This window comes from Kribbella sp. NPDC055071 (assembly GCF_053608045.1).
The window spans coordinates 229,793-286,296 of record NZ_JBSGUS010000008.1; the positions used below are offsets into that span (position 1 = coordinate 229,793).

General features: G+C 68.1%; 54 protein-coding genes and 1 tRNA gene (2 of these 55 running past the window's edge). 26 read left to right on the forward strand and 29 right to left on the reverse strand.

The window, feature by feature from the left end:
* The 3 genes from ACWF4Z_RS16065 to ACWF4Z_RS16075 form a co-directional block, all read left to right on the forward strand.
* Positions 1–458: the end of a solute symporter family protein gene (locus tag ACWF4Z_RS16065; protein WP_452243801.1), read on the forward strand. The gene continues 1,195 nt to the left of window position 1, outside the view; the window shows 458 of its 1,653 coding nt (coding positions 1,196–1,653); its start codon lies beyond the left edge, outside the window; its stop codon occupies positions 456–458.
* 187 nt (positions 459–645) lie between these two features.
* Positions 646–4,236: a discoidin domain-containing protein gene (locus ACWF4Z_RS16070; protein WP_452243802.1), complete on the forward strand. Its 3,591-nt coding sequence runs from the start codon at positions 646–648 to the stop codon at positions 4,234–4,236.
* Positions 4,237–4,382: 146 nt separating this feature from the next.
* On the forward strand, positions 4,383–4,895 hold the full coding sequence (locus ACWF4Z_RS16075) for a hypothetical protein (protein ID WP_452243803.1): 513 nt from the start codon (positions 4,383–4,385) through the stop codon (positions 4,893–4,895).
* Between the two features lie 144 nt (positions 4,896–5,039).
* Here the strand turns inward: ACWF4Z_RS16075 and ACWF4Z_RS16080 are convergent, their stop codons facing one another.
* The 6 genes from ACWF4Z_RS16080 to ACWF4Z_RS16105 all read right to left on the reverse strand — a co-directional run bounded on the left by ACWF4Z_RS16080 (position 5,040) and on the right by ACWF4Z_RS16105 (position 10,685).
* The gene (locus ACWF4Z_RS16080) at positions 5,040–5,453 is read right to left on the reverse strand and encodes a MarR family winged helix-turn-helix transcriptional regulator (protein ID WP_452243804.1); all 414 of its coding nucleotides are present in this window, start codon (positions 5,451–5,453) and stop codon (positions 5,040–5,042) included.
* Positions 5,454–5,533: 80 nt separating this feature from the next.
* Entirely contained in the window at positions 5,534–5,977 is a 444-nt protein-coding gene (locus ACWF4Z_RS16085) for a hypothetical protein (protein ID WP_452243805.1), read from the reverse strand.
* A 10-nt stretch (positions 5,978–5,987) separates the two neighbouring features.
* Entirely contained in the window at positions 5,988–7,262 is a 1,275-nt protein-coding gene (locus ACWF4Z_RS16090; protein WP_452243806.1) for an MFS transporter, read from the reverse strand.
* Positions 7,263–7,297: 35 nt separating this feature from the next.
* A complete protein-coding gene (locus tag ACWF4Z_RS16095) occupies positions 7,298–7,885 on the reverse strand; it encodes a helix-turn-helix domain-containing protein (RefSeq protein WP_452243807.1) in 588 nt (195 codons plus the stop codon).
* Between the two features lie 111 nt (positions 7,886–7,996).
* Positions 7,997–9,997, reverse strand: coding sequence for an acetate--CoA ligase (acs, locus tag ACWF4Z_RS16100; RefSeq protein WP_452243808.1), 2,001 nt, complete (start codon positions 9,995–9,997; stop codon positions 7,997–7,999).
* Between the two features lie 238 nt (positions 9,998–10,235).
* Positions 10,236–10,685, reverse strand: a complete 450-nt coding sequence (locus ACWF4Z_RS16105; RefSeq protein WP_452243809.1) for a MarR family winged helix-turn-helix transcriptional regulator — start codon at positions 10,683–10,685, stop codon at positions 10,236–10,238.
* Between the two features lie 96 nt (positions 10,686–10,781).
* On the opposite strand from ACWF4Z_RS16105, the gene ACWF4Z_RS16110 reads away from it, so the two are divergent.
* Together ACWF4Z_RS16110 and ACWF4Z_RS16115 are read left to right on the forward strand one after the other, a co-directional pair.
* Positions 10,782–11,456: a sugar isomerase domain-containing protein gene (locus tag ACWF4Z_RS16110; RefSeq protein WP_452243810.1), complete on the forward strand. Its 675-nt coding sequence runs from the start codon at positions 10,782–10,784 to the stop codon at positions 11,454–11,456.
* A 148-nt stretch (positions 11,457–11,604) separates the two neighbouring features.
* Entirely contained in the window at positions 11,605–13,398 is a 1,794-nt protein-coding gene (locus ACWF4Z_RS16115; protein WP_452243811.1) for a DUF222 domain-containing protein, read from the forward strand.
* 803 nt (positions 13,399–14,201) lie between these two features.
* Here ACWF4Z_RS16115 and ACWF4Z_RS16120 read toward each other — a convergent pair.
* Entirely contained in the window at positions 14,202–14,960 is a 759-nt protein-coding gene (locus ACWF4Z_RS16120) for a GntR family transcriptional regulator (protein WP_452243812.1), read from the reverse strand.
* Between the two features lie 76 nt (positions 14,961–15,036).
* Here ACWF4Z_RS16120 and ACWF4Z_RS16125 point away from each other — a divergent pair, with 76 nt between their 5' ends.
* Positions 15,037–15,984: a glutathione S-transferase family protein gene (locus ACWF4Z_RS16125; RefSeq protein ID WP_452243813.1), complete on the forward strand. Its 948-nt coding sequence runs from the start codon at positions 15,037–15,039 to the stop codon at positions 15,982–15,984.
* Positions 15,985–16,056: 72 nt separating this feature from the next.
* On the opposite strand, the gene ACWF4Z_RS16130 is transcribed toward ACWF4Z_RS16125, so the two are convergent.
* The gene (locus tag ACWF4Z_RS16130) at positions 16,057–16,638 is read right to left on the reverse strand and encodes a TetR/AcrR family transcriptional regulator (protein WP_452243814.1); all 582 of its coding nucleotides are present in this window, start codon (positions 16,636–16,638) and stop codon (positions 16,057–16,059) included.
* Positions 16,639–16,706: 68 nt separating this feature from the next.
* Between ACWF4Z_RS16130 and ACWF4Z_RS16135 the strand changes: the two genes are divergently transcribed.
* The 4 genes from ACWF4Z_RS16135 (at position 16,707) to ACWF4Z_RS16150 (ending at position 20,120) form a co-directional block, all read left to right on the forward strand.
* Positions 16,707–17,369, forward strand: coding sequence for a haloacid dehalogenase type II (locus tag ACWF4Z_RS16135; RefSeq protein ID WP_452243815.1), 663 nt, complete (start codon positions 16,707–16,709; stop codon positions 17,367–17,369).
* 123 nt (positions 17,370–17,492) lie between these two features.
* Positions 17,493–18,707 carry a Na+/H+ antiporter NhaA gene (gene nhaA, locus ACWF4Z_RS16140; RefSeq protein ID WP_452243816.1) on the forward strand — a complete coding sequence of 405 codons (1,215 nt, stop codon included), beginning with the start codon at positions 17,493–17,495 and terminating at the stop codon, positions 18,705–18,707.
* A gap of 73 nt (positions 18,708–18,780) precedes the next feature.
* Positions 18,781–19,218, forward strand: a complete 438-nt coding sequence (locus tag ACWF4Z_RS16145) for a phage holin family protein (RefSeq protein WP_452243817.1) — start codon at positions 18,781–18,783, stop codon at positions 19,216–19,218.
* Positions 19,219–19,268: 50 nt separating this feature from the next.
* Positions 19,269–20,120: an alpha/beta fold hydrolase gene (locus ACWF4Z_RS16150; protein WP_452243873.1), complete on the forward strand. Its 852-nt coding sequence runs from the start codon at positions 19,269–19,271 to the stop codon at positions 20,118–20,120.
* On the opposite strand, the gene ACWF4Z_RS16155 is transcribed toward ACWF4Z_RS16150, so the two are convergent.
* Genes ACWF4Z_RS16155 through nth form a run of 6 tightly spaced genes read right to left on the reverse strand, consistent with a single transcriptional unit; the run spans position 20,080 to position 24,721 of the window.
* On the reverse strand, positions 20,080–20,844 hold the full coding sequence (locus ACWF4Z_RS16155) for a hypothetical protein (RefSeq protein ID WP_452243818.1): 765 nt from the start codon (positions 20,842–20,844) through the stop codon (positions 20,080–20,082). The genes ACWF4Z_RS16150 and ACWF4Z_RS16155 overlap by 41 nt on opposite strands.
* Entirely contained in the window at positions 20,844–21,362 is a 519-nt protein-coding gene (locus ACWF4Z_RS16160) for a SigE family RNA polymerase sigma factor (protein ID WP_452243819.1), read from the reverse strand. The genes ACWF4Z_RS16155 and ACWF4Z_RS16160 overlap by 1 nt, the downstream gene beginning before the upstream one ends.
* 56 nt (positions 21,363–21,418) lie before the next feature.
* Complete coding sequence (locus tag ACWF4Z_RS16165) at positions 21,419–22,591, reverse strand: MarP family serine protease (RefSeq protein WP_452243820.1); 1,173 nt, start codon at positions 22,589–22,591, stop codon at positions 21,419–21,421.
* Positions 22,588–23,340 (reverse strand): NUDIX hydrolase, encoded by a 753-nt coding sequence (locus ACWF4Z_RS16170; RefSeq protein ID WP_452243821.1) that lies wholly within the window; start codon positions 23,338–23,340, stop codon positions 22,588–22,590. The genes ACWF4Z_RS16165 and ACWF4Z_RS16170 overlap by 4 nt, the downstream gene beginning before the upstream one ends.
* Positions 23,337–23,915 (reverse strand): TlpA family protein disulfide reductase, encoded by a 579-nt coding sequence (locus ACWF4Z_RS16175; RefSeq protein WP_452243822.1) that lies wholly within the window; start codon positions 23,913–23,915, stop codon positions 23,337–23,339. Before ACWF4Z_RS16175 ends, ACWF4Z_RS16170 begins: the two co-directional genes overlap by 4 nt.
* A 32-nt stretch (positions 23,916–23,947) precedes the next feature.
* On the reverse strand, positions 23,948–24,721 hold the full coding sequence (gene nth, locus ACWF4Z_RS16180; protein WP_452243823.1) for an endonuclease III: 774 nt from the start codon (positions 24,719–24,721) through the stop codon (positions 23,948–23,950).
* Between the two features lie 212 nt (positions 24,722–24,933).
* On the opposite strand from nth, the gene ACWF4Z_RS16185 reads away from it, so the two are divergent.
* Complete coding sequence (locus tag ACWF4Z_RS16185) at positions 24,934–25,611, forward strand: Crp/Fnr family transcriptional regulator (protein ID WP_452243824.1); 678 nt, start codon at positions 24,934–24,936, stop codon at positions 25,609–25,611.
* Between the two features lie 169 nt (positions 25,612–25,780).
* Here the strand turns inward: ACWF4Z_RS16185 and ACWF4Z_RS16190 are convergent, their stop codons facing one another.
* From ACWF4Z_RS16190 to ACWF4Z_RS16210, 5 genes are all read right to left on the reverse strand, one after another.
* A complete protein-coding gene (locus tag ACWF4Z_RS16190) occupies positions 25,781–26,737 on the reverse strand; it encodes a type IV toxin-antitoxin system AbiEi family antitoxin domain-containing protein (protein ID WP_452243825.1) in 957 nt (318 codons plus the stop codon).
* A gap of 159 nt (positions 26,738–26,896) precedes the next feature.
* A complete protein-coding gene (locus ACWF4Z_RS16195) occupies positions 26,897–27,664 on the reverse strand; it encodes an MBL fold metallo-hydrolase (protein WP_452243826.1) in 768 nt (255 codons plus the stop codon).
* Positions 27,661–28,176: a hypothetical protein gene (locus ACWF4Z_RS16200; RefSeq protein WP_452243827.1), complete on the reverse strand. Its 516-nt coding sequence runs from the start codon at positions 28,174–28,176 to the stop codon at positions 27,661–27,663. Before ACWF4Z_RS16200 ends, ACWF4Z_RS16195 begins: the two co-directional genes overlap by 4 nt.
* A gap of 317 nt (positions 28,177–28,493) precedes the next feature.
* Entirely contained in the window at positions 28,494–28,955 is a 462-nt protein-coding gene (locus tag ACWF4Z_RS16205) for a RidA family protein (protein WP_452243828.1), read from the reverse strand.
* A complete protein-coding gene (locus tag ACWF4Z_RS16210; RefSeq protein ID WP_130386959.1) occupies positions 28,952–29,113 on the reverse strand; it encodes a DUF4177 domain-containing protein in 162 nt (53 codons plus the stop codon). Before ACWF4Z_RS16210 ends, ACWF4Z_RS16205 begins: the two co-directional genes overlap by 4 nt.
* A gap of 213 nt (positions 29,114–29,326) precedes the next feature.
* Here ACWF4Z_RS16210 and ACWF4Z_RS16215 point away from each other — a divergent pair, with 213 nt between their 5' ends.
* From ACWF4Z_RS16215 to ACWF4Z_RS16230, 4 genes are all read left to right on the forward strand, one after another.
* Positions 29,327–30,277, forward strand: coding sequence for an ArsA-related P-loop ATPase (locus ACWF4Z_RS16215; RefSeq protein WP_452243829.1), 951 nt, complete (start codon positions 29,327–29,329; stop codon positions 30,275–30,277).
* A complete protein-coding gene (locus tag ACWF4Z_RS16220; protein WP_452243830.1) occupies positions 30,274–31,395 on the forward strand; it encodes an ArsA family ATPase in 1,122 nt (373 codons plus the stop codon). The genes ACWF4Z_RS16215 and ACWF4Z_RS16220 overlap by 4 nt, the downstream gene beginning before the upstream one ends.
* Positions 31,396–31,522: 127 nt before the next feature.
* Entirely contained in the window at positions 31,523–33,883 is a 2,361-nt protein-coding gene (lon, locus tag ACWF4Z_RS16225; protein ID WP_452243831.1) for an endopeptidase La, read from the forward strand.
* 131 nt (positions 33,884–34,014) lie between these two features.
* On the forward strand, positions 34,015–36,432 hold the full coding sequence (locus ACWF4Z_RS16230; RefSeq protein ID WP_452243832.1) for a penicillin-binding protein: 2,418 nt from the start codon (positions 34,015–34,017) through the stop codon (positions 36,430–36,432).
* 822 nt (positions 36,433–37,254) lie between these two features.
* On the opposite strand, the gene ACWF4Z_RS16235 is transcribed toward ACWF4Z_RS16230, so the two are convergent.
* Complete coding sequence (locus tag ACWF4Z_RS16235; RefSeq protein ID WP_452243833.1) at positions 37,255–37,722, reverse strand: GatB/YqeY domain-containing protein; 468 nt, start codon at positions 37,720–37,722, stop codon at positions 37,255–37,257.
* 32 nt (positions 37,723–37,754) lie between these two features.
* Between ACWF4Z_RS16235 and ACWF4Z_RS16240 the strand changes: the two genes are divergently transcribed.
* Both ACWF4Z_RS16240 and ACWF4Z_RS16245 read left to right on the forward strand, forming a co-directional pair.
* Positions 37,755–38,708 (forward strand): metallophosphoesterase, encoded by a 954-nt coding sequence (locus ACWF4Z_RS16240; RefSeq protein ID WP_452243874.1) that lies wholly within the window; start codon positions 37,755–37,757, stop codon positions 38,706–38,708.
* 9 nt (positions 38,709–38,717) lie between these two features.
* Positions 38,718–38,794, forward strand: a tRNA-Pro gene (locus ACWF4Z_RS16245).
* A gap of 41 nt (positions 38,795–38,835) precedes the next feature.
* On the opposite strand, the gene ACWF4Z_RS16250 is transcribed toward ACWF4Z_RS16245, so the two are convergent.
* Positions 38,836–39,192 carry a YciI family protein gene (locus ACWF4Z_RS16250; protein WP_452243834.1) on the reverse strand — a complete coding sequence of 119 codons (357 nt, stop codon included), beginning with the start codon at positions 39,190–39,192 and terminating at the stop codon, positions 38,836–38,838.
* A gap of 78 nt (positions 39,193–39,270) precedes the next feature.
* Between ACWF4Z_RS16250 and ACWF4Z_RS16255 the strand changes: the two genes are divergently transcribed.
* From ACWF4Z_RS16255 to ACWF4Z_RS16280, 6 genes are all read left to right on the forward strand, one after another.
* Entirely contained in the window at positions 39,271–39,669 is a 399-nt protein-coding gene (locus ACWF4Z_RS16255) for a hypothetical protein (protein ID WP_452243835.1), read from the forward strand.
* On the forward strand, positions 39,662–40,360 hold the full coding sequence (locus tag ACWF4Z_RS16260; RefSeq protein ID WP_452243836.1) for a carbohydrate-binding family 9-like protein: 699 nt from the start codon (positions 39,662–39,664) through the stop codon (positions 40,358–40,360). Before ACWF4Z_RS16255 ends, ACWF4Z_RS16260 begins: the two co-directional genes overlap by 8 nt.
* A 63-nt stretch (positions 40,361–40,423) precedes the next feature.
* Entirely contained in the window at positions 40,424–41,347 is a 924-nt protein-coding gene (locus ACWF4Z_RS16265) for a hypothetical protein (RefSeq protein WP_452243837.1), read from the forward strand.
* A gap of 97 nt (positions 41,348–41,444) precedes the next feature.
* Positions 41,445–42,236: a CoA transferase subunit A gene (locus ACWF4Z_RS16270; RefSeq protein WP_452243838.1), complete on the forward strand. Its 792-nt coding sequence runs from the start codon at positions 41,445–41,447 to the stop codon at positions 42,234–42,236.
* 6 nt (positions 42,237–42,242) lie between these two features.
* Positions 42,243–42,872, forward strand: a complete 630-nt coding sequence (locus ACWF4Z_RS16275) for a CoA transferase subunit B (RefSeq protein WP_452243839.1) — start codon at positions 42,243–42,245, stop codon at positions 42,870–42,872.
* 10 nt (positions 42,873–42,882) lie between these two features.
* The gene (locus ACWF4Z_RS16280) at positions 42,883–45,666 is read left to right on the forward strand and encodes an ATP-binding protein (RefSeq protein ID WP_452243840.1); all 2,784 of its coding nucleotides are present in this window, start codon (positions 42,883–42,885) and stop codon (positions 45,664–45,666) included.
* An 84-nt stretch (positions 45,667–45,750) separates the two neighbouring features.
* Here ACWF4Z_RS16280 and ACWF4Z_RS16285 read toward each other — a convergent pair whose 3' ends face one another.
* Positions 45,751–45,903 carry a hypothetical protein gene (locus ACWF4Z_RS16285; RefSeq protein ID WP_452243841.1) on the reverse strand — a complete coding sequence of 51 codons (153 nt, stop codon included), beginning with the start codon at positions 45,901–45,903 and terminating at the stop codon, positions 45,751–45,753.
* Between the two features lie 40 nt (positions 45,904–45,943).
* Between ACWF4Z_RS16285 and ACWF4Z_RS16290 the strand changes: the two genes are divergently transcribed.
* Complete coding sequence (locus tag ACWF4Z_RS16290; RefSeq protein ID WP_452243842.1) at positions 45,944–46,831, forward strand: carbohydrate kinase family protein; 888 nt, start codon at positions 45,944–45,946, stop codon at positions 46,829–46,831.
* 1 nt (position 46,832) lies between these two features.
* On the opposite strand, the gene ACWF4Z_RS16295 is transcribed toward ACWF4Z_RS16290, so the two are convergent.
* Positions 46,833–47,516: an NUDIX hydrolase gene (locus tag ACWF4Z_RS16295; RefSeq protein WP_452243843.1), complete on the reverse strand. Its 684-nt coding sequence runs from the start codon at positions 47,514–47,516 to the stop codon at positions 46,833–46,835.
* Positions 47,517–47,596: 80 nt separating this feature from the next.
* On the opposite strand from ACWF4Z_RS16295, the gene ACWF4Z_RS16300 reads away from it, so the two are divergent.
* Both ACWF4Z_RS16300 and ACWF4Z_RS16305 read left to right on the forward strand, forming a co-directional pair.
* Positions 47,597–48,583, forward strand: coding sequence for an SPFH domain-containing protein (locus ACWF4Z_RS16300; RefSeq protein WP_452243844.1), 987 nt, complete (start codon positions 47,597–47,599; stop codon positions 48,581–48,583).
* The gene (locus tag ACWF4Z_RS16305; protein ID WP_452243845.1) at positions 48,580–49,455 is read left to right on the forward strand and encodes a hypothetical protein; all 876 of its coding nucleotides are present in this window, start codon (positions 48,580–48,582) and stop codon (positions 49,453–49,455) included. The genes ACWF4Z_RS16300 and ACWF4Z_RS16305 overlap by 4 nt, the downstream gene beginning before the upstream one ends.
* A gap of 1 nt (position 49,456) precedes the next feature.
* Here ACWF4Z_RS16305 and ACWF4Z_RS16310 read toward each other — a convergent pair whose 3' ends face one another.
* The 6 genes in view from ACWF4Z_RS16310 to ACWF4Z_RS16335 are tightly spaced (at most 25 nt apart) and all read right to left on the reverse strand, a layout consistent with a single transcriptional unit that may run on beyond the window.
* Positions 49,457–50,608: a glycosyltransferase gene (locus ACWF4Z_RS16310; protein ID WP_452243846.1), complete on the reverse strand. Its 1,152-nt coding sequence runs from the start codon at positions 50,606–50,608 to the stop codon at positions 49,457–49,459.
* Positions 50,608–51,942: a glycosyltransferase family 4 protein gene (locus ACWF4Z_RS16315; RefSeq protein ID WP_452243847.1), complete on the reverse strand. Its 1,335-nt coding sequence runs from the start codon at positions 51,940–51,942 to the stop codon at positions 50,608–50,610. The genes ACWF4Z_RS16310 and ACWF4Z_RS16315 overlap by 1 nt, the downstream gene beginning before the upstream one ends.
* A complete protein-coding gene (locus tag ACWF4Z_RS16320; protein WP_452243848.1) occupies positions 51,939–53,240 on the reverse strand; it encodes a nucleotide sugar dehydrogenase in 1,302 nt (433 codons plus the stop codon). The genes ACWF4Z_RS16315 and ACWF4Z_RS16320 overlap by 4 nt, the downstream gene beginning before the upstream one ends.
* 25 nt (positions 53,241–53,265) lie before the next feature.
* Positions 53,266–54,483 (reverse strand): acyltransferase family protein, encoded by a 1,218-nt coding sequence (locus ACWF4Z_RS16325; RefSeq protein ID WP_452243849.1) that lies wholly within the window; start codon positions 54,481–54,483, stop codon positions 53,266–53,268.
* A 4-nt stretch (positions 54,484–54,487) separates the two neighbouring features.
* On the reverse strand, positions 54,488–55,540 hold the full coding sequence (gene wecB, locus ACWF4Z_RS16330; RefSeq protein ID WP_452243850.1) for a non-hydrolyzing UDP-N-acetylglucosamine 2-epimerase: 1,053 nt from the start codon (positions 55,538–55,540) through the stop codon (positions 54,488–54,490).
* Positions 55,537–56,504, reverse strand: the 3' portion of a protein-coding gene (locus ACWF4Z_RS16335; protein ID WP_452243851.1) for a Gfo/Idh/MocA family protein. 40 nt of this gene lie beyond the right edge of the window; 968 of the gene's 1,008 nt are visible here — the last part of the coding sequence; its start codon lies off the right edge, out of view — the gene reads right to left on this strand; it ends in the stop codon at positions 55,537–55,539. Before ACWF4Z_RS16335 ends, wecB begins: the two co-directional genes overlap by 4 nt.

Here is a 56,504-nt window from a genome sequence, read left to right on the forward strand (position 1 = left end):
AGAGCGAGTTGCGGGTGGCCCGGTTCGCGGCGATCGGGATCGGCGCGGTGGCGATCGCGCTGGCGATTCCGGCACAGAAGCTGAACATCGCGTTCCTGGTCGCGCTCGCGTTCGCGGTCGCGGCCTCGGCGAACCTGCCGTCGCTGTTGTTCAACCTGTTCTGGAAGCGGTTCAACACCTCCGGCGCGACCTGGAGCATCTACGGCGGGCTGGTCTCGGCCGTCGTGCTCGTGGTCTTCTCGCCGGTGGTCTCCGGTAAGCCGACGTCGATGATCACCGGCGCCGACTTCGCCTGGTTCCCGCTGTCGAACCCGGGCATCGTCTCGATCCCGCTCGGGTTCCTGTTCGGCGTCCTCGGCACGTACCTGGGCCGCGACAAGTCCAGCGAGCTGCGGTACCACGAGCTCGCGGTCCGGTCCCTCACCGGAGCCGGCGCGGAGGGTGTCACCAAGCACTGATCCCTGCCCTTTCGTGTGCCCACCGACACCGGTTTCGCAACCAGGTGTCACGAACCGTTGACGCTCGCGTAGCACTGCCGTAACAATAAGCCAGCGCTGCGCAAGAAACGAGCAAGATCAGAGCAAGTTTCGGACTTCGCGTAGCGGCTACTCCTTTGCGTCCTCCACCCCGCCCGTAGGAGAGGCCATGCGAATCCGGAAGTGGCGGCTGCCAACCGCCTTGCTCGCGGCGAGTCTCACGCTCGCACTGAGCCCCCTCGTCCACCCGACCACGGCCGGTACCGCGGTAGCCGCCGTACTGGCCGGACCGAACCTCGCCGCCGGCAAGACCGCGACGGCCAGCAGCACCACCCAGAACTACACCGCGCCGAACGTGACCGACGGAAACCAGGGCACGTACTGGGAGAGCGCGAACAACGCGTTCCCGCAGTGGGTCCAGGTCGACCTCGGCTCGTCGGTCGCCACCAACCAGGTCGTCCTCAAGCTGCCCACCTCCGGTTGGGGCGCCCGCGACCAGACCCTCGCCGTCCAGGGCAGCACCGACAACCAGAACTTCACGGACCTGTCCGCGTCGGCGGTCCGCACGTTCAGCCCGCCGAACAACACCGTGACGATCGACTACGGCAACGCGACGACGCGCTACGTGCGGATCCGGATCACCGCGAACACCGGGTGGCCGGCCGGACAGCTGTCCGAGCTCGAGGTCTACGGACCGGCCACCGGTGACACCCAGGCCCCCACCGCCCCGGGCGGCCTGGCCTTCACCGAGCCCGGCGCCGGGCAGATCCGGCTCACCTGGAACGCCTCGACGGACAACGTCGGCGTGACCGGGTACGACGTGTACGCCAACGGCCAGCTCCGAACGAGCCTCGCCGGCAACGTGCTCACCTACACCGACAACCAGCCGGCCAGCGCATCGGTCTCGTACTACGTTCGCGCGAAGGATGCTGCCGGCAACCAATCGCCGAACAGCAACACCGTGACCCGCAACGGCAGCACCGGCCCCGGCAGCAACCTCGCGCTGGGTAAGCCGATCGAGGCCTCCGGTTCGGTCTTCACCTTCGTCGCGACGAACGCGAACGACGACAACGTGACCACGTACTGGGAGGGCAATGCCAACCCGGCCACGTTGACGACGAAGCTCGGCTCGAACGCGGATCTCAGCTCGATCGTGATCCGGCTCAACCCCGACTCGGCGTGGGGTCCGCGGACGCAGACGTTCTCGATCCTCGGCCGCGAGCAGAGCGCGACGACATTCACGACCATCGTGCCGAGTGCGTCGTACGACTTCAGCCCTGCCACCGGGAACACCATCACGATCCCGGTCAGCGCGCGGGTGGCCGACGTACGGCTGAACTTCACCGCCAACACCGGCGCTCCGGCCGGACAGGTCGCCGAGCTCCAGGTGATGGGCGTGCCCGCACCGAACCCGGATCTCACCCTGTCCGGGGTCACGTGGACGCCGACCTCGCCGGTCGAGACCGACACGATCACGGTCCGCGCGACGGTGAACAACTCGGGTACGGCGGGATCGCCGGCCACCGATGTGAACTTCTACCTCGGTGACACCAAGGTCGGTACGGCTGCTGTCGGCGCAATCGCGGCCGGCGCATCCATCACGGTCAGTGCCTCGATCGGGGCGCGGGACGCGGGCAGCTACGCGTTGAGCGCGAAGGTCGACGAGGCGAACACCGTCATCGAGCAGAACGACAGCAACAACACCGCGAACGCCGCGAGCCCGTTGGTCGTGACTCCGGTCGCGAGCTCGGACCTGATCGCCCAGGCGGTCAACTGGACGCCGAACAACCCGGCGGCCGGCAACTCCGTCGCGTTCTCGGTCGCCCTCAAGAACCAGGGCAGCGTGGCGTCGGCCACCGGTGCCCATGGGATCACGCTGACCGTGCTCAACGGGACCTCCGTCGTGGCGACGCTCACCGGGACCTACAACGGTTCGATCGCCGCGGGTGCGACGACCGCTGCCGTTGCCCTCGGCAACTGGACGGCTGTCAACGGTCGCTACACGGTCCGGGTCGTGCTAGCGGACGATGCGAACGAACTGCCCGTGAAGCGCACCAACAACACCAGCGAGCGGCCGTTCTTCGTGGGTCGCGGCGCCAACATGCCGTACGACCACATGGAGGCCGAGGACGCCTCGGTCGGTGGCGGCGCAACCGTGATCGGACCGAACCGGACCATCGGCGACCTGGCCGGTGAAGCGTCCGGGCGACGTGCGGTCACGCTGAACTCGAACGGCTCGTACGTCGAGTTCACCACCCGGGCCGCGACCAACACGCTCGTCACCCGGTTCTCGATCCCGGACTCCTCGGGTGGCGGCGGTCAGTCGTCGTCGATCAGCGTCTACATCAACGGCACGTTCTCCAAGTCGTTGCCGCTGACCTCGAAGTACTCGTGGCTGTACGGCGCGGAGGCTTCGCCGAGCAACTCGCCGGGCTCCGGTGCGGCACGACACATCTACGACGAGGCCAACATCATGCTCGACTCGTCGTACCCGGCCGGTACCAAGATCCGGCTACAGAAGGATCCGGCCAACAGCACGGCGTACTCGATCGACTTCATCGACACCGAGCAGGTCGCGCCGATCGCCAACCCCGGCACGGGGTTCGTGACGCCGGCCGGGTTCACCCAGCAGGACGTGCAGGCCGCGCTCGACCGGGTGCGGCAGGACACCACCCTGCAGGGCGTGTACCTCCCGGCCGGTGACTACGCGACGTCGTCGAAGTTCAACGTGTACGGCCGGGCGATCAAGGTCGTCGGTGCCGGTCCATGGTTCACCCGGTTCGTTGCTCCGCAGACCCAGGCGAACACCGATGTCGGCTTCGACTCGCAGGCGTCGGCGAACGGATCGACGTTCAGCGGATTCTCGTACTTCGGCAACTACGACAGCCGCAACGACGGACCGGGCAAGGTCTTCAACTTCTCCGGTACGTCGAACATGACCATCGACAACATCTGGGCCGAACACCAGATGTGCCTGTACTGGGGTGCGAACACCGACAACTCCGTGATCAAGAACTCGCGGATCCGGGACTCGTTCGCCGATGGCATCAACATGACCAACGGGTCGGCCGGGAACACCGTCAGCAACAACGACGCCCGGTCCACCGGCGACGACAGTTTCGCGCTCTTCAACGCCACCGACAACGGCGGCGGCGAGGTCCGGGACAACGTCTTCGAGAACCTCTCCGCGACCCTGACGTGGCGAGCGGCCGGCTTCGCGGTCTACGGCGGCACGAACAACATCTTCCGCAACCTGTACGCCGCGGACATGCTCACCTACCCCGGTGTCACGATCAGCTCGCTCGACTTCGGGATCCCGATGAACGGCTTCGGTGCAACCCCGCCGACGACGTTCCAGAACGTGTCGATCGTGCGCTCCGGCGGTCATTTCTGGGGCAACCAGACGTTCCCCGGGATGTGGATCTTCTCCGCCTCGAAGGTGTTCCAGGGGATCCGGGTCAGTGACCTGGACATCGTGGACCCGACGTACAGCGGGATCATGTTCCAGACCAACTACGTCGGCGGTTCGCCGCAGTTCCGGGTGGCAGACACCATCTTCACCAACACCACCATCTCCGGCGCCCGCAAGTCCGGCGACACCTTCGACGCCAAGTCCGGCTTCGGAATCTGGGCCAACGAACTCCCCGAACCGGGTCAAGGCCCAGCCGTCGGCAATGTCACCTTCACCAACCTGACCCTGTCCAACAACGCCACCGACATCCGCAACACCACCACAACCTTCACCATCACCCGCAACTAACTGGAAAGGAGCCGCCGGAGGTTCATCCCCTCCGGCGGCTCCTCCATGATCTGCCCCTCAATGCCCCACCCTGCCCCGGTGTCACACCGGGATTTCCGTCCCACCACGTGTGAAAGTCGACCCTTGTCCCACAACCGGGCGGGGAAATGCCATTCCACGTATTCGTCGACGAAACCAAGGCGCGAGGCTTCCTGATGGCCGCTGCGCGGTGCCCATCGGATGATGTCTCGGTCAATCGCAAGATCCTTCGGGAACTGCTCCTGCCGGGGCAGGAGCGTCTGCACTTCCGGCACGAGACCGATGGACGACGACGACAGATTCTCGCCACCATCGAGCACCTCCATCTGCTGGTGGACATCTATCAGTTCGACGTCGAGACACCGATGAGCCGTGCCCACTGCCTCGAAGCCATCGTGCGAGACACCCTGGGCGAGGCCGAGCGCCGCGTGATCGAGCGGGATGAATCAACCCTTCCCCGCGATCGTTCGACGCTGCACGCGGCATGCCAACGCAACGGGTTCTACCGCCTTCGGTGGGACCTGCTGGCGCCGAAGCTGGATCCACTGCTCTGGGTGCCGGATGCGGTGGCTTGGGCGTGGGCCAAGGGTGGCCACTGGCGACGCTCGGTGGCGAGATTCAGCCAGCTGCGGGAGCCCTGAAAAGCGCCGACCCGGCTCACCTACCGTCCGGAAGGCTGCCGGGTCCACTTCAAGGGACTCTTCTGTCCTCGAGCATTCTCAACTGTAGCGGAACCTCCGCCACCCGAAAGGCACTTTTCGCGATCTGCCCCTGGATGCCCCGGTTTAGAGGTCGTCGGTGATTTTGGCTAGGGCTTCGCCGGCTTTGAGGACGAGGAGGCGGTCTTCGTCGGTGAGGCGGTGGAGGATCTTGGAGAGTTCGGCGGCGGCTTGTTCGCCGGAGGCGGCGACCGTGGCGGCGCCGACTTCGGTGAGGACCACGGCGGTGGCACGGCCGTCGACGGGATCGGGCTCCCGGCGTACCAGACCTGCTTCCTCCAGGGCGGCGACGGTGGTGGTCGCGGTCGGCTGGGAGCACGGCACGCGGAGTGCGATCTCGCCGATCCGGATCGGCTGCTCGTCGCTGATCAGCATCAGCGCCAGGAACTGGGTCGGATGCATCACCGCGGTCCGGCTGCGGCGCAAGTACCGCACGATCCGGTGCATGCTCACCAGCAACTGCAGGGTTTCCTGCGCCATCGCGATCACCTCCGGTGGGAAGCGCCATCCTGGCACAGGCACCCAAATTTCTCCTATTGCTGACTGCCAGTGACCAGGTGTCAGGAGAGGTGGACCGCAATGACGCCGAGAGCGAAGGCGGTCCCGGCGAGGCCGAGCATGACGGTCGCGAGAACGACGAGACGGCGTTGCAATGCGGGGAGCTCGGCCGCGGTCGCGAACACGCGGCGAGGCCAGTGCCGCCAGGAGACGTACGAGAAGATGCCCGTGGCCACGAGCAGCAGAACGCCTTTGACAGCGTGGATCCACCAGTGGTCGGGGTGCAGCGCGAACAGTCCACCGCCGGTGATCGCGATCGCGCCGATCAGCCCGATCACCTTCCAGCGGTTGCCCGAGGCAATCACCGTGACGAGCGCCTCGCGACTGCTCTGGTCGGGTCCGAAGTACCTCTTGAGCTTGGGCTGAACGACGAACAGCGAGTACGCCATCCCCCCGACCCAGGCGGCAGCGAGCCCGGCATGGATGATCGCGACGAGGGCTGTCATGGTGGGCAGCCTAGGCGGCGACGGCCTCGCGTTCCTGGCGGTTCATGCCGCGGAAGCTGGGGACGAGGGCCGGGGCCATGGTGGCGGCGAAGTAGGCGAGGCCGACGACGAGCATCGCGGGCGAGAGTCCGATGCCGCTGATCATCAGACCACCCAGCACGCCACCCAACGGCATGAGCGACCAGGACATCGCGCTGGTGAGTGCCGTGACGCGACCGACCATTGCGCGCGGGATGCGCTCGAACTGCACCGCACCGAGCACCGGGTTGAGGAATCCGGAGGAGACGCCGGCGATCACGCACATCAGGAGGATCGCCCAGAGCGGGACACCGAGCGCGAAGAGGACGAACCGCGGGAGGCCGGTGATGAGGAAGGCCACGAGGTAGACGGCGAACCGCGGCAGCCGAGTGCCGTAGGCGGCGGCTACCACCGAGCCCAGCATCGACGCGCCACCCCAGACCGCGAAGATCAGCCCGACGGCGCCGACGCCGGCGCCGGAGTCATGTGCCCACACCGGCAGCAGCACGGCCGACCAGGCCAGATCGAGAAGGTTGGTCACGGCGACCATCACACACAGGCCCATCAACACTGCATCCCCCCGCAGGAATCTCCATCCCTCCCGCAGTTCCGCCAGATATGAGGTCGGTTCCGGCTCATCCAGTTGCGAGGCGAGCGTCCGTTCGTCCGACCGCGGGGTGGGGTGTTTCAGGGACTGAGTAGTGGCGAGGAGAACCAGGGCGCAGACCGCGAAGGAAACGGCGTCGACGGCCACGGCGTTGGCGGCGCCGACCGTGGCGACCAGGCCGCCGGCGATCGCGGCGCCTACCAGGGTGGCGCCGCGTTCGATGGCCGAGGAGAGGCCGGTGGCGCGTTCGTACGGTACGGCGGCGCGCTCGACGAGAGCGGGGATCAGAGCGGTCGTTGCCGCATCACCGGGACCCCGAAGTGCACCCGCAATCGCAACCAGGCCTAGCAATACGGGGAACGACAGTACGTCGGTGTGATGCAGCAGCGGGATCAGCCCGACCACGAAAAACGACAGCAGATCGGCGGTGATCGCCACGCGGCGCGGCCCGATCCGGTCCACGAACGGACCACCAAACGCCTTGAACATCACCATCGGCGCGATCTCGGCGAACGCCACCAGACCGGTCTGCGTCGGTGACCCCGTGGTGGTGAGCACCAGCCACGGGATGGCGATCATCGACACCCGAGTGCCGAGCAGCGTGATCGCCTGGGCGGTGAGCCACCCGTACAGCGGAAGCCGCCGGCCGCTCGCGGTCATCGGCCGAAGCTCTCCTGGACGCGGACCGGTCGTGGTCATCGGTCGTCGGCCTCGAGGACGACCGTCCCAGGGCGCGGGAAGGCGTTGAGGTTGACCACGAAGGATGCGGTGTCGGCCGCGTCCTCGCCGTCCTCGTTCCACTCCTCGATGAGCTTCGCCAACGCGTCGACGAGCTGCTCGGCGCGCTTCGCGGTCAGACGCAGATGCCAGTCACTCGTCGTACTGGCCTCCTGCCACGGCTCCGGCAGGTACCGCCGCTCCTCGGCGTGCTGCATCAGTGTCTCGGTCAGCATCAACGCAACGGTGTGCAGATAGGCCTCTGCGCTCTCCGCATCCTCCTCGCTGCTCCGCGCCGTACCGAGGTCCGCGCGCGTGCTCTCGTGCGCCGCCTGCCACCACCGGTCCCGGGCGTTCCCTTGCTCGGTGGCCTCCTCGATGAACCCGTGCTCGGCCAGCTGCCTCAGGTGATACGAGGCCGCCCCGGTATTCAACTTCAGCTGCTGAGCCAACTGGGTTGCCGTCGCCGGCCCCTCGAGCCGCAACAGCATCAACATCTTCAACCGGGTCGGATGCGCCAGCGCGCGCAACCCGGCACCCGAAGGAGTCACCGCGGAGGAGGCCATACGCACAACATACCTTTGCAAACATCTCTTTGCAAAGAGATGTTGTGCATTTCTGTCTCCGGAAACACAGCAGACCCCCGGGAGCTCCGGGGGCCTGCTGGTTGGAGTGGGTCAGTCCTCGTCGGACTTGCCGGACTCCAGGTTGGACTTGATGAGGTCCATGACGGTGGAGTCGGCGAGGGTGGTGACGTCGCCCACCTCGCGGTTCTCGGCCACGTCGCGCAGCAGGCGGCGCATGATCTTGCCGGAACGGGTCTTCGGGAGTTCGGCGACGACCATGATCTGGCGGGGTTTGGCGATCGGGCCGATCTCCTTGGCGACGTGGTTGCGGAGCTCCTGGACCACGTCCGGTCCGCCGTCGCCGGCCTCGGAGCGCAGGATCACGAACGCCGCGATCGCCTGGCCCGTGGTCGGATCGGAGGCACCGACGACGGCCGCCTCGGCGACCTTCGGGTGGGAGACGAGGGCGGACTCGATCTCGGTGGTGGAGAGGCGGTGACCGGAAACGTTCATCACGTCGTCGACGCGACCGAGCAGCCAGAGGTCGCCGTCCTCGTCCTTCTTCGCGCCGTCACCGGCGAAGTACACGCCCGGCCAGCGCGACCAGTACGTGTCGATGAACCGCTGGTCGTCGCCCCACAGCGTCCGCAGCATCGACGGCCACGGCTTGGTGATGACCAGGTAGCCACCGGAACCGTCCGGCACCGAATTGCCCGCGTCGTCGACGACGTCGACGCTGACGCCCGGGATCGCCCGCATCGCGGCGCCCGGCTTGCCCGCGGTCACACCGGGCAGCGGCGAGATCATGTGCATGCCGGTCTCGGTCTGCCACCAGGTGTCGACCACCGGGGCCTTGTTGCCACCGATGTGCTCGCGGTACCAGATGTACGCCTCGGGGTTGATCGGCTCGCCGACCGACCCGATCACCCGCAGCGTCGACAGGTCGAACTTCGCGGGGATCTCGTCGCCCCACTTCATGAACGTGCGGATCGCGGTCGGCGCGCAGTACAGGATCGAGACCTTGTACTTCTGCACGATCTCCCACCAACGGCCCTGGTGCGGAGTGTCCGGGGTGCCCTCGTAGAGCACGGAGGTGGTTGCGTTCGCGAGAGCGCCGTACACGATGTAGCTGTGGCCGGTGACCCAGCCGATGTCGGCGGCAGTCCAGTAGACGTCGGTTTCGGGCTTGAGGTCGAAGACGCCCCACTGCGTGTACGACGTACCGACCAGGTAGCCGCCCGTGGTGTGCAGGATGCCCTTCGGCTTGCCCGTGCTGCCGGACGTGTACATCACGTACAGCGGGTGCTCGGCATCGAACGCCTCGGGCGTGTGCTCGGTCGACTGCTTGCCGACGAAGTCCTCCCACCACAGGTCGCGATCCTCGACCATGGCGGTGTCCTGACCGGTGCGCTTCACCACGAGCACGTTGCGTACGTCGGGGCAGTCGTTGAGCGCCGCATCCACGGCCGGCTTCAGCGCGGCCGGCGCGCCCCGGCGGTAGCCGCCGTCGGAGGTGATCACGACGCGCGCGTCGCAGTCCAGGATGCGGTCCTTCAGGGCCTCGGACGAGAACCCACCGAAGATGACCGTGTGCGGCGCGCCGATCCGGGCGCAGGCGAGCATCGCGATCACGGTCTCGGGAATCATCGGCATGTAGATCGCGACGATGTCGCCGGGCTGCACGTTCAGCTCGAGCAGCGCGTTCGCGGCCTTGCTGACCTCGTCCTTGAGCTGCGCGTAGGTGATCTCCCGGGTGTCACCGGGCTCACCCTCGAAGTAGTACGCGACCTTGTCGCCGAGCCCGTTCTCCACGTGCCGGTCGACGCAGTTGTACGCCGCGTTCAGCTTGCCGTCGGCGTACCATTTCGCGAACGGCGGGTTGCTCCAGTCCAGCGTCTCCGTCGGCTCGGTGGCCCAGGTCAGCCGCTTGGCCTGCTCCGCCCAGTACCCCTCGAAATCGGCGGCGGCGCGGTCGTACGCGTCGGCCTTCAGGTTCGCGTGGGCGGCCAGCTCGGCCGGTGGCTCGAACCTGCGCTCCTCGTGCATCAGGTTCGAGAGTGTCTGCTCCCCTGCTTGGCCGGCTTCTGACTGGGGTGACTCTGCATTCGTCACGTCGACGACTCCTCCTCGCTGGCTTCCGGCGCTGGAGCGCCCAGTCCCCTTTCTACCAACGCAGGCCCGCGCGCGGAACCGGTGTATCGCCCAGCAGTCCCCGATCTGCGCCGAAGAGGACCAATTCCAGGTCCGGCGGCTGCGGGTCGAGGGGTCCGGCGGCTGCGGGGACCGGCGGCTGCCGGTTGAGGGGTCGGGCGGCTGGCGGTTGAGGGCAGGGTTGTTCAGGTGTTGGCGCTCAGGTGTCGGCGCTCTGGTGGTGAGCGAGCAGGCGGCCGAGGAGCGTGGTCAGTCGGGCCCGGTCCGCCGGCGAGAGCGGGCCGAAGATCTCGTCCTGCGCCTTGGTGACCAGGGCGGTGAGCCGCTTGTACTGCCGCCGACCCGACGCGGTGATCGTGATGATGTTGCGGCGCCCGTCGTCGGGGTCGGGCGTGCGTTCGACGTACCCCTCGGCGACCAATTCGTTGAGGGCGGCAACCACGTCACTGCGGTCGATGCAGCTGCGCCGACCGAGCGCCGCCTGACTCTCGGGTCCGAACTCGACCAGCGTCGCGAGCAACCGGAAGTGGTACCCCCGCGCCCGACCCGCGGCGAACGTCTCGCTGACGATCCGGCTCGCCTGCGCCGCGCTCTGCGTCAACAACCAACTCGGCAACTGCGTCAAAACCGTCGGCGTCTGGTCATCCACGCCCGCAGTGTAACCATTGGCACACCCTACGATCCGGCTGCAGTGGTCTACGTCAGTTGCTCGCTGCGACGCTGACAGGGCGGTAGGTTCGGCGTCATGGCTGGGGCTGAGGAGTACCTGGAGAAGGCACTGGAGATCGCACATCGGGCCGCGGAGACGCAGCTCGGGCCGATTCGGGTCGCGGCCGAACTGGTGGTCGAGGCGCTGATCGCGGGGCGGGTGTTCTGGGTGTTCGGGACCGGACACAGTCACGCGCTGGCCGAGGAGTTGTACGGACGGGCCGGCGGGTTGGCCGACGTACGGGCAGTGCTGGAGCCTGGGCTGATGCTGCACGAGGGGTTGGAGAAGAGCTCGCTGCTCGAGCGGCTGCCCGGATTGGCCGACGTACTCCTGCAGATCAACGAGATCGCCGCGGGCGACGTCGTACTGATCGCGTCGAACTCCGGGCGGAACGCCGTACCGGTCGAGTTCGCGCTAGGGGCGCGTGAACGGGGTGCGCAGGTGATTGCGCTGACGTCGATGGCGCACAGTACGGCGACAACCTCGCGCGCACCGGGTGGTCAGCGCCTGTTCGAGACCGCGGACGTGGTGATCGACAACTGCGGCGTACCAGGCGATGCCCTGATCGAAGTCCCCGGCAGCCCGGAACGAACCGGAGCCACCTCAACCATGGCCGGCGCCATGCTCGTCCAAGCCCTGACCGTCGAGATCGTCACTCGCCTCACCGCCCGTGGCGAGACCCCCAACGTCCTGCGCAGCCTGAACGTGTAGAGCCTTCCCGATAGTTGCTGCTAGCAACTTTGTGGAAAACCTGGCGGCCTGTGGACAACACTTGCTCGACCTGTGGACAGCGGAATCCCTTGAAAACAAGGCGAAACGGGTTTGGAAAGTGTCCGTGGCCGGGTCTATCGTTGCCGGTATGGAACAGCTAGGTGAACGGCCCGTGTGGTCGCTGAGCGACAGCGAACTGCTGTCCACCAGCGACCAGATCGCGGCCGCCATCACCCGGCTACTCACCTACGACCTGCAGATCACCGCCGCCATCGACGAACGCGGCCTGGCCAAAGAACTCGGCGCCGCCAACACCGCCGAACTCCTCGCCACACGGCACCGTCTCGACCGCCGCGAAGCCCACAGCACCGTCAAACTCGCCCGCGCACTGGCCAAACACGACATCGTCGCCGAGGCACTCACCGACCCCGACCAGCCAATCCGCCCCGCCCAGGCCGCCGCCATCACCAATGCCCTCGACCGCGTCGCAGACCGAGTCCCCGTCGAGGACCTCGACATCGCCGAGGAACAACTCGTCAAACTCGCCGCCCACCTCGCCCCCACCGACCTGGCCAAAACCGCCAAAGACATCTGCAACCTCCTCGACACCGACGGCCCCGAACCCGACGAGAACGCCGCCTACGCCCGCGAATCCCTCACCCTCAAACCCGCCGACAACGGCATCAAATTCAGCGGCTACCTCGCCAACGACAACGCCGAACTCCTCCAATCCTGCATCCACACCGGCGCCCGCCCCCACAAAACCCCCCACGGCGAACTCGACCCAAGATCCCGCGACAAGCGCCAAGCAGACGCCCTCAGCAGCATCCTCGCCATAGCCGCCGCAGCCCTCGACGCCGCCACACCCACACCCACAACCGAAGCCGGCGCCACTGACGCTTCCTCCAACCACAACCGACCCGCCACAAACCGAGCCAACGGCACACCCGCACCCGCGGACAGCTACGCCGCAGACAGCAGCACCGCGGACACCGCCGGCAGCCCGACCGCAGACAACACCCCCGCCGCCGCCACCGCCACCGACCGCGAACGCAACGTCACCAACACCAGCCACCACGGCAGCGGAGCCAGCGCGAACAGCCCAGCGGACACCCCAAGAAACGTTCCCGGCTACGGCGCCAAGGCAACCATCACCGTCACCATCGACTACGACGACCTCAAAACCGCCACCACCAACGCCACCGGCACCCTCACCTACGGCGACAACCTCTCCGCCGCCGCCATCAGACGCCTCGCCTGCGACGCCAACATCATCCCAATCGTCCTCGGCACCAACTCCGAACCCCTCGACGTCGGCCGCAGCCAACGCCTAGTCACCAGAGCACTACGCCGCGCCCTCAACACCCGAGACAAAGGCTGCGTCATCTGCGGAGCCCCACCCATCATGTGCGACGCCCACCACCTGCAATCCTGGATCGACGGCGGCGACACCGCCCTCCACAACCTCGCCCTCCTCTGCCGCCGGCACCACACAGCCCTCCACCACGGCCACTGGACCATCACCATCACCAACGGCCAAGTCCACGTCACCCAACCCGCCTGGGCCACCCCACCACCCCAACCACCACCACCCCTCGCAGCACTCCTCAAACCACCCCACACAACCCGCGGCAACCAGACGGGCCCAACAACAACGCCCACCGACAACCCCCGCCCCGCACACACGCCCGCCGACAACTCCCACTCCACAAACACGCCCGCCGACACCCGCCCCACCGACTCACCCACCAGCGACAAGCCGGGCTCCACACACACGCCCACCCAACGCCCCAGCCGCTGGAAAGCCGACGAACCCATGCTCCAAGAAGCCGCCCGCTTCGCCATCTGGCCCAACCCACCCACACCCACCCAGCCCAACACACCAACCCAGCCCAACCCGCAACCCCAACCCCACGCCCACACCCACACCCACGCGACCTAACCACCACAAGCCCACTGACCACCGTGGTCGCCGGGATACAGCCGGATCCACCAGCCAACCGACCGCAGGCCAACACGCATCCACACGTACAGCACACCAGCAGTCCCACGTAGCTACCCGGGCCGGCCAAGACCCGACTCCCGACATCCGCAGGTGCACAGCGCCGACCTCGTCGGCGCTGTCTTCACTCCCCGCCAAGGCTGGCCAACAGGACACCCGCCGCGAAACGGCGTCCTCTCACAACACCACGCACGTCCCGAGCCACCCGCGTACCGCAAGCTCTCAGCAAGCGCGCAACCTCGCCGCCCTACCCTCCGCCCTGACCACGCGTACGGCGCGAACCACGCCGGCGCGTCTCAACCCCGCGGACACCGCAAGGGCGAACCATCCAACGGCCGCCTCGACACGATGTTGTTTCTGGGACCACTCAGCTCCCACAACCACTCGCGCACCTCAGGCTCTCAACACGCGTGAACACCGCCCCTCCAACCCCACCGCGTCGGTACGTGCAAACCCGCGAACCGCGTCAGCGTCAGTCACCTCATGCAACAGCCGAAGGCGTGCAACAGAAGGCGCCTCCCGGAAGCGGTGACCTCTCCGGAACCGACTGCGGAGTCCAAGACAACGCCAACTCCCAGCCACTCGCGCAAATGCCCCGACCCGGCCTCCGCGTGAGCAGGTGTACCGCGCCTCCGCGTGAGCAGGTGTACCGCGCCTCCGCGTGAGCAGGTGTACCCCGCAGACCGCCTCGGCGCGTGTCCACCACCCGCACCGCCAAAGGCGGCGAAAGAACAGCGGCTGCGTTAGGTGGCTCGGTAGGCGACTGTTATGTCGTAGCGGTCTGAGCGGTAGGTGGAGCGGCCGAATTCGATGACTTCGCCGGAGGCGGTGCGGGGGGCCGAGGTGATAATGAGGCAGGGGGTGGTGGCGTCGATTTCCAGGAGTTCGGCGTCGGTGGCGTCGGGTGGGGCGGCGACGATCGAGGCGGAGACCATGCCTAGGGTGACGCCCCAGCGGGTGGAGAGTTCGCCGTACAGGGAATTCTCACCGAAGTCGACCTCGTCGAGGCCTGGGTAGCGGTGCAGGGACAGTGCGGTGCGCTCGATGGCCATCGGCTCGCCGTCGGCGGTGCGTAGGCGGACGAGGTGCAGGACGGGGGCGCCGACCGGTTCCTCGAGCTCGCGGGCGAGGTCTTCGTCGGCTGAGCCGACGCGGTGTTCGAGGACCTTGGCGCCGGGCTTGATGCCGCGGTTGATCATGTCCTGGCTGAACGACGACGCGAGCATGCGCGACGGTCGTGGTTCGGCGACGAAGGTGCCGCCGCCGGGACGCCGGGCGGCCAGGCCCTCGGCCACCACGCGGTCCACCTCCTGCCGGACGGTCATCCGGGCGACGCCGAAGCGCTCGGCCAGGACGCGCTCGGACGGCAGTACGGTGCCGACGGCCAGCGAGCGGGTGAGGTTCTCCAGGATCTCGCGGATCTGGTCACCCTTCGGGCGATCGGTGCGGAGCTCCGTGGGGAGCTCAGCGAGATCGCCGGGGTTGTTTCTTGGGCGGGCCATGAGGCCGACTGTAACGTCTGGTTCCACTTCACGGCCAGTGACCATCCACAATCCTGGCCGAGGTAGTTTTAACGATATGACCAGCGGACAGTTCGTGCAGGAGAACTCACCCACCGGTGAGTGGAAACGGCAAGGCAACCGCTTCACCGGGCGGATCACTCGTGACTCCCGGTCAGCCCCTGGTGAAGGTCCGGACCACGAGGGCCGATGGCCGCTCGAGCCCGGGCGGTACCGGCTCGTCGTCAGCCTCGCCTGCCCGTGGGCGCACCGCTCGGTGATCGTACGGCGGTTGCTCGGCCTGGAGGACGTGATCAGCCTGGGCATCGTCGACCCGATCCGGGACGAGCGCGGCTGGCGGTTCACGCTGGATCCGGCCGACCGCGACCCGGTGCTCGGCATCTCGTTCCTCTCGGAGGCGTACCTGCGTACGGATCCGGCGTACGAGGATCGCGTGACCGTGCCCGCGATCGTCGACACGGTGACCGGGCTCGTCGTCACGAACGACTACCCGCAGATCACGCTGGATCTCTCGACCGAGTGGACCGAGTTCCAGCGTGAAGGCGCGCCGCAACTGATCCCGGCCGACCGCACCGAGATGGACGCGCTGATCGAAGACATCTACCGGGATGTGAACAACGGCGTGTACCGCTGCGGGTTCGCGACCACACAAGAGGCTTACGAGGAGGCGTACGACGCACTGTTCGCGCGACTCGATGTCCTCGAGGAGCGCCTGGCCGATCGGACCTACCTGCTCGGGGACACGCTGAGCGAGGTCGACGTTCGACTGTTCACGACCCTGGTCCGGTTCGACGCGGTGTACCACGGCCACTTCAAGTGCAACCGGCAGAAGCTGACCGAGTTCCCCAACCTGTGGGCGTATGCACGCCGGCTGTACGCGCTGCCGGGCTTCGGTGACACGGTCGACTTCGACCAGATCAAACGGCACTACTACGTCACCCACGACACCATCAACCCGACCGGCATCGTCCCCAAAGGCCCGAACCCTCAGGTGTGGCTTACCTAAATCAGGCCACCCCAATCAGGCAGCCAAACCCGGATCAGGCAACCAACCCCGGATGAGGCAGCCAACCCAAAATCAGGCAGCCAACCCGGACACCGCCGCCGTCACCGCGGCCTTGAGTTGAGCCCGCGAGGCGCCCGACCGTGAGCGCAGGTTGACGGCGTACGCAAGCAACGTCAGCATCTCTGCCGCGCCATCCACGAAAACCCCGTCCCGGAGCTCAGCACAGCTCTCGGCGACCTCCATAGCTGCAACGAACGCCGCCTTCAGCGCAGCGTGATGCTCTGCCAGCAAGGCCTGCACGGCCTCCGGCGGATTGTCGGCATTCGCGTTCGAGACCAGGCAACCCCATCCCGCGAACTCGCCCGCACACCGCAGCCGCAGCAACCGATCGAAGAACGTCGTGATCGCGGCCAGCCCCCGGCCATCCGCAACGAGCCGGTCGAACATCGGCCGGGACCGCTCGTCCAGGTAACGCCGGAGCGCCGCCGCGTACAACTCGTCCTTCCCGCCGAACGCGTTGTACAGACTCGACCGGCTCAGCCCGGTCGCCGCGACGATGTCCTGGATCCCGGTCGAGGCGATGCCCCGCCGCCAGAACAGCCGCTCCACCGCGACCAACGCCGCCGCCTCGTCGAAATGTTTGACATCCGCCATGCCCATCACCTTATCTTGGAACGAATGATCCAAGATAAGCTAGGCCCAAACACAGCAGGAGAGTCGCGATGCTCGACGTACTGGTGCTCGATGTGAACGAGACGCTGACCGACCTCGAGCCGCTCCGGGACGGGTTCGCCGCAGCCGGTCTGCCCCGGCACAGCCTCGACGCCTGGTTCGCGGCGACCTTGCGGGACGGGTTCGCGCTGACCGCGGCCGGCGCGTACGCCGACTTCCGCGCGATCGGCGGGGACGTCCTGGCCGGCCAACTGGCGGCCGCAAAGATCGATCCAACCGAGGAGACGATCAGTGGAGTGCTCTCCGGCTTCACCCGACTCCCGTTGCACCCGGACGTCGAGCCGGGCCTGCGTCAACTGCACGAGGCCGGCGTGCGGATTATCACGTTGACCAACGGGTCGGCCGCGATGTCCGAGCGCGTCTTCACCGAGGCCGGGATCATCGGCTTGCTGGAGCATCGCCTCGATGTGGCCGCGCCGCAGCGCTGGAAGCCGCATCAGGACGCCTATCGGTACGCCGCTGACGTCTGCGGAGTGTCCGTGGACCAGATGGCCCTCGCCGCCGTCCACCCGTGGGACATCGACGGCGCCCAGCGGGCGGGGCTGCAGGGGATCTACATCGACCGCCGGAATACGCCGTACCCGAAGGCTTTCCTGGCACCCGACCTCGTCGTCAAGGACTTCGTCGAGCTTGCTCAGGTGAAGGCCGGGTAGCCGGAAGAGTTAGAATCGAGCGGTCAGAGTCGCCGTCCGACGGACGCGGCGGCCTGATCCTACGGTGTGCCGGGAAGTCTGGTCGGCGGTGTCCGAAGCGACCCCGAACAGAGGGCCCCGAGCATGAGCCAGACTCCGCGGATCCGGCAGAAGAAGCGCGCGTTCCCGCGGATCCTGGGCCGCGAACGCGCCTTCCTCGCCAACACGCTGCGCGCTGAGACCACGGGTGGTCTGCTGCTGCTCGCAGCCGCTGTGGTGGCTCTGATCTGGGCCAACTCGCCCTGGCAGGACACCTACCACCACGTGCGCGACACCCACCTAGGGCCGCTCACGGTCGAGGGCTGGGCCTCGGACGGGGCGCTCACGCTCTTCTTCTACCTGGCCGGGGTCGAGTTGAAGCGTGAGCTCATCGTCGGCACGCTGTCGAAGCTGAGCGAGGCGGTCGTCCCGGTGGTCGCCGCCATCTCCGGAATGGTGCTCCCGGCAATCATCTACGTGGTGGTGAACCTGACCGCCGACGGCGGGAAGCCACACGGCTGGGCGGTGCCGACGGCAACGGATATCGCGTTCGCTCTCGCTGTCCTCGCGATCGTGGGGTCGTCGCTGCCGAGCGCCCTGCGAGCGTTCCTGCTCACGCTGGCGGTCGTCGACGACTTCGGTGCGATCCTGGTCATCGCGGTCTTCTTCTCGCACGGCTTCCACCTGCTGTCGCTGCTCGCCTCGATCGTGCTGATCGCGGCCTGGTACGTGCTGCAGCATTTCCGGATCCGGACGCCGCTCCTCTACCTCCCGATCGCGATCGGAGCCTGGTGGTTCATGCACGAGTCCGGGATCCACGCGACGATCGCCGGGGTCGCGCTCGGGTTCGTGACCCGGGTGGTCACGGATCCTGGTGAAGAGCACGCGCCGGCGGAACGGATCGAGCACCGGCTCCGGCCGTGGTCCGCGGGTGTCGCCGTACCACTGTTCGCGTTGTTCGCGGCCGGGGTGACGCTGAGCGGCAGCGCCGTCCGGGAGTTGCTGACCGACCCGGTCGCGATCGGCATCGTTGGCGGGTTGCTGGTCGGCAAGGCGATCGGCGTGTTCGGCGGCTCGTGGCTGACGGCACGCTTCACCCGGGCCGAGCTGAACTCGGATCTGGCCTGGCGGGACGTCGCCGCGGTATCCGTGCTGGCCGGGATCGGGTTCACGGTCGCGCTGCTGATCGCGCAGCTCGCGTTCGCCGCCGACCCCGACCAGGTCGAGCGCGCGAAGGCCGCCGTACTGATCGCGTCCGTGCTGGCCGCGCTGATCGCGTCCGTCCTGCTCGCCCGGCGCAACCGCGAGTACGCCGAGTGAGCCCGGGTACACGGGGATCAGTGGGTCCGGCGGTAGTGTCGGGGCACGGACCCTTGGAAGGAGTGCCATGTCGATGGGGCAGAACGGAGACGGGCCCACGGTCGGCCAGCTCGTCGCGAACGCCAGCAAGGATCTGTCCAGCCTGGTCCGCAGCGAGATCGAGCTGGCGAAGACCGAGCTGAAGAAGACGGCCGTCAAGGCCGGCACCGGGGCCGGCCTGTTCGCGGTCGCCGCCTTCCTGCTCTTGCTGGTCATCATCCTGCTGTCCATCGCCGCGGCGTACGGGGTCATGGCGCTCGGCCTGCACCCGGCGATCGCATTCCTGATCGTGGCCGGCGTGTACCTGCTGATTGCCGCCGTGCTGGCGTTCATCGGGATGCGGGCGCTGAAGGGCGCGAGGGGTCCGGAGCGCGCGATCGAGACCTCGAAGGAGTCGGTCGAGGCACTGAAGGCGATCGGCAAGAACGGCACCGACGAGAAGGCCCTGCCCGCACCGGATGTACGGCGCTGAGCCCGGCGGGAGTCGTCGACCTCCTGGTCGACGGACCCTGGTCGCACTCGCTGGTCGCGGCCAACGGGGCCCGGTTCCACGTCGCGGAGTGTGGGGCGGCCGAGGACCCGCTCGTCCTGTTCCTGCACGGGTTTCCTGAGTTCTGGTGGGCCTGGCGCCACCAGCTTCCGGTGATCGCCGCGGCCGGCTACCGCGCCGTGGCGATGGACCTGCGCGGGTACGGCGCCAGCGACAAGCCACCCCGTGGTTACGACCCCTACACGGCCGCCGACGACGTCTCCGGCGTGATCCGATCGCTCGGCACCACGGACGCGGTCGTGGTCGGGCACGGCTGGGGTGGATTCATCGGATGGTCGGCCGCCGTACTCGCACCCCGGCAGGTCCGTGGATTGGCGGCCGTGTCCGCGCCGCATCCGTTGCTGCTGGCCCGCTCCGGCCAGGCGAAGGCATTGACCCGCACCGCCTGGTTTCAGCTGCCGGTCCTGCCCGAACGCCGGCTCCTGGCGCACGACGGGATCCACATTGAACAACTCCTCCGGGCCTGGTCGGCGCCGGGCGGGACGTTCCCCGATGCCGAGGCGTCCCGCCGGTACCGCGCGGCTCTTCAGGTGTGGCCGGCGCCGCATTGCGCACTGGAGTATCACCGCTGGTTCGCCCGTTCCCGATTACGCCCGGACGGCCGCAAGTACTCAGCCAGGATGCGTACGCCGATCGCCGTACCCGTGCTGCAACTCCACGGGGCCAAGGACCCAGCTGTGACGCCGACCATGGTGACCCCACCGCACCTGGTCACGGCGCCACTCCGCCACGAACTGATCGCCCCCGCCGGTCACTACCCGCACGAAGAGACGCCGGACCTGTTCAACAGTCTTTTGGTGGAGTGGCTGGCTTCTTTCCGGTAGGTGCGCACGTCGATCCGACGGGCCACGTGCCTTCACCGGATCCGACCGGACCGGTCGCCGTCCAGGTGTCAGCGCGCTTCTCGACGCGGTACGTCACCGCGTACACGAAGTCACAGCCGTAGTTGATCTTGGTGCGGACCTCCTTGTGGTCGCCCTTGTCGACCACGTTCCCCACGAGGACAGCCGCCTCCGGTGCCGCACACGTGTCGACGGGGCCGGCGTAGACCCCCGGTTGCAGCCACTCCACCTGGACCTGGGTGGCCGCGCCGACCTGATCCGCGATCTGATCCATCTGCGTCGACGAGAACGGCTGGGCCGTGGTCGCGCTTTCGTTCTGCGGACCGCTGTTGTACTCCCTCGACGGCACGATCACCAGGTCGGCCTCGGGAGAGGTTCGCTGCGGCATGACCACGAGCTGCAGCTCGTACTTCGGCTGGAACTTCTGCGTGATCGCGGTCACGGCCGACGCCCAGATCTGCGCGTCCTCGTCCTGGGGCTGCACTGCAGTCGTCGGAGGTACTGCGACCGGGTCCACATCGGGGTCGCGGTTGACGCCGTACAGGATGCCTCCGAGGACGACGAGGACGGCCGCGGCCGCCAGCAGGGCCGGCACGGGCGATCGTCGCCTCCTGGTTGCCCATAGCAACGTGTCGACCAGTTTCTCCTTGTCCGCAAAGGTTTCCCGGAGCAGGCGCTCGAGCTCTTCGTCGGTCAGCCTGTCCATCAGCGTTCCTCCTCCTTGGCCGGCAGGGTCTTGCGTAGGGTTGCCAGCCCGCGTGAAGCGTTCGACCTGACCGTGACGGGCGAACACCCGAGGACAGCGGCGATCTCGTCGTCGCGCAGATCTTCGTAGTACCGCAGGACCAGTACGGCGCGTTGCTGCCGCGGCAACTCCGCGAGGAGTCGCCAGGTGGCGTCGCGCTGCGCCTGGCGGGCGCCGATGTCCTCGTCGGAGGGAAGGTCCGCGGGTTCGGCGATCGGCAGCTCGCCGTTCTTCAGCAGCCGCCGCCAGCCGAGGAACTCGTTGACCACCATGGTCCGCAGGTAGGCCTCGGGATTGTCCAGCGACTGGATCCGGTCCCATTTGCGGTGCGCGCGGGCGTAGACCGTCTGGACCAGGTCCTCCGCGCTGTGCACTCCACCGGTCAGCATCAGGCCGAGCCGCAGCAGCCGTCGCTCGGTCGACACCACCAATTCGTCGAACGACAACGTCCGCCCCATCCCGCCCGCCGTCAGCGTCACACTCCTAGGATGCGGCGGCAGCACCGATCTGTTGCACCGGTTGCAGGTTGTTGCAGTTACGTACAGGACTGTGTGGAGACTTCCTGAGTCGCGGTGGTGCCTTCTTTGGCGTCGTCGGAGACCTGCTCGGCGGTCAGGACGTAGCCGGTGCGGTTGTCCTCGACCGAGGCGGCGAAGACCACGCCGTACACGGTTCCCTTGTTCGAGAGCAGGGGGCCGCCGGAATTGCCCGGGCGGACCGACGCCCAGATCGAGAAGGCGTCCCTGGTGACCGTGCGGTCGCCGTAGATGTCCGGACCGCGGAGGCGCTCCTCGGACCGGATCCGGGCCGGCTCGGAGTCGAACGGACCGTTCTCCGGGTAGCCGAGGACCACGGCCGGCGCGTCCGCCTTGCCGCCGAAGTCGAAGGTGAGCGGGGTGACCTTCAGTTGAGGCACGTACAGGACGGCGATGTCGACCTCGGGATCGAACACGACGACGGTCGCGTCGTACGACTTCCCGTCGACCTCGACGCGCGGTGAGCTCACGCCCGCGACCACGTGTGCGTTCGTCATCACCCGTTGTGGCGCGAAGACGAACCCGCTGCCCTCGAGCCCGCGCGAACAGCTGGCGACTCCGGTGACCTTGGCGATGCGTGAATAGGCGTTCCGGACCAGCGGCTGCCGGGCGATCGCGCTGTCCGGCGGCTGGACCTCGCGGATGCGCTCAGGCACGAACGGGTCGAGGAAGCGCGGGAACAGGTCGGTGTTCACGACGTCGTTGAACGCCTGGAGAGCCTGGTCCGCGCGGTTCGGGAGGACTTCGTCGACCTTCGCCAGCACCTGCGAGCCGCGCACCGCCGACGTCACGCTCGGGATCCGCGCACCACTCACAGCGACGCCGAGCACCCACGAAACGATCAGCACGGACACGGCCGCGAGCGCGGCACCGCCGAGGGCGTCGATGAACTTCACGGGCTTCCAGGACACCTTGTTCCTGAGTCTGGACCCAAGGATGGCGCCGAGCGTGCGGCCGATCGAGGCCAGCACCACCACCAGCACCAGCGCGGCGAACGACACCGACACGCTCGGTGAGAAGTTGTCCAGCACCCGCGGCACGCCCCAGACCCCGAGGGCGGCACCGGCGAGCAGACCCAGGGTGGCGCACGCGCCCAGCACGAATCCCTCGATGTATCCCGAGATCGCCACCAATGCCGTGACGATCAGCAGCGCGTAGTCGAGCTTGCTCACTCCACACCTTCCGAGTCGTCACCGTTCAGCCGACCGAGATCGTGCTCGATGGCGGTCATCCGCCGTACATCCTCGGGCCGGCTCCCCCGGCTGCGCCAGGCGGCCTCCACCAGGCGGTCGGGCAACGGTACGACGACCGAGGGGTCCCAGTCGCGCGCCCACCCGCCGAGCACCAGCAATTTGTCCAGCAATCCCGCGGTGAAGCCCCAGATGTAGAGGTCACCGATGGTGAACGCGGGTCCGGTGAACCCGGACGGGTGCAGGCAGCTGATCCGGTTCGCCGGGTCGGCCAGGGCACGGAGCGACACGGTGTGGACCGAGGCGACCTCGGCGGGGTCGACCACGGCGACCGGCGACGGCTTCCGCCACCAGGCCAGCACCGGCGACACGCCGAAGTTGCTCACCGGCACCCACAGCGCCGGCCAGATCGCGAACGGTTCGACACCGGCAGGATCCAGCCCGGTCTCCTCCTCGGCCTCCCGCAACGCGGTCCGCACCGACCCCTCGTCGCCGGTCCCGTCCTCAGGGTCGGCGCCGCCACCGGGGAACGCCATCTGTCCCGCGTGCTTGCGCAACGTCCAGGCCCGCTCGGTCAGCAGCACCTCAGGACCATCGTTGCCCTCGGCAAGCAGGATCAGGACGGCGGACTTGCGCACGGACGGATCGTCGGGCGGCAGGAAGCGCGACAGCAGGTTCGGATCGACGTTCTCGGACGCCTTCGCCAGCGGCTGCAGCCAATCGGGGATCACGGCGTCACCCCCAGCTTGTCCTTCACCAGTTGGTCGAGCTGCTGCTGCGAGGTCAGCGCACCACGATGCACCGAGACCACCGCGCCGTCCGCGTCGACGAACGCGGTCAGCGGCGGACCCCCGACCTTCAGCGCCTGCTGGATCGTCTTGTCCGGATCGCTCAGATGCGGATAGGTCCAGCCCTCGTCGGTCGCGAACTTCACGGCAAGCTCCGGCCGCGGATCGTCGTAGTCGATCCCCAGCATCCGCACCTTTCCCGTCGTCGCCAGCTTCGCCAGGTACGGCGCTTCGTCCCGGCACGGACCGCACCACTGCGCCCACACGTTGACCACGAGCGGACCCCGCAGGTCGGCCAACCGGATGTCGGGGCCGTCCCCCAAGCAGGTCAGGCTGATATCCGGGAGTGCGTTGGTTGCGGGCGGTTTGGACGGAGTCGCCGGGCAGGCGACCAGCTTGTCCGCGCCGGCAACCGTCGTACCGGACGATTGTGGGGCTGGCTGCTCGGTCCCACACGACGCCAGGACCAGGCCGGCGATGAGCCAGGTGGTCGCGTGCAGCGTCGTACGGAACCTCACGCCGGGCCTCACCATGGGCCTCACAGGGGGCCTCACACCGAGCCTGACACTGGGACCTTCACCAGCTTCGCGGCGACCTCGGGGTCGGTCGGGCCGGTGCCGTACGACGGGCACCACTGCGCCACGGGGCAGGCGCCACACGCCGGCTTCTTGGCGTGGCAGCGGCGGCGCCCGTGGAAGATCAGCCGGTGCGAGAGCATCGTCCAGTCCTTCTTCGGGAACAGCTCGCCGATGATCTGCTCGACCTTGACCGGGTCCTCCTCGGTCGTCCAGCCGAACCGGCGGACCAGCCGGCCGAAGTGCGTGTCGACCGTGATGCCGGGGACACCGAAGGCGTTGCCGAGGACGACGTTCGCGGTCTTGCGGCCGGTGCCGGGGAGCTTGACCAGCTCCTCGAGCTTGTTGGGTACGACGCCGTCGTACTCGTCGACCAGGGCCTGGCCGAGCTTGATCACGCTGTTGGTCTTGGCCCGGAAGAACCCGGTCGGCTTGAGGATCGCCTCCATCTCCTCGCGGTCCGCCTCGGCGTAGGCCTGGGCCGTGGGGTACTTCGCGAAGAGGGTCGGGGTCACCTTGTTGACCGTCACGTCGGTGGTCTGGGCCGACAGGATGGTCGCCACCAGCAACTCGAGCGGGTTGGTGAAGTCCAGCTCGCAGTGAGCGTCCGGATACGTCTCGGTCAGGACCTTGTGCATCTTGCGGGCCCGGCGGACGAGCTGGGTGTGCGTCTCGTCGGTGAAAACCGGGGCCTTGCGGGGCAGCTTCAGAGCGACCTGCGGGTGCTCTGCGACTTGCTGGGATGGCATGGGAGGAAGCCTACGTGCCGCCACCCACAATCCTTCCCGGGTCCGGATCAGGCGGTAAACCGACACGCTGGGAGGCGCCCAGGCATGCCTGCGTGGCGGTAGCCGCACCTGAGGGGCTACGGTTTTGGGGCAACCGGTTGGTAACGACTCCGGTGCCGGTCGAGGGCGATCCCCCGTCCGCAGGCGTGGTCGAAGGTCCTAGGAGGCCCAAGGTGGATGCCGCAGTACTCAAACAGGCACCGCTGTTCAGTCAGCTCGACGACGAGGCAGCCGACGCTCTGGCCGCGTCGATGTCCGAGAGCAGGCTGCGCCGCGGCCAGGTGCTGTTCCACGAGGGCGACTCCGGTGACCGGCTGTTCATCGTGGTGGAGGGCAAGGTCAAGCTCGGCCGCACCTCCGCCGACGGCCGGGAGAACCTGCTCGCCGTCCTCGGCCCCGGCCAGATGTTCGGTGAGCTGTCGCTCTTCGACCCGGGTCCCCGGTCGTCCACGGTAACGGCGGTGACCGATGCGACGCTGATGTCGCTGACCCACGACGAGCTGCTCCGCTGGCTGGACGGCCGCCCCGCGGTGGCCCGCGGCCTGCTGCTGCAGCTGGCCGGCCGGCTCCGCAAGGTGTCGGACGTGGTGGCCGACCTGGTGTTCTCCGACGTACCAGGGCGCGTGGCGAAGGCTCTGCTCGACCTGGCCAGCCGCTTCGGACGTACGGCGGACGACGGCGTCCACGTCCACCACGACCTCACCCAGGAAGAGCTGGCCCAACTCGTCGGCGCCTCCCGCGAAACCGTGAACAAGGCCCTGGCCGACTTCGCGTCCCGCGGCTGGGTCCGCCTCGAGCCCCGCTCCGTCGTACTCCTGGACGTCGACCGCCTACAACGCCGAGCCCGCTAGCTCACCTCACATCACCCACCCCACCTCGCCCACCCCACCTCGCCCGCTCCACCCATCCCCCAGCCATCCCGACCAATTTGCCTGGCTGACCCACCAATTTGCCTGGCTGACCAGGGAAGTCGGGGGTTACCCACCCTTGATATGGGTGTGGAACCCCCGACTTCGTGGGTTACCCAGCGCGGTACGTCTCTCGGGACCGGGCAAACACCCGCCGGATGAGCATCGCCGTACGGTCCGGATGCGCGAGATCCTCCCAGGTGAGCCTGACCACCTGCAGGCCTAGAGCACGCAATCGGTCTTCGCGGATCTTCTCCTGGATCAGCACCACGCTCGAACCATCGGCGTACTTCGACATGCCGTCGAACTCGACGATCGTGCGATGCTCGGGAAAGTAGAAGTCGACCCGGCCGATGAATCCGTCCGCGTCGTGGAACACCGCCTGAAGCTCCGGGCCCGGCAGCCCCTGCTGATGCATCAGCACGCGTAGCCGCGATTCAGCGACTGACTCCGCCAACGGGCTTGCAAAACCCACAGCGGCTCGAACGGTCGGCCCACCGCGCCAGAACTCCGTCTGCTCGACTGCTCCGCGCAGCTCGGCATCGGGCACCATTCGATTCCGCAGTACGGCGTCAGCGCTGACCACCGCGGATTCGAAGGACCCCGCGGCCGCGGTCTCGACGAGGGATCTGGCGACCGAGGTGACCCTCAGATTGTCGACCTCGATGACGGCGTCGCCGGTCAGTTGACCGTGGTGATGTCGCACCCTCGCGGCCGAGCCGGTGCGGGCGGAGTCCGACCTCGTCAGCTGCACCTCGGTGAGGTCGACACCCCAGACCGGGACGCCGTGAACGACGAGGGCCGAGTGGTGGCTCACTATCGCCGTACCCGGACGCATCGCGTTGACTGCCGCGTATACCAGCCGCCGATGGAGCAGGAGCTCACGTTCCCAAGGTGGCAGATGGTCCAGGTCCGTGCGCTCGACGTACTGGCCGTGACGGACTCGTTCCCACCGACTGTCGCGCAGGCGATCCTCGATCTGGTCGGGCGTGTACCCGGCCCGGAGCGCCTGCTGCCGACTGAAGACGCCGCCATGTTTGGCTGCTACCGCCTCGAGTCTGGGGTTCATGTCTCCAGCATCCATGCAGCCGGGCGGTCCCGGGACACCTCTCGCCCGATCTGTGGATAACCCCAATTTGCCTGGCAGACCCACGAAATCTGGGGTTAATCACCCAGGTTGTGGGTCACAAACCCCTGACTTCGTGGGTTGGCCAGGCAAATCGATGGGTCAGCCAGCCAAATAGTCGAGTTGGGCTTGGACGGAGAGTTGGGCTGCGGGCCAGAGGGAGCGGTCCACGTCGGCGTAGACGTGTTCGACGACGGCCTCGGGGGTGGTGTGGCCTTCGGCTACGGCGGCTCGGACCTGGGCCAGGCGTTGCTCGCGGTGCTTGAGGTAGTACGAGAGGACCTTGCCGGGGTCGGTGATGACTGGGCCGTGGCCGGGGAGGAGGCGGTGTACGCCGGCTGGGGAGTTGGCGAAGGCCTGGAGCTTTTCGAGGGATTCGAGGTACGGGCCCAGGGCGCCGTCTGGGTGGGCTACGACTGATGTGCCTCGACCCAGGACCGTGTCGCCGGTCAGGAGTGAGCCGTCCTGCGGGAGCCAGAAGCAGACCGAATCGAGGGTGTGGCCGGGGGTGGGCAGGACCTCGATGCGGAGCTCGCCGGCGGTGATCACGTCGCCTTCCGCGAGGCCGTGGGCGTGGTCGGTCGGGATCCGGAACGCCGGGTCGACCGCACGGACGCCGCAGCCGGCCTGGTTGGCGAACCAGGCCGCGCCCTCGGAGTGATCCGGGTGCTTGTGGGTCAGCAGTACGACGGCGACCTTGCCCGCGGCGTCGAGGACCTCGCGGAGGTGGTCCTCCAGCATCGGCCCGGGGTCGACGACCACCGACTCGTCGGCGTTCGGAGCGCGGAGGATCCAGGTGTTCGTCCCGTCCAGGGTCATCAGGCCGGGGTTGTCGGCCAGCACCAGGCTCGCGTAGTCGGTGACTCTCATCGGGTCTCCAGGTAGGCGTCGTCGCCGTCAAGGCGCACGGTCGGGAGGATGGTGCGGATCTCCCGGGCGGCCGCCGCGGGCAGGATCGCCGCCACCTCGTCGTACGCCGAGAGCTCGCGGCAGCACACGTACGTCGGGGGCAGCATCAGCAGCTCGCCCGTGTCGACGGCCGTGACGGCGTCGGCCGGGCGCATCCAGGCGACCTGGTCGGATTCGCTGGTCACGTCCCGGGTGATCTGGCCGGGCGGAAGCGCCGCGACGAAGAAACAGGTGTCGTACCGCTTGGGCTCGAACTCCGGCGTGATCCAGCGCGCCCAAGGGCCGAGCAGATCCGCCCGCAGGACCAGCCCGCGCCGATGCAGGAACTCGGCGAACCCGACCGCCCGCGTCTCCAGGGCGATCCGGTCAGCCTCCCAATCGTCGCCGGTGGTGTCGCCGACGACCTCCTCGCTCGACGGGCCGGCGAGCAGTACGCCGGACTCCTCGAACGTCTCCCGCACGGCCGCAGCCACGTAAGCAGCCGCCGCGTACGCACTACACCCCAGCCGATCCGCAAACCACTCCGGCGACGGCCCAGACCACGAATCAGCAATCGTCGAGTCGGTCGGATCAACCCGACCCCCGGGAAACACAGTCATCCCCGCCGCAAACGCCATACTCCGCTGCCGCCTCAACAGATAGACCTCCGGCCCCGCTGCATCACGGAGGAGGATGACTGTTGAGGCTGGGCGGGGGGCGGCTGGGGGGTGGTGGCTGCGGGCGTGGGCGAGGGCTGTCTCGGCCATCTGGCCGGACATTCGGTGGGACCTCAGGTCACGCACGGGTGTGGTTATCCGACCTCGACGATCAGTTCGACCTCTACGGGGGCGTCGAGGGGGAGGACCGGGACGCCGACGGCGCTGCGGGCGTGTTGGCCGATGTCGCCGAAGACCTGGCCGAACAGCTCGGAGGCGCCGTTCGCGACCTGCGGCTGGCCGGTGAAGTCGGGCGTGGACGCGATGAACGCGACGACCTTGACGATGCGCTTGATGTCGGCCAGATCGCCGATCTCGGACTTGACCGCGGCCAGGGCGTTCAGCGCGCACTGCTGGGCGCACTCGCTCGCGACCTCGGCGGTCACCTCGGCGCCGACCTTGCCGGTGGCGATCAGGGTGCCCTCGCGCAGCGGCAGCTGGCCGGACGTGTAGACGAGGTCACCGGTGCGTACGACGGGCACGTACGCGGCGACCGGCTTGGCCACGTCGGGCAGCTTCAGGCCGAGCTCGGCGAGTTTCTCCTCGGGGTGGCTCATTTGTCCTCGATCTCCCGCTTGAAGTAGGCGACCAGGTTCTCCGGGTTCATCCCCGGGACGACCTGGACCAGCTCCCAGCCGTCCTGGCCGAAGTTGTCCAGGATCTCCTTGGTCGAGTGGACCAGCAGCGGCGCAGTGAAGTACTCGAACTTCTTCATGAGGTGGACTCTAGGGCATGTCTCCCGGACCCAGGCCGTCGCGAGCAGGTGCTCGGTGCGGCGCATCGGCGTGCGGGGGCGAAGGTCTCGATGCGGAGCATCGCGGCCTTTGCAACCGTGCGGCGAGGTGCCGTGCCGAGTGCCGCGCAGTAGGCGTGGGGCCGGGAGACATGCCCTCGCCGTGTGTCGTGGAGCACGTCCTACCCTGGGACCATGGCGAGACTGCATGTGGTCACCGGTAAGGGGGGCACCGGGAAGACAACCGTTGCGGCCGCCATGGCGCTGTCCCTCGCCGACCAGGGCCGACGCGTCCTCCTGGTCGAGGTCGAGGGACGCCAGGGGCTCGCCCAGTTGTTCGACGTACCGCCGCTCCCGTACGTCGAGACGCGCATCGCGACCGGCCCCGGCGGAGGCGAGGTGTTCGCCCTGGCCGTGGACGCCGAGGCCGCCCTGCTCGAGTACCTCGACATGTACTACCACCTCGGCCGCGCCGGGAAGGCACTCGACAAGGTCGGCGCGATCGACTTCGTCACCACGATCGCGCCGGGACTGCGCGACGTACTGCTGACCGGCAAGGTCTACGAGGCGACGCGGCGCAAGGCGCACGGACGCCTCGCGTACGACGCCGTCGTACTGGACGCACCACCGACGGGCCGGATCGCGCGATTCCTGAACGTGAACCACGAAGTCGCCGGCCTGGCCAAGGTCGGGCCGATCCGCAACCAGGCGGACGCGATCATGGGCATGCTGCGCTCGGACGTCACACGCATCCACCTGGTCACGCTGCTCGAAGAGATGCCGGTCCAGGAGACGCTCGACGCGGTCGAGCAACTGGAGGCTCTCGACCTGCGGATCGGATCGATCGTGGTGAACATGGTCCGCAACAGCCCGCTCGACGATGACGCGCTTGCCCTTGCGGTGAAGGAGAAACTGCCGATCGCCGAGTTGACCAGGGGCTTGAAGGCGGCCGGACTCACCGCCGACGCCGCGCTCGTGAAGACGCTCGCGGCCGAGGCCCACGATCACGCGATCCGGGTCGGACTCGAACGCGAGAACCGCGACCGGATTGATGCCCTGGGCAAGAAAGTGACCGAGTTGGCCTTGCAGCCCGAGGGAATCGACCACGGCGCCCTCGTCGACCTCGCCGAGGAGCTCCGCCCGTGACGGACCTGGATCTGGATGCGCTGATCGACGATCCGGCGACGCGCATCATCGTGACGTGCGGCGCCGGCGGGGTCGGTAAGACGACCACGGCCGCGGCCTTGGGTCTGCGTGCGGCCGAGCGCGGCCGGAAGGTCGTCGTACTCACGATCGACCCGGCCCGGCGGCTCGCGCAGTCGCTGGGGCTGACCGAGCTGGACAACACCCCGCGGGCCGTCGCCGAGGCCGACACCACGAACGGCGGCCGGCTCGACGCGATGATGCTGGACATGAAGCGCACGTTCGACGACGTCGTACTGGCGCATGCGACGCCGGAGAAGGCCGAGCAGATCCTGGCGAATCCGTTCTATGTGGCGTTGTCGTCGTCGTTCGCGGGGACGCAGGAGTACATGGCGATGGAGAAGCTCGGCCAGCTGCACAAGCAGGCCGAGAAGACCGGCGAGTGGGACCTGATCGTGGTCGACACTCCGCCGTCGCGGTCGGCACTGGACTTCCTGGATGCGCCTGAGCGGCTGGCGTCGTTGCTGGAGGGACGGTTCCTGCGGCTGCTGTTGGCGCCGGCGCGTGGTCCGTTCAAGTTGATGTCCGCCGGGGTGAGCATGGCGATGTCGGTGCTGAACAAGGTGCTCGGGACCCAGGTGCTGACCGACGTCCAAACGTTTGTGGCGGCGTTCGACACGCTCTTCGGCGGGTTCCGGGCGCGGGCCGAGAAGACGGTGGCGTTGCTGCGTGAACCGCACACCGCGTTCCTCGTCGTCGCCGCTCCGCAGAACGACGCGCTGCGGGAGGCGTCGTACTTCGCCGAGCGGTTGCGGGCGGAGAGCATGCCGCTGGCCGGCGTCGTCCTGAACCGCGTCACCAACAGCGAGGCCGCGGACTTGTCGGCCGAGCGGTCGCTGGCCGCCGCCGAGCGGCTGGAGGAGGCGGACAAGTCGCCGCTGACGGCCGCCGTACTGCGGTTGCACGCGGACAAGATGCGGCAGGTCGTCGGGGAGCACAAACGCGCCGACCGGTTCCGCCGGAGCCACCGCTCGATCCCGGCCGTCGAGGTGCCGGCGCTGGCCGACGACGTGCACGACCTGACCGGTCTACGCCAGATCGGCGAGCTGCTCACCGCCTGATCACCCCTGATTTCACCGGCAGCGCCCTGATTTCACCGGGAGCGAACGCTCCGGACCCCCGGGAATGACCTGGTGGGGTCGTTGGTTGAGCCAGTCAGACTCAATCTTTGGATAAGGGTGTGACAGCGTGACCGATACGTTGAATCTTCCGGTTCTGCCGCTGGACGACGTCGTGGTCCTGCCGGGAATGGTCGTGCCGGTCCGACTGGCCGACCCCGAGGCACGGGCGGCGATCGATGCCGCGCAGGCCTCCGGCGATGGTGGCACGGCGCAGGTACTTCTCGTACCGCGACTGGACGGAAAATATGCCAAGGCCGGGACGCTCGGTGAGATCGAGCAGATCGGCCGGCTGCCGGGCGGTGCCCAGGCGGCCGTGATCCGCGGGACCTCGCGAGTGCTCATCGGCGCCGGTACGACCGGTCCGGGTGCGGCACTGTGGGTGAGCGCGACCGTACTGCACGAGATCACCGACGCGAAGTCGGCCGAGCTCGCGCGGGAGTACAAGACTCTGATGACCTCGGTGCTGCAGCGTCGCGGCGCCTACCAGGTGATCGACTCCGTGAAGCAGGTGAACGACCCCGCGGAGCTGTCCGACCTGGCCGGCTACGCGTCGTACCTGACGAACGAGCAGAAGTCCGAGCTGGTCGAGAACGCCAACGTGACCGAGCGGCTGGAGAAGCTGATCGGCTGGGTGAAGGATCACCTCGCCGAGCTCGAGGTTTCCGAGACGATCCAGAAGGACGTCCAGGAAGGCATGGAGAAGCAGCAGCGGGAGTTCCTGCTGCGCCAGCAGATGGCCGCGATCCGCAAGGAGCTGGCCGAGCTGGACGGTAAGGCCGAGACCGAGGAAGAGGACTACCGGGCCCGCGTCGAAGCGGCCGATCTGCCCGAGCACGTCGCCAAGGCGGCACTCGCGGAGGTCGACAAGCTGGAGCGGACCGCGGAGCAGTCTCCCGAGGTCGGCTGGATCCGGACCTGGCTGGACACCGTCCTCGAGCTGCCGTGGAACGAGCGGACCGAGGAGAGCTACGACATCCGCGAGGCGCGGGCCGTGCTGGACGCGGACCACGCCGGACTGGATGACGTGAAGGAGCGCATCACCGAGTACCTGGCCGTACGGCGTCGCCGCGCGGACCGTGGTCTGGGTGTGGTCGGTGGACGCCGCAGTGGCGCCGTACTGGCCCTGGTCGGTCCTCCTGGTGTGGGTAAGACCTCGCTGGGTGAGTCCGTGGCGCGGGCGATGGGACGGAAGTTCGTCCGGGTCGCACTGGGCGGTGTGCGGGACGAGGCCGAGATTCGCGGTCACCGGCGGACGTACGTCGGTGCCCTGCCGGGCCGGATCGTCCGGGCCATCACGGAGGCGGGTTCGATGAACCCCGTCGTACTGCTGGACGAGATCGACAAGGTCGGCGCGGACTACCGGGGTGACCCGACGGCCGCACTGCTCGAGGTCCTGGACCCCGCGCAGAACCACACCTTCCGGGACCACTACCTGGAGGTGGAGCTGGACCTGTCGGACGTGGTCTTCCTGGCCACGGCGAACGTGCTGGACTCGATCCCTGGGCCGCTGCTGGACCGGATGGAGCTCGTGCAGCTGGACGGCTACACCGAGGACGAGAAGGTCGTCATCGCCCGTGACCACCTGCTCCCGCGTCAGCTGGAGCGGGCGGGCCTGACGGCGGACGAGGTGACACTCGAGGACTCGGCGCTGCGCCTGCTCGCGGGCGAGTACACCCGGGAGGCCGGCGTACGGCAGCTGGAGCGTTCGATCAGCCGCGTCCTGCGGAAGGTGACGGCGAAGATCGCCCTGGGCGAGGACGTCGGGACCCAGCGGATCGGTTCGGGTGACCTGAAGGCGTACCTGGGTTCGCCGAAGTTCACTCCGGAGTCGGCCGAGCGTACGGCGCTTCCGGGTGTGGCGACCGGACTGGCGGTGACCGGTGCGGGCGGTGACGTGCTCTTCATCGAGGCGTCGCTGGCCGACAAGGAGACCGGCCCGACCGGAGTCACGTTGACCGGGCAGCTGGGTGACGTGATGAAGGAGTCGGCGCAGATCGCCCTGTCGTACCTGCGCTCGCACGGCGCGGAGCTGGGGCTGCCTGTCGGCGACCTGGCCGAGCGGAACACCCACATCCACGTGCCGGCCGGTGCTGTCCCGAAGGACGGACCGTCGGCGGGTGTGACGATGACAACGGCGCTGGCGTCGCTGCTGTCCGGGCGGCCGGTCCGCTCGGAGGTCGCGATGACCGGTGAGGTGTCACTGACCGGACGGGTCCTCCCGATCGGTGGGGTGAAGCAGAAGCTGCTCGCTGCGCACCGGGCCGGGCTGACCACGATCCTGATCCCGAAGCGGAACGAGCCGGATCTGGAGGATGTGCCGGAGTCCGTGCTGAAGGAGCTGACGGTCCACCCGGTCAGCGACGTCCGTGAGGTGCTGGAGCTGGCACTGGTTCCGGCTGAGGTCGACGCACACCAGTACGCCGCATAACGTCGTACGAACTGAGGGCCCGAGCAGTTGCTCGGGCCCTCATTCTTTTGGATGAACTTTGTCCAGACAGGGTGACCGAACTCACATTCGCAGCGGTAACCCAAAAGAGGCATCCCGTAGTCTCTATAACCATGCGTGTGAGGGAGAAGGGCGACCGGGGAGTCGTCCAATCGGTGGTCATGTTTCTTGGGGTGAGCGTGTTGTCGGGGGCCTTGGCCGCCGGTCTCGCCATCCCGTTCGCAAGCCTTGTCGGCTTCACAACCCAGCAGACCTCCGAGACCCTCCAAGACCTGCCACAGCAGTTCGACGAGGTGCCGCTCAAGCAGAAGAGCACCATCCTGGCCAAGGACGGCACGCTGATCGCGACCCTGGCCGAGCAGAACCGCGTGCCGGTCAAACTCAAGGACGTCGCGCCGATCATGCAGAAGGCGATCGTCGCGATCGAGGACGACCGGTTCTACGAGCACGGCGCCCTGGACCTCAAGGGCACCCTGCGCGCGCTGCTGCAGAACCAGTCCTCGGGCGGGATCCAGCAGGGTGGTTCGAGCATCACCCAGCAGTACGTGAAGGTGAGCCTGGTCGAGAAGGCGAAGACGCCCGAAGAGGTCGCCGACGCCACCGCCGACACCTACCAGCGCAAGGTCGCCGAGCTGCGGTACGCGATCGCGGTCGAGAAGGAATACTCCAAGAACGAGATCCTGGAGAAGTACCTCAACCTGGCGAACTTCGGCGACGGCGCGTGGGGCATCCAGTCCGCCGCCCAGCACTACTTCTCGGTGAACGCGTCCCAGCTGACGCTGCCGCAGGCCGCGCTGCTGGCCGGCCTGGTGAAGAACCCGACCGGCTACGACCCGACCAACAGCATGTCGCGGGCGAAAGAGCGCCGGGACGTGGTGCTCCGGCGGATGGCCGAGCTGAAGGTGATCTCGCCGACCCAGGCCAACGCGGCGCTGAAGACCCCGGTCATCAACCCGGCCAAGATCCGCCCGAACAAACTCGGCTGCGCCAACGGCCCGTACCCGTTCTTCTGCGAGTGGGTCGTGTCGGAGCTCGAGGAGAACCCGGCCCTCGGCAAGACACCGGCCGAGCGCGCCAGCTTCCTCAAGACCGGCGGCCTGACGATCACCACCTCGCTGGACCCCAAGCTGCAGGCGGACGCCCAGCGATCGGTGGACAGCCACTCCAATCCGACGGACCAGGCGATCGCTGCGATCACCATCGTCGAGCCGGGCACGGGCCTGGTGAAGGCGATGGCGCAGAGCAAGCCGTACGGCGGGAAGAAGAACCAGACGTCGTACAACTACAACGTCCCGAAGTCCTACCCCGGCGGGTACGGCGGCTTCCAGAACGGTTCGACGATGAAGGCGTTCACGATTGCGGCCGCGATCCAGAAGGGGTTCCCGCTCAACTACAAGATCAATTCGCCGAACACCATCGACCTGGGCGGGAAGAAGTTCAGCACCTGCAACGGGACCGTCACGACCCCCGACAGTTACCACCCGAGCAACTCGACCCACAACGTGCCGGATCCGACCATGATCCAGGCGGCGCAGCTGTCGACCAACACCTACTTCCTGCAGCTCTCGCAGCAGATCGGTCTGTGCCCGATCGCCAAGATCGCAGCCAGCCTGGGCATGTACAACGCACAGGACCACGCGCCGCTCACCCAGGTTCCTTCGATGACGCTGGGCGTCGACTACGTGACACCGCTGCAGCTGGCCGGCGCTTACGCCGCTTTCGGTGCTCGCGGGATGTACTGCTCGCCGTGGATGGTCACCTCGATCAAGAACGCAGCCGGCAAGTCGGTCGGCTCACCGGGTGCGGACTGCAAGCAGGCGATCGCCCCCGAGGTTGCCGACGGTGTGAACGCGGTCCTGCACCAAGTGCTGGAGTCGGGCGGTACCGGTCAGCACTTGAAGTTCGGCAAGAGCGACCTGGCCGGCAAGACCGGAACCATCCAGGAGGCGAAGGCGGTTTGGTTCGCGGGCTACACCACGAAACTCGCGGCGGCCTCCGTTGTCGCCGATGCCTCGCTGCCCTACAAGCAGTTGCAGGGGCAGACGCTGAACGGCCACGACATCAACGACCCGACAGGTTCCGGCACGGCCGGACCGATCTGGGAGGTCGCGATGAAGGCGGCACTGCAGGGCTACCCGACGACCCACTTCACCGCGCCGTCGGACAAGATCAATCGCGGTGACGTGAAGGATCTGCCGTTCGTCAACGGGATGAACCCGGACGACGCCGCCAACAAGCTCAGCCAGGCCGGCTTCGAGACCGAGATCGCCTCCGGCACGGTCAACTCCGAGGAGACCGCCGGCACCGTCGCCTACACCAGCCCCCGCCAACGCGACGGCGCCCCCGAAGGCTCGAAGGTCACGATCTTCATCTCCAACGGCAGCAAAGCCAACCAGCCCTCGAACACCAACTCCCCCAAACCCCCCACCGGCGGCACCACCACCAAGCCGCCGACCGGCGGCGGCACCACCAAACCACCCCGCGGCCCCAACGTCTGCCCACCGTGGAACCCCAAATACCCAAACTGCTAACAACATAAAGCGGTTCTTGTGACGGATGTGTGGGTTGATCAGACACCGCTGCGCGGCGGCTGACTTGGTTGCCGCCTTCGGCGGGGCGCGGGGTGGTTGATACGCGCTCGAGTGGTGTGCGCGAGCTGGGTGTGGTGATGACGGTGCCGGGACGGGGATGTGGTTCTCGCGGTCTCCGGGCTGCGTGATCGTGCTGGTCGCGGTGCCGCTCACCCGACTGGTCGCCGACGAAGCGGACCCGTGCCACTCATCAACGGGCGGTCCGGTGGAGCCGGGCAGGGTGGTTGAGCCTGCCCGGGTGGGTGTCGGTTGCTCGGTGGTCTGGTTGGTGAGTGTCGGCGGTCCGCCCATCGCCCACACCAGTCACAAGAACCGCAACATCCCCCGCGCCCGTCGTCGAGTCGCGGGTTCCGGCTCCACATCGGCGAAGAATCCCGCCGGAATCCACGAGCCGAAGACCCGGCCCGAACCAATCGCTACGACTCTGCGCACCCGGTCCCTCGGCGGGCCCCATTTCATGGGTCTGCCCCTGACGTTGGGGGTTAATCACCCATATCCAGGGTCCGCAACCCCGCATCTCAGGGGTCCACCCACCAGATAGTTGAGCTCACCCCGGCTCCCCTCCTCGCTCACCCTCACCACGGTCCAGCGCCCGCGATCACGCCGGCGCTCCATCCGCGCGGCCTTCAGCCTCATCACGATCCCCCACCTGGATCACACCCGACGTGCGACCCCTCGGATCAAGGCGAGTCCGGCTCCTGGGCCGAGGGCGGAGAGGACCAGCGGGAGCCCTGCCTCGTCCTCGCAACCACAGCCTCCGCGTCAGGCGCCTAGTTGGCGTTTTACTTCGGTGGAGACTACAGAGCCGTCGGCTTTACCTTTTACTTTGGGTTGGAGGGCGGCCATGACTTTGCCGATGCCTCGGGGGCCCAGGTCGGCGGCGCCGGTTTCGGCGATGGTGGCGGTGACGAGGGCGACGATCTCGGCCTCGGTCAGTTGCTCGGGGAGGTATTCGGCGAGGATGTCCGCCTCGGCCTGCTCCTTCTCGGCGAGTTCGGGGCGGCCGGCGTCGCGGTAGGCGGTGACGGACTCGCGGCGCTTCTTCGCCTCCGAGCCGAGCACGTCGACGATCTCCGCGTCGGACAGCTCGCGGGCCTCCTTGCCGGAGACCTCCGCCTTGGCGACGGCCGTGAGCACCATCCGCAGGGTCGACTTGCGGAGCTCGTCGCGGGCCTTGAGGGCCGCGGTCATGTCGTCGTGCAGGCGCTGCTTCATTCCGGAGTTGGACATGACCATCATTGTGGCAGGCTGGAGGAATGAGTTTGCGTGGGCTTGTCAGTACCACTCTGAAAACGACGGCGGTCGTCGGGGCCGCCGGCGCGGCCTGTGTCGCGTACGCCGCCGCCGTCGAGGTGCGCTGGTTCACGCTGCGCAGAGTGACGGTTCCGGTGCTGGAGGAAGGTGCCGCGCCGCTCAAGGTGCTGCACCTGTCGGACCTGCACCTGATGCCGACCCAGGAGCGCAAGATCGGCTGGGTGAATCGGCTGGCCGCGCTCGAGCCCGACCTGATCGTCAACACCGGCGACAACCTCTCCCACGAGAATTCGGTCCGCCCACTGCTTCGTGCGTACGGCGATCTGCTGGATCTTCCCGGGGTTTTCGTCTTCGGCTCCAACGACTACTGGAAGCCGCATTTCAAGAACCCGGCGAAGTACCTGCTGCCCGCGCAGAAGCAACGGCACAAGCCACACGGGCCGGACCTGCCGTTCGAGGAAATGCGGCGCGCGTTCACCGGCGCCGGCTGGACCGACCTGAACAACGCGAAGGCCACGCTCAAGGTCAACGGGATGCGACTCGACTTCGCCGGCACCGACGACCCGCACATCAAGCGCGACCGGTACGCCGAAGTCGCGGGTGAGGTGGACCCGACGGCCGACCTGTCGATCGGCGTGACGCACGCGCCGTACCAGCGGGTCCTCAACGGATTCGTCGGCGACGGTTATCCGCTCGTGCTGGCCGGTCACACCCATGGCGGCCAGCTCGCGGTGCCGTTCTACGGAGCGCTCGTGACGAACTGCGACCTCGACGTCTCGCGGGTGAAGGGCCTGTCCACCTGGGGTCACGACGGCCGTCAGGCGGCTCTGCATGTGTCCGCCGGCCTCGGGACTTCGCCGTACGCGCCGGTCCGTTTCGCCTGCCGGCCGGAGGCGACCCTGCTCACGCTCGTCCCACGGATTAACCCGATTTCGCCGCAGCAGTCGTCACATGTAAGCTAACGGCGACTTCGGGCTGTGGCGCAGCTTGGTAGCGCGCTTCGTTCGGGACGAAGAGGTCGCAGGTTCAAATCCTGTCAGCCCGACCACGTGGAAGAGGCCCCTCGCTGAGGGGCCTCTTCTGCTGTCTCTACTCGGACGTCGCTTCGGCAACCGAGCGCGGCACCCGGACCTTCTCGAAGTGGAGATTCCCGGCGGGCATCATCCAGGTCATCACCTGGACGGCCAGGCGCCCGGCCAGGACCGCCGGGTCGCTGGCTGCGTGCGCGCGGGCGGCGTCCTGGTCGATGGACCAGATGGAGATCCCGCGGAGGGACTCGTCGTCCTGGTCGACCAGAGGGCCGCGGGCGAGGATCAGGCCCTGGCCCTGGAGGTCGGCGCCGTGGGCCAGGTGGCGGTCCTGGAGGTCGGCGGCCTCGGCGTCCGTCATCGCGGGCGCGTCGGGGCGCAGCGTCAGCAGGGTCACGGTGTAGCGGTCGAAGCGCATACACGAAACGTACGCCGAATGACCGGCACCGCGCGCGATGCCGTCGCGTACGTTCTGGGAGCCCGATAGCCTGCGGCAATGAGCCGTGCCGAGGCGCCCCCACTGCCACCGCTGCTGATCCTGCCGGTCGTCGGCCTGTTGTCGGGGTTCGTGTCCATCGCCGGGGTCTGGCTGAGTGAGCGGAGCTGCGAGCGGTTCCGCGACACCTCGAACTGCGGTCCGCTCGGGCTCCCGCTGCTCGTGGTGATCGTGGTCGTCACCATGGTGCTCGGCGGGATCGCGCTGAGCCGGCTGGCGATGCCGCACCCCCGGCTGGTCGCGTTCCTCGGGGTCGCGTTCATGCTGGTCCTCGTGCTCGCGTTCCTGACCGGTCACCTGGACTCGCCCTGGACCCTGGCCGTCGTACCGGTACTGACCGCGATCACCTTCCTGCTCGCCAATCTTGTCGCCCGACTGCTGGAGCGTGCTGATGCCTGACCTGCCCGTCTACGACTGCCCGCGGACCACCGTCGCACCGATTCTGGACGGCACGCTGACCGACCCGGCCTGGGAGACCGCCGCCTGGACCAGCGACTTCGTCCCGATCGCCGACGGTCCGGCACCGCGGTTCCAGACCCGCGCGAAGCTGATGTACGACGACCAGTACCTCTACCTCGGCGCTCAGCTCGAGGAGCCGCACGTCTGGTCGACGATGACCGAGAAGAACAGCAAGCTCTTCCACCAGAACAACTTCGAACTGTTCCTCGACCCGGACGGCGACGGACAGAACTACTACGAGTTCGAGATCAACCCGCTCGGGACGATCTGGGAGCTCACGCTGCCCAAGCCGTACGTCGACGGCGGCGTACCGATCGACCCGACCAACCTGCCCGGCCTGCGGACCGCGATCCACGTCGACGGTACGGTCAACGACCCGTCCGACACGGACACCGGATGGACGGTGGAGCTCGCCGTACCGTGGGCGGACCTCGCCGAGTACAACGCCGGCCGCGCCACCCCGCCGAACCCGGGCGACGAGTGGCGGATGAACCTGATGCGGTGCCAGTGGCCGCACGAGGTGGTCGACGGCGCCTACGTGCAGGGGAAGGACCTGGAGTTCTGGGTCTGGTCGCCGCAGCACATCGAGGACATGCACCGCCCCGAGCACTGGGGCGTCCTGCGTTTCTGAGATAGCTGTCTCATTGTTGACCCGGTGACCTGGCGTTAACACCCCCGAGTGACAATGAGGTACGTGAGCTCAGGGGGCGACAGCTACGGCGAGCAGGTGGTCAGCGCGATCGAGCGCGCCTGCGAGAGCGACCCCCGGGTCGCGGTGCGACTGGTCGCGGAATCCTCGAGCTACTGGTGGTCGCGCGGCCTGCAGGACGAGGCCGCGGCCGCTGCGGAGCGAGTGCTCAGCATGCTCGGCCGCAGCGTGCCTGCCGGGATGGACGAGGAGTACCTGCTCGCGGTGCTGCACGGAGCGGCTTCCGCCGAGCAGGAACAGCTGGAGCTTGCCCAGCAGATCGTACTGACCACCACGGGCCCGTTCCGGTACTCCGTGACAGTGCTGCTGTGGTCGCTGGTGTTCGGGCCGTTCGAGTCCGCCGCGACGGTCGAACAGGTCCTGGAGCGGAACGAGCGTGGTGACGCCTGGACCCGGGCTGCAGTCGCACTGTGTCGCGGCTACCCCGGTCTGACGTCGGCTACTCCCGGTGATGCCGCTCAGGCGTTGCGTACGGCGCTGGGACGCTTCCGGATGCTTGACGACCGGTGGGGGATGTTCCTGGCGCTGACAGCTCTCAGAGACATCGTCGACGACCCTGTCGACGTCATCAGCGAGGCCCTGGAGCTCGCCGAGAAGCTTCGGGCCGACGACGAGTCCGGACTGCTCTTCTGCCAGCGCGGCGAGCTCTACCGCCGCCGGGGCGACCTGGATGCGGCCGGCGAGGACTTCAGCTGGGCGCTGGCGCTGGCTGAGCACGCGGACCTGGCGGAGACAGCTGCCGCCGCGCACATCGGCCTGGCCCGGGTTGCCCGGTGCAGCGGCGACCTCCTGAGCGCCAGGGAGCACCTGGCCAACGTGCTGTCGAAGGACTCGGACGAGCTCGAAGACGCCCGGTACGAGGCGCTACACGAACTGAACCTCCTGATCAGCTCCGAAGCCTCCGCCTGACGTTCATGACCGTTGTGGTCGCGCACACATCGCGGGAGTTGCACCTGGCTGGTTAGAGTCGGGAGCGAACCGGCCCCTGACTGCAACGGAGCAGCTGATGGACAAGACGTACGAGTCGCCGCAGGCCGCGGTCGACGACATCGGCGACGGCGCGAGCCTCGCGGTCGGCGGCTTCGGGCTGTGTGGCAATCCGATGGCGCTGATCAGCGCCCTGCACGACAAGGGGGTGACCGGGCTCAGCGTGGTGTCGAACAACTGCGGCGTCGACGACTGGGGTCTCGGGATCCTGCTCGCGGACAAACGGATCGCCAAGATGACTTCGTCGTACGTCGGGGAGAACAAGGAGTTCGCCCGGCAGTTCCTGTCCGGCGAGCTGGAGGTCGAGCTGACCCCGCAGGGCACGCTGGCCGAGAAGCTGCGGGCCGGCGGCTGCGGGATCGCGGCGTTCTACACGCTGGCCGGGGTCGGCACGCAGGTCGCCGAGGGCGGGCTGCCGCAGCTGTACAACGCCGACGGCTCGGTCGCGAAGGCCTCGGAGCCGAAGGAGACCCGGGAGATCAACGGGACCACGTACGTGCTGGAGGAGTCCATCGTCACCGACTTCGGTCTGGTGCACGCGCTCAAGGGCGACACCCAGGGCAACCTGGTCTTCGACCGGAGCGCCCGCAACTTCAACCCGCTGGCCGCGATGGCCGGCCGGGTCACGATCGCCACGGTCGAGGAGCTGGTCCAGCCTGGTGAGCTGGACCCGGACGAGATCCACCTGCCCGGCGTGTACGTCCAGCGAGTCGTTGCCGTAGGCAAGAACATCGAGAAGCGGATCGAAAAACGCACCGTGCAGAAGACATCTCCCACCCCACCACCCCAGTCAGAGCCGAAGGGGGCCTGAGAAACTATGCCACTCACCCGTGAGCAAATGGCTGCCCGCGCGGCCGCCGAGCTGACCGACGGCGAGTACGTGAACCTCGGCATCGGCCTACCGACCCTGGTCCCGAACTACATCCCCGACGGCGTCACCGTCGTCCTGCAGAGCGAGAACGGGATCCTCGGCGTCGGCCCGTACCCGATCGAGGGCGAAGAAGACCCGGATCTGATCAACGCCGGCAAGGAGACCGTCACGACGTTGCCGGGGGCATCGTTCTTCGACTCCGCGCTGTCGTTCGGGATGATCCGCGGCGGCGCGATCGACGCCGCCATCCTGGGGGCCATGCAGGTCTCGGCCAAGGGCGACCTGTCGAACTGGATGATCCCCGGCAAGATGGTCAAGGGGATGGGCGGCGCGATGGACCTGGTGCACGGCGCCAAGAAGGTGATCGTGCTGATGGAGCATGTCGCCAAGGACGGCTCGCACAAGATCCTCGAGGAGTGCGACCTGCCGTACACGGGCCGGGGCGTGGTGAACCGGATCATCACCGACCTCGCCGTCCTGGACGTCACCGCGGACGGGCTCAAGCTGGTCGAGCTCGCCGACGGCGTGACCTTCGACGACCTGCAGGCCAAGACCGGCGCCCCCATCGCGCAGTAAGGTCCGCGGTATGCGGACCGTCAGCCCTGTGCTGGCCGGGCGTTCCGAGGAGCTCGCCCGGCTACGGTCCGCGTACGACGAAACCCTCGGCGGCCGCGCGGTCACGGTCTTGCTGTCGGGTGAGGCCGGAATCGGCAAGACCCGGCTGCTGGCGGAGTTCAGCACGGGCCTGCCGGCCGAGACCGTCGTACTGACCGGTGGATGTCTCGAGACCGGTGGCGCGAGTGCGGCGTTCGTACCGTTCATTGCCATTGGCAAGCAGTTGGCGCGGCGGCTGGGCGGGCCCGAGCTGTTCGGGGCGTACGACGGGGACGAGGCGCGGGGCCGTTTGTTCGGGGAGATCCTGAGCGTCTTCGAACGGATCGCGGCGGCTCGCCCGATCGTGCTGGTGATCGAGGACCTGCACTGGGCCGACCCGGCCACGCGCGAACTGTTCGTCTACCTGGCCCGCAACCTGGAGACCGGCTCGGTGCTCGTGATCGGCACGGTCCGGACCGGCGAGGTCGACGTCCAGCACCCGATGAATCGCCTGCTGGCCGAGCTCGGTCGCCGGAACGAGGTGGTCTCGCTCGACCTCGGCCCGCTCGACCAGCGAGCGGTCAGCCGGCAACTCGCCGCGATCACCGGCCGGCAGAACTCGACGGTCGCCCAGCAGATCCATGCGCGCAGTGGCGGCAATCCGCTCTTCGTCGAGGCGCTCGCGCAGACCGGCGACTCCGGCGCCACGAACCTGCGCACGCTCCTCCTCAGCCGGATCGCGCGGCTGCCAGAGGACTCTCGTCGGCTGCTCTCCGCTGCGTCCGTTTCGAGCGCACCGGTTGGAGACAAGCTTCTGGCCGCCGTACATCCCTACACGACGGACGCGTTGAGGCTGCTCGTCGATCGCGACCAGCTGGTGGTGACCGAAGACGGTTACGCCTTCCGGCACGCGCTGATTCGGGAGGCCGTGTACGACGACTTGCTGCCCGGCGAGCGCGCCACCTTGCACGCCACCTTCGCCCGCGCGTTGGCCGAACAGCCGAGCCTGTCCACGCACGCCCGGCCGGCCGCTGAGCTGGCCGATCACTGGTGGGCGGCCGACGTACCGTCCGAGGCACTGCGGACCGCGTACGCGGCGGCTCGGGAGGCGCGGGCGCAGCTCGGGTACGCCGAAGAGGTCCGGCTGCTGACTCGAGTCCTGCGGCTATGGGATCGGGTCGCGGATCCGATCGGCGTGGACCGGGTGACTGTGCTGGAGCAGGTTGCGGCGTGTGCACGGCTGGCGGCGGAGTCGGAGATCGGCATCGAGGCCTGCACCGAGGCATTGGCCCTGCTCGATCCGGCGGTCGAGCCCGACCGCGTCGCGCGGCTGCTCGAACGGCGTACCCGGCTGAAGATCCAGACCGATCTCAGCGGCCTGGACGACCTCCACCGCGCCCTGGAGCTCGCGACCGAACCAGCCACTCGCGCGCGCATCCTCTGCACGACTGCGAGCACCCTCGCGCTGACCTACCGCCAGGACGAAGCACGGCCGATCGCCATCGAGGCCGCCGAACTGGCCGCGGCGGTGGGCGACGACTCTGTTCGCGCGATGGCGCTCGCCGTTCGCGGGCTGCTCGAGAGTGACGCGCCGAACGGCGATCTGGCGCTGGCGCGCGAGGTCTTGCCGGCCGCCCGCGAGCTCGCCATCCGCTGCGGCGACCACTACACCGCGCTCACCGCCGCGCTGTGGGAGCTCCGGGTCGCGTGGAGCGACGCCGCGTTCACGTCGGCCGCCCAGGTGGCGATGGGAGCCCTGCGCACCGCCGAGCAGGCCGGGATGCGTCGTTCTCGCGGCGCGATCCTGACCAGCGCCGCGTGCGGGCTGCTGGTCGTACTCGGACGCTGGGACGAGGCCTTGGAGCTGGCCGAGGACCAGCACGATGCCGGGTTGCCGCCGGTGTACGACGCGTACCTGCGCATCCATCGTGCCTACATCCGCCTCGGCCGTGGCGAGCTCGACGCGCTCGCCGCCGATGTCGATCGGATCGGCGAGCTGATCAGTCCCGAGCTCGAAGGGTTGCTCCGGACGGGCTGGCTGCAGCTCGCCATGGGGCTGGCCACCGCGCGGGCCGAGTACGCCGAGGCCGATCGGCTGCTCGGCGAATTCATTGCGCTAAGCATCGATCAGCCCGCGCACCTGGACGTGGTGGTGGACGGAGAGCGGATGTTGCAGGCCTGGCGGGCGGCGCATCCCCGCGACCAGCGCGTGCTGACACAAGTGACCCGGCGACGGGCGGAGCTCGCACAGCTGGCCCCCAAGCCTGTCGCCTTCAACGACGGCTACCGGATGGTTCTCGCCGCGGAGCTCGGGCCGTCCAAGCTCGCCGACTGGGACGCGATCGCCGATCACTGGCGCCGGATCGGCGCACGGTGGGAGCTGGCCAAGACCCTGACCAAGGCTGCCGAGGTTGCGCTCGCCGACAGTAATCGTGGCGGTGCCCGCCTGCGGCTGCGCGAGGCGATCGAGCTGGCTACGGACATCGGGCTGCCGCCGCTGCTCGATCAGCTCACCGCACTCGCCCAGCGGGCGCGGTTGGCGGACGAGCCGGCGCCGCGGGCGCTGCCGTTCGGACTCACCCGGCGTGAGTTCGAGGTGCTGCGCGTCGTCGCGCAAGGACGGTCGAACCGGGAGATCGGAGCCGAGCTGTTCATCTCGCCGCGCACGGTTGGCATCCACCTGTCCCGCCTGCTGACCAAGCTCGGCGCCGCGTCCCGGACCGAGGCAGCAGCGGTCGCACTGCGGGACGGCCTGCTGGACCGGACCGACAGATAGGGCATTCGGCAGATGTGACGGACAGGCCTCCACGGCGACGCTCGAACTCCAGTGAATTCGAGGTCGAGGAGGCCGGATCGTGGACTACGCCGAGCGGATACGACGCCGGCCGCGGGTGCCGATGCGTGGGTGGTCGGCCACCGACGGGCCGTACGCGGAGTCGAAGGAGTACTGCCTGAGCACCGCGAGTAGGCCGGTCGACGAGGACGTCTCGGTGACCGAGATTGTTTCTGACATACACCTGTCTTAGCCGCCGAAAGTCGGGTATACGGGACGGGTGGAGCTGGATGTGCTGGTTGTGGGTGGAGTGGGGATCGACACGATCGTGCGGGTGCCGAGTCTGCCGTTGGTGGACCTGGAGACGATCAGGGTCGTCGACCCGATCGCGTCGTACCTCGGTCACACGGGTCATGGCGTGACACTCGGCTGCCACCTGCTCGGACTGCAGGCGGCCCTGGTCGACGTGATCGGCGACGACCCCGAGGGCGCCCGCATCCGCCGTACGTACGACGAACTCCGGCTGCCGCTCCACGTGGTGCTCCATCCGAGCGGGACCCGCCGATCGGTCAACCTGGTCGCGCCGGACGGACAACGCCTCTCCCTGTACGACGCACGCCACCCGGCCGGACTGCGCGTCGACCCGGATCTCTGGCGGACGAACGTCGTCCGCGCACGGCATGTCCATGTGTCGATCATGGACTTCGCGCGGTACGCACTGAGTGACGCGATCGCGGCCGGATGCACGGTCTCGACCGACCTGCACGACTGGGACGGCCGCAACGACTACCACAAGGACTTCGCGACCTCGGCCGACATCGTGTTCGTCTCGACCCACTCGCTGCCACCCGACGCGGTCGACTGGATCTTCGCCAACGGCCGAGCCGAAGTCGTTGTCGCGATGGCCGGCGGGGACGGGAGCTACCTGCACGTCCGCGACGAGCCCACTCGGCACCTCCGGGCGATCCACTTCCCCGATCGCCCGGTCGTCGACACCAACGGCGCCGGCGACGCGTACGTGGCCGCGTTCCTGGCACGCTTCCTCGACGGAGTCTCCTGGTACGACGCCGCCCGGGCCGGCTCCATCGCCGGCGGCTGGGCCTGCGGCTCCCCCGGCACCCACACCGACCTGATCACGGCCGAAGAGCTGGCCCTGCGGTCCCGATAGCTCAGCCGCGCGTCATCGGCGGGTGGAGGGTGGTCGCGGTGCCGCGCTGGAAGAGCTGCGCCGGACGGCCGCCGTCCCTGGTCGTGGTGGTGCCCACCGGTTCGACGAAGTTCGCGGTCTTGGTGACCTTGCGGTGGAAGTTGCGCGGGTCCAGCGGGGTACCCCAGACGGCTTCGTAGATCCCGCGCAGCTCGGAGATCGTGAACTCGGGTGGGCAGAAGGCTGTGGCGAGTGGCGAGTATTCGAGCTTGGCCCGGGCTCGCTCGACCGCGTCCGTGAGGATGCGGTGGTGGTCGAAGGCCAGGCGGCGCGGATCGTCCAGTACCTCGGCGGTATCGGCCCAACTCGCGGACGCGGCATCGGATCCGGCGACGGGCGCGGGCAGATCCGGGACCAGGGCCAGGTAGGCGACGCTGACGACCCGACCACGAGGATCGCGGTCGGGAGCGCCGTACGTCGCGACCTGCTCGAGATGGATGTGGTCCGACGAGAGACCGGTCTCCTCCGCGAGCTCGCGACGGGCGGTCGACTCGAGGTCCTCGGCCGGCCGGACGAACCCACCCGGTAGCGCCCAGCGACCCCGGTACGGCGCGATCCCGCGGCGGATCAGCAGCACCTGCAGCCGGCCGTCGCGGACGGTCAGGATGACCAGGTCGGTGGCCAGGCCGAGCGGCTCGAAGTCCATAGCGAGCGATCTTAATCGTCATCTTGACGAGAAGTCACCCCGACCCTTATCGTCATAGTGACGACAAGGAGAACGACGAGATGGCAGACATCACCCGGTTCCGCTTCATCAGCCACCTGCGGGCCAACCCGACCACCCACGTCCGGCACCTGCGCAACGGCAAGGTCGCGCACGACGGCGCCGGCCAGGCGTTCTGGTTCCGCGCGCTGAATTCGTCGCTGAGCGAGATCCCGATCGACGACCGCGAGCAGCCGCTGCTGTTCCACGGCCGCACGCAGGACTTCCAGGACGTGGCCGTGCAGGCGACCGTGACGTACCGCGTGACCGATCCGGCGCTGGCCTCGAGCCGGCTCGATTTCGGGATCGACCCGGACACCGGGCTCTGGCGGGCCACTCCGCTCGAGCAGCTCGGTGGCCTGCTGACCGAGCTGGCTCAGCAGACGGCGTTGGACCTGCTGGCCCGGATGACCCTGACCGAAGCTCTGTCCGAGGGCATGACCGCGCTACGACAAGCGGTCGGGACCGGGTTGCGCGAAGATCAGCGACTCACCGGCCTGGGGATCGGTGTCGAGGACGTCCGCGTGGTCGCCGTACGGGCCGAGCGCGATGTCGAGAAGGCGCTGCAGACTCCCACGCGAGAGATGGTGCAGCAGGCCGCGGACAAGGCGACGTACGAGCGTCGTGCCATGGCGGTCGAGCGGGAGCGGTCGATCGCGGAGAACGAGCTGCAGAACCAGATCGAGCTGGCCCGGCGCGAGGAGCAACTGGTCAACCAACGCGGTCAGAACGAGCGGATGCGCGCGACCGAAGCGGCTGCGGCCGGGCAGATCGAGACCGCGGCAGCAGCAAGCCGGCAGCGGGCGCTGAGTGAGGCGGAGGCCGACGCCAAGCGGGTCATCGGTGCCGCGGCGGCCGCCGCGGAGAAGGCGATGCTGGATGCGTACGCCGAGCTGGACCAGGCGACCATCCTGGCCATGGCGATCAAGGAAGGTGCGTTGCCGGAGATCGGCACGCTCAACCTGACGCCCGACCTCATCACTCCGCTGCTCGCCAAGCTGACCGCATGAGCCTCCCACCCAGGGCGGTGGTCGTGCACCGGGCGACCGAGCTCACCGAGCTGGTCGCCCGGCACGGGACCCGGCAGCAGGCCGGCTTCTTCCTGGCCGGCCGCGGCCGGGACCTGGCCGAGCTCGACGCGCGCCACCAAGCCCAACAGGAGGCGCTCGCCACCGTGTCGGCGGCGATCCCGCTGGACTGGCGGCGAGCCGTTGCCGAGCGCAACGATCTCGACCGGTTCGGGTTCGGGCCGGAGGATGTGGTGATCGCGGTCGGGCAAGACGGGCTGGTCGCGAACGTGGCGAAGTACCTCGACGGCCAGCCGGTGATCGGGATCAACCCCGAGCGGGCCCGCAATCCCGGCGTACTCGTGCCGCACGAACCGGCCGCGATCGGCGACCTGCTCGTCAGCCACAGCGTGGTCGCCCGCACGATGGTTGCCGCGAGCACCGATGACGGCCAACAACTGATCGCCCTGAACGAGGTGTACGTCGGCCACCACTCGCATCAGTCGGCCCGCTACCGACTGAGCTCGCCGGACGGATCACCCGAGCGGCAGTCCTCGTCGGGAATCCTCGTTGGCACGGGCACCGGGTCGACCGGCTGGTGCCGGTCGGCCTGGCAGGAACGGCGCAGCCCGCTGGCCCTGCCGACTCCGACCGATCCCGCCCTGTGCTGGTTCGTTCGCGAGGCCTGGCCGTCGCCCGCAACCGGCACCGACAACACCGAGGGATTGCTCAAAGCCCCGGATACGTTGACGATCACAGCCGAGTCCGAGCTCGTCGTGTTCGGCGACGGCATGGAGTCCGACACCCTCGCCATCAGCTGGGGCCAACGAGTGGAAATCGGCGTGGCACCGGTAAAGCTTCACCTGGTCGTCTGAGCTACAGCTCGCTGTACGCAGCGACCAGGGTTGCTGAATCCTTTTCCCAGTTGAGGTCTGCGGCTGCTGCCCGCACACCATCGGTGTAGGTGGGGTAGCTCTCGATCAACGCGCGAACGGCGGCAGTGAGCGACGAGACGTTGCCGGGCTCGTAGAGCGTCCCGAGCTTGTACTGCGTCACGACCGCCCGCAGCTCCGGGAGATCGGCGGCAACCACGGGCACACCGGCGCGGACCGCGTGGAACACCTTGTTGGGCAAGGCCAATCGATGGTTCTCGCAGGTATTGGTGAGCGTGACCAGCGAGATGCCGTACGAGCGCAGGGTGTCGTCGACCTCGTCGATCGAGCGTTCGGCAGCCCGCTCGACCGGGCCCAGATCCAAGCGATAGTTGGGATCCACCGATCCCATCAGCACCGTCGGGAACGGCGCCAGCTGGCGCGCGGCCCCGACCACGGTCGCCAGATCCCGGCCGGCGCCCACGCGACCGGCGTACAAAAGGCCCTCGGGACGATCCGGTGCCGGCGGTACGTCGTACGCCCGCGGGAACGTGTTGCGTACGACGCGGACGTCGGGCAAACCGCGGGACCGCAGCCGGGCCGCGATTCCCTCCGACACGGTGATGACGAAGCGCGCCTTCGAGGCAAGGGAAACCTCGAACCGCCGACCCCGCGCCCGCCACAGCGGTGTCGGCCGCCCCGGCAGCGCACGGTCGAACCAGAGCTCGTGGGTGTCGTAAACCAGGGCAGCCGACCACTTCTCGGCGTACTCGGCGGCGAGCTCCAACGTGTTGAAGTCATGCGCATGCACAACATCCACGGGCCCGGACGCCGCTACTCGGGGAGCTGCCGCCAGACGCCACTGCCTCTCGGTCCGGTTCCGGTGCTCGGGCAGCAGCAGCCAGCGGCCGAACCGCTGAACGAGCACCTTCGGCCCACTCCGGCCGTGGCCGACCGCGAGGCCGCCACTACCGGACCGCAGGCCGGCCGATCGGGACACGGACTCGACGGTGATCCCCGGACCGATCTCGAATCCATCGGGAACATCGCGGCCGATCACCTGCAGTTCATGCCCGGCGGCGGCGAGCGCCCTCGCCTCTCGCAGGATGCGCGAGTCCCCGGCAATCGGAGACTGCGCGATCATCAGAATCCGCACTAGTGATCCACCTTGAGTTTCTGTCCGGAGAGTTCGCCGTACAGAGCACGGAGCTTGTCGGCCTGCCCCGACCACGAGACTTCCTGCTGGTAGCCGGGGTCGGCCACCCGCTCACGGTAGGAGTCGAGGTCGCCGAGGACCGTGCGGACCTTGGCGGCCAGGTCCTTCGCGTCCGCCGCGACGAAGACGGCGCCGATCTGGGTCTGGTCGACGAACTCCTTCATGCTCGGCATGTCGCTGACGACGACCGGCAGTCCGGCGAAGGCGTACTCGAACAGCTTGTTCGGCAGGGCCATCTCGTGGCTCGGGTAGCGCAGGATCGGGATCAGCCCGATGTCAGCGGTCCGCAGGAACGCGACCACCTCGTCCGGCTTCACCGGGTTCACACAGTGGACCCGGTCCTGCACCTTGAGCGCCACGGCCAGGGACTGCAGTTGGCGTACGGCGTCGGTGTCGACATTGGGCACGCAGACCACGGCCAGATGCACGTCCGGCAGGTCGACCAAAGCCTGTACGGCGGTCTCGACGCCGCGCGCCTTGGTCACGCCACCGCTGTAGACGAGCAGCTGGGTCTGGGACGGCAGCCCGAGCTGGCTACGGAGATCGGTCACCTCGGCTGACACATCCGCCGGATTAGGCGTGTTCATCACCACGACGGGCTCGTGATCCAGGTTGTGCTCGCGGCGCAGGCGATGCGCGATGGCCGGGCTGACCGTGATCACCCGGTCGGCCTTACCGATGTACTCGGCCTCGAGGTTGGCCCACGCGGCGATGGAACGCCGGGTCCGAGCGCCGTACCGGGACAGACCGGCAACGTACTCGTGGGCGTCGTACACGACCTTGAGGTTGCGGCCACGCTGCTTCGCGCGCTCGGCGGCACGCACAGCGACGCCGATCACGTGCATGTCGTGCGCGTGCACGACATCGGGCTCGAGCTCGTCGATCACGTCGAGGAACCCGGCCTCCAGGTCCAACGCCTCGGGGTGGAGCTTGCGCCACGGCGCGGGCCAGCCGAGCCGGTGATGCACTCCGTCGTACGCATGCCAGGCGAACTTGAACGGCACGTCGACCTTGCGTCCCAGCACCGGCGGCCGCCAGTTCCGATGGGCTGCGCGCTTGCGTTTGCGCTCTTCGAGTCGGGCGTACGGCACCACGACCCGGACGATCTGCGCGCCGTCGAGCATCTCCTTCGACGGCTCGCCGTCGGCCGAGACGCCGAGCACCGTGACCTCTGCCCCGGCCTCGGCCAGTGCCGCGGCCTCTTTGCGGACCCTGCTGTCGTTGGTGACGTCGTTCGCGACCATCATCACGACCCGAAGGCCGGCAGTTGTCACTGGCGGACCGACCTTCCGATCACGATCCGGCGGACGCCCGCCCAGCGAGCGGCGTCGGTGCGGTCACGACCGTCGACCAGCACCTTCAGACCCGGCAGGTCGGCCGGGCTGAGCTGCGCGTAGTCCGCGTGGTCGGTCTGCAGGACGGCCGCGTCCACCGGCGTACCGAGCGCGTACGGCGTGAAGCCGAGCTGCTCGAGCTCCGCATCGGTGTACAGCGGGTCGTGCACGGACACCTCCGCGCCACGGGCCTTCAGGGCCTCGACGGCCGGGAAGACGCCGGAGAACGCGGTCTCCTTGACGCCACCACGGTAGGCCGCACCGAGCACGACCACCTTGGCGCCGGTCAGATCGCCGTACGCGCCCTCGAGCAGGCCGATGGTGTACTCCGGCATGCCCAGGTTCGCCTCGCGGGCGGCCCGGACCACGGTGGCGTTGGGGTCGGTGTACAGGTACAGCCGCGGGTAGACCGGGATGCAGTGACCGCCGACCGCGATGCCTGGCCGGTGGATGTGGCTGTAGGGCTGCGAGTTCGACGCTTCGATCACCTGGTGGACGTCGATGCCGTTCTCGCCGGCGAACCGGGCGAACTGGTTGGCCAACCCGATGTTGACGTCGCGGTAGGTGGTCTCGGCCAGCTTCGCCAGCTCGGCCGCCTCGGCCGAACCGAGATCCCAGACGCCATTGCCGCGGGGCAGGTCCGGACGGTCGTCGAAGTCGAGCACGGCCTCGTAGAACGCCGTCGCCCGCTTGGCGCCCTCGTCGGACAGGCCACCGACCAGCTTCGGGTACTTGCGCAGGTCCGCGAAGACGCGACCCGTCAGCACTCGCTCCGGGGAGAAGACCACGTGGAAGTCCTCGCCCTCGGTCAGGCCGGAAACCTCCTCGATCAACGGCTTCCACCGGTTCCGCGTCGTACCGACCGGGAGGGTGGTCTCGTAGCTGACCAGGGTCCCGGGGCTGAGGTGCTCGGCCAGCGAACGCGTCGCGCTCTCCATCCAGCCGAACTCCGGCTCGCCGGTCTGCTCGTCGACGAACAGTGGCACGACCACCACGACGGCATCGCTGCCGGGGATCGCGTCCGCGTAGTCCGTGGTCGCCCGCAGGCGGCCGTCGGCCACGGTCTCGGCGAGCAGCTCGGCCAGGTGCGCCTCGCCCCAGAACGGCTCCTGCCCCGCGTTCACCTTCTCCACCGTCGTCGGGTTGACGTCGACACCGACGACCTGATGACCCTTGGAGGCGAACTGGACCGCCAACGGCAGGCCGATCTTGCCTAAGGCAACAACAGTGACACGCACAGGAACTCCACTAGGTAATGATTCTTCATCGGGGGCCTCGCAACTTCCGTTCCAGGGGGTACTCCACGAACTTGTAGAGCAGCCACGAGGCGAAGATCGAGATGACCAGGACTCCGGCGTACCAGGTCAGGTTGGCCCAGCCGATCGGGCCGGCCACGCCGTGCTGCTCCTTGATCGCGTACAGGATCGTTGCGTGGATCAAGTAGAAGGCGTAGGACCACTGGCCGAGGGCAACCATCGGCTTGCTCCGGAGCAAGGACCGGCCGCCGCGCATGTCCCGTGCCGCGACGGCGAAGATCAGGAAGCCGTACAGGAGGGTGAGAATCTCCTTCTGGCACAGGCTCATCGTGATCGCGAACGGGAACTTGGCCGGGTGGGCACCGGAGTACCAGAGAATGAACAGACCGCCACCGGTGACCAGGAAGGCGAACCACACCGGAATCCGCGGCTTCCACCCGGTCCGCAGCGCGATCGCCAGGCCGATCCCGAACAGGAACGCGACCGAATGCAGGATCGGCTGCGGCAGGATCGGTACGACGTCCTTCCAATGGAACAACGCCAACCGGTACGCGCCACCGATCACGAGCACCGATACACACAGGATCAGGCCGCCGGTCACCTTCAGCTTGGCCGTGGCCCGCTGCACGAACGGGAAGTACGCGTAGAAGAACGCCTCGACCGACAACGTCCACGATGCCGGGTTACCGCCGTACAGGATGGCCGAGTTGTTCGACCAGCCGTGCAGCAGGAACAGCGACAGCACGAAGACCGTCATCGAGACCGGCTTGATCCACCACATCCCCTGCGGCGGATCGAACCGGTAGAAGACCGGAATCGCCGCGACCAGCGCGATCACATGGGCCGGCCAGATCCGGGCGAACCGGCGGCGGTAGAACGTGCGGATCCTGGTGCCCGGCCGGGCCGACCACGTCAGCACGAAGCCGGACAGCACGAAGAAGAACGTGACGCCCGACGTGCCCCACTTCAGGAAGTCGAAGATCGGCAGCGGCGCCAGGTTGGTCATGTGATGGCAGAACACGAAGAACGCCGCCCACCAGCGCAGACCGGTGAGCGATTCCACCCGCGGCAGTCGCTTGGCAGGCTCCGCCGCCGGCTGCCCGGACTCACCCGGGAGGGCGCCGACCGGAGCTCCCGGAAGCGCCGAGTCCGTGGGCATGATCGCCGAAGCCGCCGACCCCTCCGGGGCGGGCGGCCGGCTCTGCTCTTCGGCAGCTTTGGTCACGTAGCTACTCCGTGAGGGCTGTGACGACTCGTCCAGCGGCGTGCCCGTCCCCGTAGGGCATCGAGCGTTCCGCTGTCGGCGCCGGGCGGGCGGCCAGCTCGGGCAGTTTGCTCATGTCGGAGGTGAGGACGTTCCAGCCGTCCTCCAGTGTCTCGACCCACTCGGTCTCGGTGCGCAGCGTGGTGCAGACAGTGCCGAGCAGGAAAGCTTCCTTCTGCAGGCCGCCGGAGTCGGTGACCACACCGGACGAGCCGAGCACGGCCGCGACCATCTCGGGGTATGCCAGCGGCTCCCGGACATGCAGCGAACCGTCCGGACGCTCCAGCTTGATCCCGTGCTCGGCGCACTTGGCGACCAGGCGCGGGTGAGCCAGCAGCACCACCGGTACGCCGGCACCGGCCAGACCGTCGACGATCGCGGCCAACTGGGCCGGGTCGTCGGTGTTCTCGGCGCGGTGGATGGTTGCGACGACGTACTCGCCCTTGCTGAACGGCAGGTCCAGCGGCTTGTCCTTGACGGCGTCGCGGACCCGGAAGCACACGTCGGTCATGACGTCGCCGACCAACCGGGCCTTGTCCGTCAGGCCCTCGTTGGCCAGGTGATCCATCGCCACCTGGGTCGGGACCAGCAGGAGGTCGGCCGCGTGGTCGGTGAGGACCCGGTTGTGCTCCTCCGGCATCCGCCGGTTGAACGATCGAAGTCCAGCCTCGAGGTGTGCCACCGGCAGGTGCATCTTCACCGCCGACAGCGTCCCGGCCAGCGTCGAGTTGGTGTCGCCGTACACGAGCACCCAGTCCGGCTGGTGCTCGTCCAGTACGGCGTCCATCGCGGCCAGCATCGCACCGGTCTGGACGCCGTGACTGCCCGACCCGACGCCCAGGTGGACGTCGGGCGCGGGGATGCGCAGGTCCGCGAAGAACACGTCAGACATGTTCTTGTCGTAGTGCTGTCCGGTGTGCACGATCACGTGCTGGTGATCGGTCGCGGCGAACGCCTCCGCGACCGGTGCCAGCTTCACGAACTGTGGCCGTGCCCCGACAACACTCAGGACCTTCATGACTGGGTGGACTCCCCGGCGATCTTGACGGTGCGGTCCTCGGCGGCGGACTGGATGACGGCCTCGGCCACCTTGACGGTGTTCAGACCCTGCTCCAGCGTGACGATGTCGGCGTCCTTACCCAGGACGGCGTCGCGGAAGGCCTCGTGCTCGGTCCGCAGCGGCTCGGGCTTGCTGATGGCGTACCGGATCATGTCACCCTCGCTGACGCCACGGAAGTGTGCGACGTCGTCCCACGCGGTGGCGACCGTGCCGTTGGCGTGGAAGGTGAGGTCGGCCAGCAGGGTGTCGGCGATGAACGCGCCGCGCTCACCAGTGACGACGGTCAGCCGCTCCTTCATCGGGGACAGCCAGTTGACCAGGTGGCTGGTCACGGTGTCGTTGGCCAGCCGGCCGGTCACCGCGATCAGGTCCTCGTACTGACGGCCGCTCTTGTGCGCGCTCTGCGCGGCCACCGCGACGAACGGCGACTGCGTCACCCACGCGGTCAGGTCGATGTCGTGCGTGGCCAGGTCGAGCACCACGCCGACGTCGGCGATCCGGGCCGGGAACGGACCCTGCCGACGGGTGGTGATCTGGTAGATGTCGCCCAGCTCGCCGGCCTCGAGACGGGCCCGCAGCGCCTGCAGCGCCGGGTTGTACCGCTCGATGTGACCGACGGCGCCGACCAGGCCGGCCGCCTCGAACGCCTTCGCGATCTCGGTCGCCTCGGCCGACGAACCGGCCAGCGGCTTCTCGATCATCGCGTGCACGCCGGCCTCGGCCAGCGCCTTGGCGATCTCGGCGTGGTACTGGGTCGGGACCGCGACCATGCAGTAGTCGAGGTTCTCGCCGATCAGCTGCTCGATGCTCTCGTGCACCGGCCGACCGCCGGCCACACCGAACTTGTCACCGCCCGGGTCGGCGACCGCGACCAGGTCGACCCCGTCGAGGGAGCCGAGAACGCGGGCGTGGTGCCGCCCCA

Excerpts from the sequence above, each read along its gene's own strand:
- ACWF4Z_RS16080 (WP_452243804.1), bottom strand. The coding sequence starts at position 5,453 with ATGGCGCAGGAAACCCTGCAGTTGCTGGTGAGCATGCACCGGATCGTG.
- ACWF4Z_RS16275 (WP_452243839.1), top strand. The coding sequence starts at position 42,243 with ATGCCACTCACCCGTGAGCAAATGGCTGCCCGCGCGGCCGCCGAGCTG.
- ACWF4Z_RS16145 (WP_452243817.1), top strand. The coding sequence starts at position 18,781 with ATGGGGCAGAACGGAGACGGGCCCACGGTCGGCCAGCTCGTCGCGAAC.
- ACWF4Z_RS16135 (WP_452243815.1), top strand. The coding sequence starts at position 16,707 with ATGCTCGACGTACTGGTGCTCGATGTGAACGAGACGCTGACCGACCTC.
- ACWF4Z_RS16195 (WP_452243826.1), bottom strand. The coding sequence starts at position 27,664 with ATGAGAGTCACCGACTACGCGAGCCTGGTGCTGGCCGACAACCCCGGC.
- ACWF4Z_RS16255 (WP_452243835.1), top strand. The coding sequence starts at position 39,271 with ATGAGCCGTGCCGAGGCGCCCCCACTGCCACCGCTGCTGATCCTGCCG.
- ACWF4Z_RS16280 (WP_452243840.1), top strand. The coding sequence starts at position 42,883 with ATGCGGACCGTCAGCCCTGTGCTGGCCGGGCGTTCCGAGGAGCTCGCC.
- wecB (WP_452243850.1), bottom strand. The coding sequence starts at position 55,540 with ATGAAGGTCCTGAGTGTTGTCGGGGCACGGCCACAGTTCGTGAAGCTG.
- nth (WP_452243823.1), bottom strand. The coding sequence starts at position 24,721 with ATGCCATCCCAGCAAGTCGCAGAGCACCCGCAGGTCGCTCTGAAGCTG.
- ACWF4Z_RS16235 (WP_452243833.1), bottom strand. The coding sequence starts at position 37,722 with ATGTCCAACTCCGGAATGAAGCAGCGCCTGCACGACGACATGACCGCG.
- ACWF4Z_RS16070 (WP_452243802.1), top strand. The coding sequence starts at position 646 with ATGCGAATCCGGAAGTGGCGGCTGCCAACCGCCTTGCTCGCGGCGAGT.
- nhaA (WP_452243816.1), top strand. The coding sequence starts at position 17,493 with ATGAGCCAGACTCCGCGGATCCGGCAGAAGAAGCGCGCGTTCCCGCGG.
- ACWF4Z_RS16260 (WP_452243836.1), top strand. The coding sequence starts at position 39,662 with ATGCCTGACCTGCCCGTCTACGACTGCCCGCGGACCACCGTCGCACCG.
- ACWF4Z_RS16130 (WP_452243814.1), bottom strand. The coding sequence starts at position 16,638 with ATGGCGGATGTCAAACATTTCGACGAGGCGGCGGCGTTGGTCGCGGTG.
- ACWF4Z_RS16305 (WP_452243845.1), top strand. The coding sequence starts at position 48,580 with ATGAGCCTCCCACCCAGGGCGGTGGTCGTGCACCGGGCGACCGAGCTC.
- ACWF4Z_RS16205 (WP_452243828.1), bottom strand. The coding sequence starts at position 28,955 with ATGAGCCACCCCGAGGAGAAACTCGCCGAGCTCGGCCTGAAGCTGCCC.
- ACWF4Z_RS16115 (WP_452243811.1), top strand. The coding sequence starts at position 11,605 with ATGGAACAGCTAGGTGAACGGCCCGTGTGGTCGCTGAGCGACAGCGAA.
- ACWF4Z_RS16110 (WP_452243810.1), top strand. The coding sequence starts at position 10,782 with ATGGCTGGGGCTGAGGAGTACCTGGAGAAGGCACTGGAGATCGCACAT.
- ACWF4Z_RS16210 (WP_130386959.1), bottom strand. The coding sequence starts at position 29,113 with ATGAAGAAGTTCGAGTACTTCACTGCGCCGCTGCTGGTCCACTCGACC.
- ACWF4Z_RS16125 (WP_452243813.1), top strand. The coding sequence starts at position 15,037 with ATGACCAGCGGACAGTTCGTGCAGGAGAACTCACCCACCGGTGAGTGG.
- ACWF4Z_RS16250 (WP_452243834.1), bottom strand. The coding sequence starts at position 39,192 with ATGCGCTTCGACCGCTACACCGTGACCCTGCTGACGCTGCGCCCCGAC.
- ACWF4Z_RS16295 (WP_452243843.1), bottom strand. The coding sequence starts at position 47,516 with ATGGACTTCGAGCCGCTCGGCCTGGCCACCGACCTGGTCATCCTGACC.
- ACWF4Z_RS16090 (WP_452243806.1), bottom strand. The coding sequence starts at position 7,262 with ATGACCGCGAGCGGCCGGCGGCTTCCGCTGTACGGGTGGCTCACCGCC.
- ACWF4Z_RS16190 (WP_452243825.1), bottom strand. The coding sequence starts at position 26,737 with ATGAACCCCAGACTCGAGGCGGTAGCAGCCAAACATGGCGGCGTCTTC.
- ACWF4Z_RS16155 (WP_452243818.1), bottom strand. The coding sequence starts at position 20,844 with ATGGACAGGCTGACCGACGAAGAGCTCGAGCGCCTGCTCCGGGAAACC.
- ACWF4Z_RS16075 (WP_452243803.1), top strand. The coding sequence starts at position 4,383 with ATGCCATTCCACGTATTCGTCGACGAAACCAAGGCGCGAGGCTTCCTG.
- ACWF4Z_RS16285 (WP_452243841.1), bottom strand. The coding sequence starts at position 45,903 with ATGTCAGAAACAATCTCGGTCACCGAGACGTCCTCGTCGACCGGCCTA.
- ACWF4Z_RS16230 (WP_452243832.1), top strand. The coding sequence starts at position 34,015 with ATGCGTGTGAGGGAGAAGGGCGACCGGGGAGTCGTCCAATCGGTGGTC.
- ACWF4Z_RS16215 (WP_452243829.1), top strand. The coding sequence starts at position 29,327 with ATGGCGAGACTGCATGTGGTCACCGGTAAGGGGGGCACCGGGAAGACA.
- ACWF4Z_RS16120 (WP_452243812.1), bottom strand. The coding sequence starts at position 14,960 with ATGGCCCGCCCAAGAAACAACCCCGGCGATCTCGCTGAGCTCCCCACG.
- ACWF4Z_RS16085 (WP_452243805.1), bottom strand. The coding sequence starts at position 5,977 with ATGACAGCCCTCGTCGCGATCATCCATGCCGGGCTCGCTGCCGCCTGG.
- ACWF4Z_RS16300 (WP_452243844.1), top strand. The coding sequence starts at position 47,597 with ATGGCAGACATCACCCGGTTCCGCTTCATCAGCCACCTGCGGGCCAAC.
- ACWF4Z_RS16095 (WP_452243807.1), bottom strand. The coding sequence starts at position 7,885 with ATGGCCTCCTCCGCGGTGACTCCTTCGGGTGCCGGGTTGCGCGCGCTG.
- ACWF4Z_RS16270 (WP_452243838.1), top strand. The coding sequence starts at position 41,445 with ATGGACAAGACGTACGAGTCGCCGCAGGCCGCGGTCGACGACATCGGC.